This window comes from Chryseobacterium carnipullorum, assembly GCF_003815695.1.
Taxonomy (GTDB): Bacteria; Bacteroidota; Bacteroidia; order Flavobacteriales; family Weeksellaceae; genus Chryseobacterium; species Chryseobacterium carnipullorum.
In genome coordinates this window covers 2678674-2736344 of the sequence record NZ_CP033920.1, presented here as the reverse complement: position 1 = coordinate 2736344, position 57671 = coordinate 2678674, and the positions used below count along the sequence as shown (strand labels likewise).

Sequence of the window (57671 nt, the reverse complement as noted above, 5' to 3'; positions counted from 1 at the left end):
GATAATCTGCAAAGTTCTTTTGCTTCTTCAATCAATTCTTTGGAATATCCCTTCCCTCTATAGTTTTCGTTGACATAAAGATCATTCAATAACCAATAGCGCTGCATTCTTGTGGATGAGAATATAGGATAGAGCTGGACAAATCCTGTCAGTTTTCCCGCTTCCTCTGCAACAAAAACTTCAGAGTCTCTCTTCTCGAGTCTTTCTTTAAGAAAATTTTCCGCAGAAGGGATATCAGACTCTTTGTGATAAAAAATCCTGTATTGGTCAAATAATTCCGCTAATTGACTTATATCTTCGAAAGTAGCTTTTCTGGTATTCTTCATATTGATTATAAATGATGATCGTAGCTCAATACTTGTTTCATTTTCCATTGCTTATCTTCAAGAATCCACAAAATGGTAAATTTTGCACGGCTTCCCTGATTCCATTTTCCATTTGAAAATTCAAAAAAATCATGTTCGCCTTCTTCTATGAAAGCATACAAAACATTATTATTGTGCAAAGGATAAACTTTCATACTATTCGGAACAAGATCACGTCTTACTTTATTAGGTCCTCCACATATATTATTTTTAATGGAAGCAGTAAAAGCTTTCTCTCCGGAAGTAATTCCTCCTTTATCGTGGTAAAACTCCAGGTCGTCGCTTACTATAGATTTATAATGAGAAAGATCACATTTATTAAATCCTATATCAAAGATCAGGCTGTCCAGCTTTTTAGCTGTTTTGTATAATTCATCGGTAGTTTTTACCTGGGAATATACGATCTGACTAAAAAAACTTAAGATTAAAAAGAATTGAATCTTTCTCATTATATTATATTTTAAAGTATTAAGAAAAAGCTTTCTCAAGATCTGCAATAAGATCTTCTGCATCTTCGATCCCAACGCTTAAACGAACAAGATCATCTGTAATACCTAATTCCTCTCGTTTATCAGCAGGAATAGAAGCATGGGTCATCAATGCGGGATGATTGGCTAAAGATTCTACTCCTCCTAAAGATTCTGCTAAAGTGAAAACTCTTACTTTTTCCAAGAATTTAACTGCGTCTTCTTTTTTGCCTGATTTAAAAGTAAAAGAAACCATTCCTCCCGGCTCTCTCATTTGAGATTTTGCCAGTTCGTACTGAGGATGAGATTCCAGTCCAGGGTAAATCACTCGGTCAACTGCCGGATGCGTTTCAAGATATTTAGCTACTGCAAGTCCGTTATCAGAATGACGCTGCATTCTTAATGCTAAAGTTTTGATTCCTCTTAAAACCAGATAAGAATCGTGAGGTCCTAAAATACCACCACTTGCAAACTGAATGAAGTGAAGTTTTTCTCCCAGTTCAGCATCTTTTGCGATCAATGCTCCGGCAATGACATCTGAATGTCCGCCTAAGTATTTTGTAGCTGAGTGCATCACGATATCTGCTCCCAGATCAATAGGTCTTTGAATATAAGGTGTTGCAAAAGTATTATCTACAGCCACTAAAATATCTTTTCCTTTTGCCATTTCCACTACCGCTTTGATGTCTACCAGTTTCATCAAAGGATTCGTAGGAGTTTCTACCCAGATCAGTTTGGTTTTGTCTGTGATGACATCAGCAATTTTAGAAACATCATCAAAATTCACGAAATTAAATTTCAGCTGATATTTTTCAAAAAGTCTTGTAAACATTCTGTATGTACCCCCGTAAAGATCATCTACAGCAACGACCTCATCACCAGGGTTCAGTAATTTTAACACACAGTCGATAGCTGCCAGTCCTGAACCGAAAGCAAGACCTCTTGCTCCATTCTCAATGCTTGCCAAAGAGTCTTCCAATGCCTGTCTTGTAGGATTGGCTGCTCTTGAATATTCGTATCCGGAATGTACACCCGGACTTTTCTGTGCAAATGTAGAAGTTAAAAATACAGGAACATTTACAGAACCTGTTGCAGACTCGTGATGCTGCCCTCCGTGAATAACTTTTGTATTAAAATTCATAATATTTTTATTTTTATAAGCCTGCCATAAAAAAGTCAAGGCTTTTTGAAACGTTGTCCGATTTTCTTTTTACTTCCAGCTTTCCGTTAAAAGCGTACGCTGCAGCTTCTATCTCTTCCGGAATCTTCTCAGGAACAGTCGTTGTGTAAGAAACCAGATAGTCACTGTTTTCATATTGATCTTTCCCTGTTTCTTTCAGTTCTTCAAACTTTCCATTGATTTTGAGAATGATTTTTTTCAGAGAATGATCTATATAAGCAATATCTGAGCCGTTTCCTTTAATGAAATCATCCATACCAGGAACAAGCTCCATGATCGATTCTCCTTCCATGTCATGAGGATGAAGGCTTCCCTTTACCATCGCTGCAGGAATTTCCTTTTCTTTGAATAAAGAAACATCGAGATCTGCATTTTCAGAAATTTTCTCCGTCCCGGAAACTTCTCTATTTTCAGAAGCAGGAAGTTTTTCTGTCCTGACAACAGAGTCTCCCGTTTTTGTTTCTTTGAGTTCGTCTTTTTTACTGCATGCGGCAAGCAATACCGCTGTACTGATGAGTAAAAGTGCTTTTTTCATATTATTTTGTGATTGGTGCGGAGTTTTGATATTATGATCTGATGGCTGACTTGATAGCGAATTCATCCGCAATCTGCTCCAGCCATTGTGCGACATCTTCTTCTCCAGTAGCTCTCTGGTATGTACTCCCTAAAGATACCAAAATCTGATGAATAAACATTTTCATCTGATCTACGGGCATTTCTTTTGTCCAAAGATCAATTCTTAAAGCTTCCATTGTTTTATCATCCCAAACAGAGATCATTGTAGCTTTTGTTTCCTCTTTTTCCACCCCGCCGTCCTGAGCGTTCCATGTTATGCTTTCAGGAATGTGGTTCTCATCCAACTCTACATCTATTGTAATCTGAGTTTTTCTCATATCAATCTAAAATTTTTCCGCAAAGTTACTACTTCTTCAGCTTATCTAAAATTTCTGCGAAGTTATCTTCATCAGGAAATGATGATTAAAGTAAAAAAGAATTCTTTCGTTGAAGCTGCAATAAATATCTGGTTTCACATAAAAAAATAACCCTCAAATTAATTGAAGGTTATGATGTATTTTAAATGTTAAGGTTTTTTGGGCTTGTAGACTGCTTCATTAAATATCTTTGTGCCGTCAAGCTTTAAGAAATCCACCAGTTTGGTTTCTGGTTTCTGCCTGAAATAAGCTTTGCAGATCTGCCATCCGGTAAAGATTCCAATTTGTGGGGAAGACTCGTTATCAATTTCCGTATAGAATTTTGAGAAAGGTCCAGGAGAAATAAAACGTTCTACCAATCTTGGATCATCCCCGAAGATGAGATTACTTTCAACAAAATAATTCCAGATATTGGATTCATTAGATACCGCCCAATCGTACTGCTTTTTGGTATAGTTCATTTTAAGATAATCCGGCGTATCCGGAAGGAAAGCATCCTGTAAGATCATGATTTTTCCATTAAGAATTACTTTATCTATGAATTTCTGATGATCCGGATCTTCTGTTACAATATTTTCGGCAAAAATCTGGGAAACTTTAGGAACCATATTCTGTGGGTTCATCGACTTCTGAAAATATAATTCGAGTCCTTTGTAATTGGCATTGCCATCACCCATAAATCCTGTGATATCGATGAACAGAAGATTTCCTTTTGAGTCATAAAAAATAGGATCCTGAACCATCTGCAATGCTGATGAAAACAGATAAACCTTAGGATTTTTGAACTGCGGGAAATAATATTTTATATGAGCAAACAGGTCCTGAAGTTCCTTCTTAAGCTTGGTTTCATCTATTTTGCCCGCTGCTTCTTTATAAACCTTGATCTCTTCCACATCAGCTCTTCTTTTGCCAAAATCGGCATCTGAAACGGTTCCCTGGAACCATGGAAATTTAGCTTTAAATTGTTCAAGAGGAATATCCTGATTGTAAAACTGTTTGGAAATATCCGTTAATTCAACTTTTTCTGCAGTATCTTTTACTTCTACTTTCCACTGGTTTTCGGGTTCTTTTTTACATGAATGCAAAGCAAGAACTAAAATGGAAGAAAGGGCAATAATTCTAAAAATCTTCATTATTTTTACATGAAATTTAAGTGTACAAAAATAAGGATTAAAAACACAATCGATGAGGAAAATTAAAATATTTGCAACCCTCTGCCTGATTATTTCAGGATTTTCTTTTTTTTATGCTCAAAAACTTAATTTTAAAGATCAAAACTTTGAAAAAGCTGTGCTGGACAATTTCGATCTTAATAAAAACGGTTTGTTGGAACAGGAGGAAGCAAATGCCGTCAATAATTTATTTTTGGTTCAAAAAGGAATTAAGTCCGCTGAAGATGTGGGCTTTTTCCCCAATGTTAAAATGATTGTACTTGATGACAATACTATCTCCAGTGTTTCACTTGACAATTTCGCCTATCTCGAGCTGTTTTCCTGTACAGGATGTGGAATGTCTTCTTTTAAAGCAGAAAGACTTAAAAACCTGACCTCACTGTATCTTGACAACAATCTTTTGGAGAATATCTCATTAAAGGAAACTCCGAGAATTGATCAATTAACATTATCTTTAAATCAATTAAAAACCATCGATATCACTGTGCTCAAAAATCTGAGAAAACTGAACGTTGAACACAATAAGATTCAAAAACTTGATATCTCCGGAAACCCAGCCCTTCAAACACTGAACATAAGCGGAAATAAAATGAAGGAAACAGACATCAGGAAAGGAACGAAAACTGATGTTACAATTTTCGGAACCGAGCTTTAAATTATTACCATGAAAATAGAAACAAAAAGACTGATCTTAAGAAAACTTGAAGAAACCGATGCTGAACGGATGTTTCTTCTGGATTCTAATCCTGAAGTAATGAAATACATTGGCGTTCCGGTACTCACAGAACTTCATGAATCATTAAACGTGATAAGAATGATCCGGAACCAATATGATGAAAATGGCACAGGAAGATTGGCTGTCATTGAAAAGGAATCAGGACTTTTAATCGGCTGGAGCGGTTTGAAACTGCTTGCAGAAGAGACCAACGGTTATAAGAATGTATTGGATCTCGGTTACCGTTATTTACCTGAGTCATGGGGTAAAGGTTATGCAATGGAAGCAGCAAGAGCATCTCTGGATCTTGGATTTATTGAGATGAAAGCTGATGTTATCTATGCTTATGCTCATTGTGAAAATGAGGGTTCCAATCATATTCTAACAAAATTAGGTTTTGAGAAAACCAGTGAATTTGAAGAACCTGATGGGATCTGTAACTGGTATGAACTCAAACGCGAAAAATATATACCATAATATACTGTACTAATCAGGAAGACCGGAGTACAGCTAATACTTCGCAGACATTTCAATTATCCTAAGTCAGATTACGAAAAAACCTGTAATTTTGGAATCTCTTTTCCGTTTGAAATTCCTGAAGTTAACGCATTGGATGTTGAGCTAATTAAAGACGGATAAAAAATGAATTTGAATAGATTAAAAAAATATAAATAATGCAGACTCAAAAAGTAATAGATCATATTGTAGACTGGTTAAAAGATTATGCTGTAAAAGCTAAAGTAAACGGATATGTTATTGGTGTTTCCGGAGGTGTGGATTCCGGTGTGGTTTCTACTCTTGCCGCTATGACGGGATTGAAAACCCTTCTTATCGAAATGCCCATCCGTCAGAAGCCGGATCAGATAGACCGTGCCTGGGAACATATGAATGATCTGAAATCAAAGTTTCCCAATGTAGAGGCGATGTCTGTAAACCTGACTCCTGCTTTTGAAGAACTTTATAAGTCATTTGATGTCAAAGATGAACTGTTTCCTAATGAAAAGCTTGCTTTTGCCAATACGAGATCACGTCTTAGAATGCTGACGCTTTATTATTACGGACAACTGAATGGTCTTCTGGTATGCGGAACAGGAAATAAAGTGGAAGATTTCGGGATCGGGTTTTATACAAAATATGGTGATGGTGGTGTAGATGTATCTCCTATCGCAGACCTTTACAAAACGGAAGTATACACGCTTGCAAGAGCTTTAAATCTGGTTAAAAATATCCAGGAAGCCATTCCTACAGATGGTCTTTGGGATGTAGACAGAACGGATGAACAGCAGATTGGTGCTACCTATCCTGAACTTGAAAAGATTCAGAAAGAATATGGAACCAAAACTGCCGACGACTATGAAGGCCGTGATAAAGAGGTCTTTTTAATTTTTGACAGAATGCATAAAGCAGCTCAACATAAAATAAATCCTATACCGGTTTGCGATATTCCTGAGGAATGGAGAAATGATTAGTTTTGAGTTATAAATTTTATATATGAACGGTAAAATAAGGTCTGTATTTTTTATTTGTCTTGGACTTCTCTTCGGAATGTCTGTGATGTATATCTACAATAATTTTATTGCAGACAAAAAGGGAAATACAGGGACAGCAAAAACAGAAGCTTCCCGCTACGGAAGTACTTCTATGGATTCGCAAGGCACCATTGGAAATAGTTCATCACCGTCTATCGACCAGCTGACAGAAGAAAAAACAGTCATTAGCTACGTTAAGCAAAACCACAGGCTTCCGGATTATTACATCACTAAAAATGACGCAAGAAAATTGGGCTGGAATCCGTCAAAAGGAAACTTGTGTGACGTATTACCCGAAAGAGCTATCGGTGGTGATCGGTTCAGCAACCGTGAGAAAAGACTTCCCGAAGATGAAAAATATTATGAAGCGGATGTGAACTACCGTTGTGGCAACCGAAATGCAGACCGCATTATTTTTACGAGAAACGGCGATGTTTATCTGACCAAAAACCATTATAAGAGTTTTGAAAAGCAGTAATTGAGCTTGTCATTTCGAGGAGAGCAGCGACGAAGCAATCTTTATGATAAAAGGACCATGAAACCAGGTTTTGTTTATATAATGACCAACAAGAACAAGACAACTCTCTATACAGGAGTTACTTCAAACCTGCCCAAACGTGTGCAAGAACATAAAGCAATGTATTACCAGCAAAGCTTTACCTCAAGATATAACTTATACATACTGGTCTACTGGGAATCTTTTCAGGAAATAGGAGATGCTATTTTCGGGAAAAACAAATCAAAGCAGGCTCAAGACAGAAAAAAATAGATTTAATAAATTCAATAAATCCTGATTGGAGAGATTTAGCAGATGATATCGAAAATATCATGGATGTTTTTTGAGATTGCTTCGTCGCTAGCTCCTCGCAATGACTAATATTAAATGAATAAAAAAAGAATATGAAGACAATATATATCGATTTTACAGACATCGGCGACTACGACGATTTTTACGCCCAATTAAAGGAAAAAGTAAGTCTTCCGGAATATTTCGGAGATAATCTGGATGCGCTTTCTGATGTCATTACCGGAGAACTGGAGATGCCGCTTCACCTTGAATTCGTCAATATGACGGTAGACCAGCTGGAAATCTTTGAAGATCTGCTGACCACTCTGGAAGATGCGGAGGACGAAGCTGAAGACTTTAGCTTCACCTATTATCTGGAACAGTACGATGATGAAGACGAGGAGGAGAATGATGGTGAAAATGAATAGATAACAAATTTTAACTACACTATTTTAATATATAATATTCTCTTTTTTTAGGTTGTTTTACAAATAAAAGATTAATATTTGCAACATAGCAATCATTAATCTTTCTCGTAAAACTAAACCATGAAAAGAGTATCATTTTCTCTTCTATTCTTACTGACACATTTTGCTTTCACTACTGCTCAAACAGGCATCAACACTCCTTCTCCATCTTCTACACTAGATATCAGTGCAAAGAATTCAACAGGAACTTCCACAGATACAGAGGGATTGCTGGTGCCGCGGGTAGACAGACAAAGAGCACAAAATATGACCACAGTTCCTGTATCAACATTAATCTATGTTAACAATATTACCACAGGAACATTAACCGGTACAGCAGCCCGTATTGATTCAGCAGGATATTATTATTTTGATGGAACAGTATGGACCAAACTCGTTACTTCACTCAACATTTATAATTCTGACGGGATTTTATCTGATCCCAGAACGGTAACAACCAACGGTAATCTTTTAAGCTTCATTAATGGAGTCAACAATGTAAAACTTGGCACTTCAGCCACTGAAGCTTCGCTTTCAGCCAACGGATCGTCCAGAGGATGGCTAAATCTTGCCGGAGGTTCTGCAAATCTTGATTATTACGTAAACAACACAGGTGTTGGCCAATTGGTTTCCTTCGGAACTTCTACTCAACTAAGTATTGGTTCTACCAATGCCTCTCCCCTCGCCCTTAAAACAAACGGAACGGATCGAATTACTATTTTAAGTAATGGAAATACAGGTGTAGGAACCTCAACACCCAATACAAAACTGGAAATTTCTTCCGGTACAGCCAATATTTCAGGGACAAAACTTACGAACCTTACTTCATTGTCTCCCATCAGCACAGGGCAGACTTTAGGCGTAGATTCTGCGGGAAATGTAATAACTGTAGCCAACCCAGCGCCTGCAAGTGTCACAACTGCTTCTGTAAACATTACCACGGGAGCCAGTTTTAATGTAAACGACACGACTGTGATCATGGTCCCGGGAACGTCACAGACTGTGGCTATTCCTACAGGTGGAAAAGCATTGTTTATCAATTTTATGCTGGGAATAGATTATGGAAGCAACCCTGCAGGAAGTGGCGCCTCTTACTATGAAGCAAGATTGTATCTGGACGGTGCAGCCACAGACTGCTATATGCGAACCCAGGAATACGGACCTGGTGGATTCAGTGCTCAGTTCAGCTTTAATACGGTAAAATTTCTTGCAGCCGGAAATCACACAATCGATGTAAGAATGACACGAACCTTTAATAATGGAGTGGCTTCGGGTACCAATATGCTCTGCATTCCGATTTCTATGTCATTCAATGCCACTTATTTGAATTAAGGTAATTATTCAAGTAATCCTATTACATTCTTTACCGTAAAAATTAATGACGTATCCTCTTAAAAAATTTCCCATGAAAAGAATACAACTCTCCATATTATTGATTATTTCAGGCTATTCACTTATGCATGCTCAAGTGGGTATCAATACTACCACTCCTCTTTCCACATTAGATATTAATGCCAGAAATGCTACAGGTACTTCCACAGATACAGATGGAATACTAGTCCCCAGACTAGACAGACAAAGGGCACAGAGTATGAACAGTGTTCCTGTTTCTACAATGATTTACATCAACAGTATTACCACCGGTACCCAAAACGGCACTGCTGTCAATATAGATACAACTGGATTTTACTACTATAACGGAACTTCCTGGATAAAACTCATTCCTTCTAACACTATTTATACTTCAGACGGCACTTTAAATGGACTCAGACTGATCACAACCAATGGAAACTCTATCAGCTTTGTCAACGGAGCCAGTACTATAGGCATTATCACCAGTGCAGCAGAAGGAGGCTTTTCAGCAAGTGGATCAGCTAAAGGGTCTGTCACTTTATCTTCATCTGCCGAAACATTGGAAACCTATGCAGATAATGGCAATGCTACCCAAATGAATTCTTCAGGAACAATCACAAAATTAAGTATAGGAACAACGAATACAGCCCCTCTTTCTCTTAAAACAAACGGAACAGAAAAACTGATCTTACTGAATAACGGGAATGTAGGAATCGGCACTTCTTCCCCTAATACTGCATTGGAATTAACTTCGGGAACGACAAATACATCAGGCTTAAGATTCACTAATCTTACCTCTACCTCTCCAATAGGTGCGGGACAGGCTTTGGGTGTGGATACCAATGGAAATGTAGTGACTGTTGCTAATCCCAATCCTACTACTGTAAGTACTTCATCGGTAAACAGTACAGCAGAGGTCAACTTTACGGTGAATGATGTCACCGCTACCATCATCTCCGGAACATCACAATCAATAAATGTTCCCGCAGGTGGAAAAGCTTTATTTATCAATTTTATGCTTGGAGTGGATTACATCAATAATCCGTCAGGAAGTGGAACCGCCTATTATGAAGCAAGATTATATATAGACGGTATAGCCACCGACTGTTATATGAGGACACAGGAAATAGGAATCAGTGCGAATGCTTCTTTTAGCATCAGTACCATAAAATTTCTTGCTGCCGGAAATCATACAGTCGACGTCAGAATGCAGAGAACCTTCAATAACGGGACAGCCTCCGGTGCAGACATGCTTTGCAATCCAATGTCAGTATCATTTAATGCTTCTTATTTAAACTAAGCTTCAAATCATTAAGATCTGAATAATTAAATAGTACAACAATTAATCATTATTTTAAACCTAATTCATGAAAAAATTTCAATTCTCCATTATATTTCTTTTAAGTGGCATTTCTCTTGTTCTGGCACAGGTGGGAATTCATACCAGTCTACCGCTTTCTACCCTTGACATTAATGCAAAAAATTCTACCGGCACAAGCAACGGTGTTGATGGATTATTAATCCCCAGAGTAGACAGAGAAAGAGCTCAAAGCATGACTTCCGTTCCCATTTCAACATTGATTTTCATAAACAGTATTTCAACAGGAACATCAGCAGGCACTGCTATCAACATAGATGCAACAGGATATTATTATTTTAGCGGAACAGCATGGGTAAAACTGGGAACATCCAATTTCTATAATTCGAACGGCAGATTAGCAGGGACGAGAATAGTAACAACCAACGGAAACCCTATAGTCTTTATGAATGATATGACCAGTGTAGGAATTGTAGCAAGCTCAGTTTTGGGAACTCTTTCTGCCAACGGATCTTCACGAGGATCTCTGTCATTGACCGGAGGATCGTCGCATCTCGACCTCTATGTGGATGACAATAATCAGGCACAGATTAATTCTTACGGAAACTCTACTCAATTAAGTATAGGTACTACCAACGATGCTGCATTAGCTTTAAAAACTAATGACAGAGAAAAAATTATAATACTGGGTAACGGAAATGTGGGTATAGGAACCAACACGCCCGGTTCAAAATTTGAAATTGCTTCCGGAAATGCCAATATCTCCGGATTAAGGTTCACCAATCTTACCTCAGCTTCTCCCACCGGTACAGGACAATCTATAGGTGTAGATACGAACGGAAATATAATTACGGTCGCCAATCCTTCTCCGGCAAGCATCAATACAGCTACCGTGAATAACACCAACGGCATTGATTTTAATGTGAATGATCTTGCAGCTACAGTCGTAACCGGTACATCGCAGTCTATTACAATTCCTTCCGGAGGTAAAACTTTATTTATTAATTTCATGCTTGGAATTGATTATACAGGCACCCCTGAAGGAGGTGGAAAGGCTACTTATGAAGCCAGATTATATATTGACGGGGTGGCAACAGACTGTTATTTAAGGACTCAGGAAACCTCAGCCGGAACCAATACCCAATTTACCATCAATACGGTTAAATTTCTCAACACGGGAAATCACACATTAGATGTAAGAATGATAAGAGCAGTCAACAATGGAACGACCTCTGGTGTCACCATGACTTGCAGGCCTATTTCAATGTCGTTTAACGCTTCCTATATTAATTAGAAATTAAATAAAAGGATACAAAAACTCTCAGCATTTCTGGGAGTTTTTTTTGGGTCAAAATATTTAATCAAAAAAATATTTAATTTTTTTTCAAAAATAAAAACCAAACAGTCATGCATCTCGTATATACTTTAAAATGCAAGTATTGATAATAAAAAAGGACTACCGAAAACCTACTTATCAATCAAACTAAAAACCATTTAACCATTAATTATTCATTAAAATACCGATGTAACTATTGGAATTTTTTTGATCAATTAAATAAAAAACTAAACAGAGATGAAAAAAAAGAATTGTGTGGTTGGATTTCTACTGGTTGGCTTTTCACTTGTAACAGCCCAGGTTGGAATAGGGATATCTTCTCCGAATACCAATGCAGCATTAGACATCACAAGTACAAATAAAGGACTCCTTCTTCCTAGAATTGCTCTTGTTTCCACGAACAGTGCCTCCCCGCTTTCAGCCCATGTCGCCGGAATGACAGTTTATAATACATCCACCAATACTTCTGTGGCTTCCAGTCCTGTATATCCGGGAGAGTATTATAATGATGGTACACAATGGTTAAGGAAATCCACGTGGAATGATGCCAGAATGATTACCGGAGGAGGAATAAATGATGCTATATCATTGACCACAGCAGATGTTGTTGCCGAAACGGCATCGACTACCATACTCAGTACGATTTCTTTTACATTAGACAGGCCGTCTACTGTGGAGTTCAGTGCTGATGTTTCTACGCGCTATACTGCTTCAGGAAGCAACACCACACCTTTATCAGATGGAGCTGTAAAATTGTGTACTCTTAATTTCCAGTTTACGACGGCCCCTGCAGGAGTTTCAACAACCGCTTTTTTTGGTGATCATTCTGCCTCGTATACTACCGCACTTTCTGCCGCAGCAACAGCAACGGGAGATGTTTATCTGAATCCTTACGGAGTGGTTACCTTACCTGCAGGAAGTTATGTCCTTAATTTAAGAGGTACAGCATTAAGCGGAACTGCGTTTAGAATTGGTTATGGTGGAGGAACTCATGATATGATCCAGATCAGGGCGACTCCATTACAGTAATCAAAGCTTCATCAACTTTTTAACACCAATAAATATCACAAAATGAAAAAAAATAGATATACGATCCCTTTATTTCTTGCCTTCTTTTCATTCACAAACGCCCAGGTAGGTGTGGGATTATCTGCTCCCAATACGAATGCAGAGTTGGACATCACAAGTTCAACCAAAGGTATTTTACTACCCAGAGTCGCATTGACTGCTACTAATAATCCGGCACCGTTAACAGCTCATGTGGCAGGAATGATGGTATATAATACGGTAACCAATACCTCAGTTGCCGCCAATCCGGTATACCCCGGTGAATATTATAATGATGGAACCCAATGGCAGAGAAAGTCTGCACTGAATGATGTAAGAATGATCACAGGAGGGACCATTGCCGATATCCTTTCCTCTACTCCCGTAGATATTGCTGCAGGCACTCCTACCACGACTACTTTAAGTACATTTTCTTTTACACTGGACAGACCATCGAGTGTAGAGTTCAGTGGAAATATTTCGATGTCATTTAATGCCAGCGGTGACAGTACGATACCCTTAGGAGATTCAGCCATAAAACTAGTGACTTCCAATTTCGTTTTTACCACAGCCCCAAGCGGAATAGCTGTGAATACACCTTTTGGAGACAGCACCATCACTTATATGAATGCAACTACAGCCAATATTACAACCATTATAGGAAATTTTTATACCGCGCCTCATGCCACGCTTCTGTTACCAGCGGGAAATTATGTGGTCAATGTCAACGGATTGGCATCCAGCAGTAATGCATTTAGAGTTACGTATGGATCCGGAGTCAGAGATATGGTTCAGATTAAGGCCACTCCAACAAAATAGTTGGGAAGATTTTGAATTTAAACGTACTAAAAACATAATCAATGAAAAATATATTTGCTGCATTTATCATTCTTTCAAGTGTTCCATCAACAATGATGGCGCAGGTAGGAATAGGCATTGCTTCCCCCAACGCTAATGCTATGCTTGAGGTCAGCAGTACCAATAAAGGACTCTTGCTTCCGAGAGTAGCTCTTACAGCGACCAATAATCCCTCTCCTCTTTCAGCGCATGTTGCCGGAATGACCGTATATAACACTGCTACCAATACCACTGTAGCAGCCAATCCTGTTTATCCGGGAGAATATTATAATGATGGAACACAATGGCAGAGAAAAACAGCTTGGTTTGAAAAAACAATGCTTTCAGGAGGAACCATAGGTGGCGATGCACTTGGTACAATCAGTTTAGATGTTCCGGCAGCTACCACGACCGGATCCATTACAACTATTACTTTGGCTACTGTATCATTTACTTTAAGTAAACCTTCTGTAGTGGAATTTGATTCCAATATCTCGGCAATTTTCACCAACTCAGGTATTGCCCCGGGCGGTACAGGAGCTGGAATAACGGATAACGCGGTTAAGCTTTGTAATGTATATTATTCATTTACTGCAGCCCCTGCCAGCATACCGATCAATACAGTATTTGGGTTATCCACACTATCGTATACGAACAGCTTTTCAACTTTTATCACAACCGGTAATTTTTATCTTGTACCCCGTTCTACTTTAGTATTACCTGCCGGAAACTATACTCTTACAGTTAATGGTGCCGGTGGAAGCGGTACTGCTTTCAGGATAACATTTGGTTCAGGAAACCGCGATGCCATCAATATAAGAGCAACACCTTCCAAATAAAATTTTGTCAACAGATATAATTTGTTTTAAATTAATACAAAAAAAAGAGATGCATAATCTGCATCTCTTTGATATTATACTACTTAAAAATCTCTTGGATTTTATATTCCATTCGTTTTCAATTAAGAACAGAAATATCAAATACCAAGGTGTAATTATCCTTATTTCTATTCACAGTTGGGTAGGTATATTATTTCTGTAGTTTTCAAACAAACTCCATTACAGCAGATATGAAGTTGCGGACATGTAAGATCAACTGAACATGCATTTCCGCTACCCTTGATCATTTTCAGATTTTCTCGTGATAATTTTTTCATGACTCAATATTTTAATTAGTATTCCAAATATATAAATATATCCCAAAATCTAGAATTAAATATAATTGATTATTTAAATAAACGTTTCAGGGCTGACCATATCCAATGAAAACCCGGATTAAAATTTTTATAATTAGCACGATCTATCAAAAAAAAACATTCCCCGAAAGGAATGCTTTGTATACTTTGAAATTTTATTACCTTCCAATAACCTCTGTAATCGGGTTTCCTACATTTCCACTCGGGAACTGAATTTTCAGCAGTGATGAAACAGTAGGGGCAATATCGGTCATGTGATACTCCTTATTACTTTCTCCCTGATGAATTCCCCACCCCATAAAGATCAGTGGAATGTGAGAGTCATACGAATTCCATACACTATGGGTAGTTCCTGTTTTAGAGTAAGGAGGAAGCATTGAATCATGAGAAATAAGCTGAATATCACCGCTTCTCTGTCTGTTGATTCCGTTGATGATTCTCTGTTTAATCGGTTCCGGAATCGTAGCTTCCTGAACTTCATCTACAGACACGGCATACAAAACAGTAGGATCTTTCTGCAATTCTTTGATGGTAAAATCTCTCAGGTCATCCAATTCTATTTTATTATCCTTCATCAGCTTTCTGTCAAAATAGATCTGATAATTATCTACTGCATTGATGAGCTGATCAACCCCGAATTTATCTTTCAGTTTCTGGTTGATATCTTTTTCCATTCCCTCTCCGAAGAATCCTGTGGTGATCTTATGTTCTTTCAAAAATCCTACTGAATGAGCTCCACCGTGGTCAGCAGAAAGGAAAACCGTATACTCGCCCTTTCCTACTTTTGAGTCCAGATAACTGAAAAACTGAGCCAGATCCTGATCAAGTCTTAAGTACACATCTTCTACTTCAATAGAATTCGGCCCGAATTTGTGACCTGCATAATCTGTAGAAGCCAGGTTGATGGCTAAAAAGTCAGTAATATTATCTCCCCCTAATTTCTCTCCTTCTACAGAAGCTTCGGCCAATTTCAGTGTCAGTGTATTTCCGAAAGGCGTATAACGGATATTATCTTTTTTAGTCTGATAATCCTGAGCTAAATTGCTGTAAGGAAAAACAGGGGTCTTTGCACTTCCGAGAAGGCCTTCCCATGAAGAATTATCAGGTGAGCTTTCTGTATATTGGTTGATCGGAAGTAAAGTGTTCCAGCCGTTTGCTACTAATTTTTCAGGAAGATTCTGAGAATTGAAAGACTTTACCCACTGAGGCAGGTCATTCATATACCAGGTACTCGTGATAAAATTTCCTGTACTGTCATCAAACCAAAATGCTCCGTTCGGCGTATGGCCTGCAGGAAGAATGGAAGCACGGTCTTTCAATGAAACTCCGATTACTTTTCCCTGGAAATTGGTCGCCAGCCTCAACTCATCAGTCACTGTGGTAGACCAAAGATTTTTTGGAGAATGACTTCCTGTCTTTGTATTGGTTGTTCCTACCGGCTGAACGCTTTCGTCTGCCGTACAGTATACGTTTTTTCCTGTTTCTTTATCTGTCCAGTCGTTTCCGGCAATCCCGTGGATGGCAGGTACAGAACCTGTATAGATGCAGGTATGTCCCAAAGCAGTAATGGTAGGTACATAGGGAATGTGAACGTTATTTAAAGAATATCCAGTATTCAGAAGTCTTTTAAAACCATCGTTTCCATATTTATTATAAAAACGGTACAGATAGTCCCACCTCATCTGGTCTACGACTAATCCTACAACTAATTTGGGTCTTTCTAACTGAGAATTTTTGTTCTTCTGAGCATTGATTGTAATTACGGACAATAAAGCCGCTGCCGCAATTGAAATTTTCCTAAGCATCTAGTAAATTTTTGTTGATCACAAATTTACGGGTTTTGAAAGTTTTGGCGTGTGAAATTTCATTAAATTTGGCGAAATCATCCATATAAAATTTTGGAAAGAAATATTGAATTAATAACAATCCAATCAATCAAGGAATTTCCTAGCATTGACTATATCTCAAATATTCCCCGTCATAAACAACTTAGATTAATTTTTAAGGATTCTGTTCAACATTTACGAGAAGATTTTGGCTCGGATTTAAAGAAAAGATTTCCGGCTTTTCAAATCGCCATTCCTACTATAGAACACGAAATCAACATCTGCAAACTGATTACAGATGAAGAAATAATAGCCAATCAGCTATTTTTTACGCGCTGTGCAAAAGATTATAGAGAATTGAGTACCGAACTCATCAATTTATTTATTACGAATAAGAAAGTAAAATTAAATAAAGATTTTCCATTTCTTACTTTTAATAGAATTAAGGGACAAAGAATGAGCAGGGGAAAAGTTGGACAATGGAATTATTTTTTCCATGGCTATCATTGCCAGTTTCAAAATACAAAAACAAAGCAGGAAATTGAAGTGCCTTTTATGTTTGGAATGGAGTTTGGAGATTTGGATCCTTATTTTTTCAGTATTTACATTAAATCAACCCCACAATATCAGCCATTACCAGTAGAAATTTATGACGAATTTGCTGACGGATGTAGAATTCTTGAAGTCATGCTTAAACTTGACCTGCTGGAGAAAATTAATTCGAGTATCGGAAATCACTCCGGCACCGTTATAAAAGATCGGGAAAAGATTCAAATTAAAGTATTTAATCCAGAGACAGATTTTGAAAAGCGCCAATCTAAACTAACAAGGATAGTACAGTTTTTGAAGTTTAAAAAATCATAAGAATAAAAAAATGATATTAGGAGTATACTGGTATTTCAAATTTCCCGAAAACTTATACCGTTTCCAGTTTTTTACATTTATCAATGGAATGGGAGGTCATGCTGACAATCTTGCCGGACTGGAAGCAAGGGTTTTAGTAGAACAGCCTGAGAACCTTCTGAAAAAACTGGAGGAACTCCACCTACGCTTCAAAAGGATGTATTTAGACCTCAAGATCAATGGAAACCAGCTATTGATCTCAACTGGTGACTATACCCTTTTTGATGAACATTTCCAGTTCGTTTCAGAAATAGAACAATTACTGATTCTCTCCCATGCTCATCTGACTGAAACTCCATTTGAAGCAACATCAACCAGGAATTTCAGACCCGAAAATAGGCCCTATGAAACCATACAACATCGGTTTATTCAGATTATTGGATCAGATTTCAAAAAAGACAATGCAGAAAACCTTTCCATAAGAATTGATTGTAATCTTCCGCTCTCCTGTAAAAAAGACTTGATTAATCATCTGACCCTCCTCTGTCATGAAGAGAATATTCATGTTTTCTACTATTACGAGAAGGATTTTAAAAGCCAATGCAATCTGATGCTCATTTTCTCCAACGGAAGACAAATGGAAAATGCAATTCAGAATGTCCATATTCATTCGTTCGGAAATAAGATCCTTCAACTGACTCAGAAATATCCGCTCCACTTCGGTCATTTCGGAGGGATGGATTACTATCCTTTAGATGGACCCTTTGTACAATTGATAAAAGATGAAGAATATATTTTAATTAAAAAATAAAGCAATTATGATCAAATTCAAATACGTTATTTTATATGTTGAGGATGTTGAAAAGTCCATGAACTTTTACCAAAATACATTTGATACCCCTATAAAATTTATAACACCTGAAAAAGATTACGGAGAATTGATAACCGGAGACACCAGTCTTTCTTTCGCTTCCGTCAATCTTGCCAGTTCTAATATAAAGAAAGGATTTTTATCTTCTCAATCTCAGGAAAAACCTTTCGGGATAGAATTAGGATTCACAACGGATGAGGTAGAAAAACTTTTGGAAAAAGCAGTTAAAAACGGAGCAGTCCTGTATGAAGATATGGCTGTAAAACCCTGGGGACAAAAGGTAGCCTATATCAAAGATCTTGACAATTATTTGGTTGAGATCTGCACAGAAATTCAATAAAAACCAATCATATTCTTTATTTTCATGGAAATAAAAAAATTAGAAAAACTGACTGAAAACCCTGCTCTGAAATGGGGATTGAACGGCTATACCACTGACAAAATACTATCAATCTCTTTTGTTGAGTATTCCGGTTCTTTTGAATTTGTATTGAGAGAAAAATCACTGAGCTACAGCAAGGTCTGGGAAACCACTTCTGATGACATGGACGATCTTAATGAGAGGATTCAAAAAGGACATTCTTTCGGAGTTTTTGAGGACGGTGAACTTATGGGCTGGATTATTGGTGAGCACAGAATCTGGAATAATAGTTTTTATATTGAAAATATCCTGATCAGCGAAAAATTCAGAAGAAACGGAGCCGGAGCCCAGCTGATCAAAAGTACGGTCCGCGAAGCCAGAAACTTAAACTGCCGCATCATAGAGCTGGAAACACAGAATACAAATTATCCTGCAATACAGTTTTACAGAAGACTAGGCTTCAGCATTACGGGACTGAATACAAGAATGTATGAAAACCCTGAAGAAACAGCTGTGTTCATGACCTTGGATTTGTAAAAAAACAAACCTGGAATCAGTCGGCAAGTTGAACGATCGACAAAAACTATAAAACCTATTGAAATTTTTATTTTGTACCAAATGGTACAATTATATACCTTTGTCTCAGAAAATGAATCCCGATGGCAGGAAGACCTAAAATATTTAACGAACAGGAAGCTGTGGCAAAAGCCACTGAAGTTTTCAGGGACAAAGGTTATGATACAGCCTCTGCCGAAGAATTGCTGGGCGCTATGGGAATTGGAAAAGGCAGTTTTTATCTTGCTTTTAAGGGTGGGAAACAGGAGCTTTATGTGCGCTCCATCACTCAGTTTTCAGAGCGTTTTTATCAAAAGCTTTCCCAAAGTCTTGCTGCATCTGAAGACAAGATTCAGTTGATCAAAGATTTTTTTATAAGTCTGGCGTATGCTTCGGATTGTGATAAAGAGCGTGGCTGTTATTTAGGTAATGCTTTGGTCCAGCTTTCTGAAAAAGATCAGGAAATTAAAAAGGTCACGGCCCAATTACTTAAAGAACTTCAGTCTCTTTTTGCTAAAACCATCAGACGTGCCCAGGAAAAAGGTGAGATGAACAGCACAGAAGATCCGGAAATCATCGGATGGCACCTCAGCAATCTGTGGAACGGAATTCATGTTACCAGAAGAATGGAGAGTTCACCGGAAATCCTGAAAAGCATCATTGAAATGAATCTTAAAATACTGGATTAAAATTTTTTATTCAATTTTGTACCGATTAGTACAATTTAAAATACTTATTAATTTAATACAAAAATGTCATGAACATTACCAACAACATTATTCTTATCACGGGTGGAGGCTCAGGAATCGGATTAGAAATTGCGAAAGCACTTCACACCTCCAACAAAGTTATCATTGCAGGAAGAAATAAAGCTAAACTTGATGCAGCATCAGCGGGTCTCGAAAATATCTTTACCATCCAGGCAGATATTACTGATGAAAAAGATGTAGAGCGACTGGTTGAAGAAATCAAAGTCAGTTTCGGTGGTCTGAATATCTTAATCAACAATGCCGGACACGCTTACGTGTATACTCTTTCTGATACATCAGACACGTACCATAAGGCAACAGCAGAATTTGAAACTAATTATTTCGCTCCGATACGTCTGACCGAAAAACTCCTTCCATTACTAAAAAAACAGGAAAACGCAGCAGTTGTGAATGTCTCTTCCATCGTCGCACTGGCCCCGGGATCCCATCTTCCTACCTATTCTGATTCTAAAGCGGCTCTTCATTCCTATACGAAACTTTTAAGATATGAACTGGCCAAAGACACCCCTATTAAAGTTTTTGAACTGATGCCGCCATTGGTTAACACTGATTTTTCTGTTGAAATTGGAGGCCGGGAAAATGGTATTCCTGCTTCGGAAGTGGCAGAAAACCTTGTGAAAGGGCTCCTTGAGGATACTTATGAAATCCGAGTGGGAAATACAGAAGTTTTATACAGCAGTTTCTTTGCTGGCTCTGAAGGTGCTTTTGATGTGATGAACCAATAGCCGGTTACATCCATCCGATCCTATACTGCGGGAGAAAGAGGATTCTTTGCCCGCAGTTTTATTAGTGAAATCTCCTTACCCACTACTTTGTCATCATTTTTTTCAATTATTTCCATGATTAAATCTTTAAATACTAAATCATATTGATTAAATCACATGATCGTGTATTAAAATTTCTTATATTAGTAATCAACAAATTAAAAACAGTAACTGCTATGAAAAATTTAAAGAAATTAACTAGAAAGCAGCTTGAACTCATCAGCGGAGGAGATACTGCTTACGCCATTTGCGATGCTGACGGTTATTGCCCGCCCACTATCGGATCCTATTATTGCAGTGGCGGTATGTGCTACAGATCTTCAGAAGGAGGAGGCAATCCGGGAGGAAGCTGCACAGAACCTAAGCGTTTATGTCAGCCGTGGGAAACGGGATGTGGATGTGTTTACTTTTAAAGGAAATATTGTTAGATAAAGAAGGGGGCGGTTTTTACTGCTCTTTTTTTGTCTCTTTTAATGATGAACACAGGTCTTTTACCAGGGTCTTGTGCAATAAATTGTAATCTTCCAGAAAATCAACAATCTCTGACAGATGAACAGTCCCTTAAGAAAGATAATTGAAGTGTATAAGAATCATGCGGACAAAACTCTTTTAAAAGGTTTTAAATTTCTTCCTAACGGAAAAAAAGTTTATAATGATTCTTTTGATGTGAACTACTGGCAAAGAAAAGAACTGATTTTTGAACTGTAATACGTAATAAATATTGTCTTTCAAATGTTATTACTATATGAAAACCACGCACTTAATCCTATCCATCTTCCTTTCTTTGACGTTTGCTTCAGCTCAGAAAAGCAGTTACAAAAGTGTTTTTGAGACTTCCGATCACGTTAAAATCAACTATAAAGTTTCGGGAAACGGAGAAGCCTGCATCTATGTTCCGGGAGGTCCTGGACAAGGATACCCGTCATTTGAGCTCATGGGCGGAAACCGTCTTGAAAAAAACATGAAAATGATCTATATGGATCAGCGGGGATCCGGTGAATCGGGAACATCAGAGAATTATCATCTGGAAACTATGGTAAAGGATATTGAAGAATTGAGGCAGCATCTGAAAATCGACAGAATTTTTCTGCTGGCGCATTCTTTCGGTGGCATTATTGCAGTTAATTATGCTAAAAAATATCCTCAGCATACCAAAGGATTGATTTTAACTAATGTGACGCTTCATTTTCTCAATAATGAATCTGTCAAAGAACAGATTGAATACGGAAACAGCCTTCTTCTACAGGAAAATAAAGCTGTTTCTGAAGACCTTCTTTCTGCAGAACTTTCAAAAATAAGCGCTGCATTAAGAAAGAAGAGAATAGGCTATAAGTTTCTTACGGAGGATATCGAAACCATCAAAAAAATGGACAAAATAGATTCCCTTCATCCAAGAATTATAGATTTTGGAATGGCTGTGATCTCAAAACCGAGGGAATATCCGGAATATTATACTGATTATGCACCGGTTACAAAAGACATTCGTGTTCCTGTATTAATTATCACCGGAAAAAAGGATAAAGCTGTAGGAAGCGGACACTATCAAACGTTTCAGTTTCCCTGTCAGAAGGTAGTTTCTATCGATGGCGGACATCTTTTGTATTACGAGAAAAACAGGAAATTCATCAATTCTGTTTGGAATTTCGTCTTCAGACATTATTAAACTTAAATAATAAATACTCTACAACACCCCAATAAGTGTGTTGTATTTTTTATACTGACTTTGAAATTGTATCACCATAAAATCATATCTTTTCTCCCGCTATTTAAAGTAAAATATGAAAAAACTACTATCCATTTTTTGCATAATTCTTGTTCAGTCATCAGTTTACGGTCAAAAAGACCAATATCGTCTTTTGATAAAAACGTGGAACTTTCTAAAATATTACCATCCGGATCTGGCCAGTGCAAAAAAAGACGCTGACAGTTTATTTTTAACGACTGTGGAGAAAGTAAATGATCAGTCGGACGCCAACTCAGTAATTAAAGTCCTGACTGAAAACCTGAATCATAAATTTTCAGGAACCCCTGTTAATGATCAGGAAAAAGATATTCTTTCTGCCAATCAGGATTTCAAATGGTACCAGAAAAATAAAAAGATCAGTACCGAAAATAAGGCACTTCTTAAAGACATTTATGATCACAGATTCATTAGTGATACCGGGGGAAAACAAAAGCCCGGAGATAAGAAAAAAGACTCATCACCTAAAGATAAAAACTTCGCTTTACCAGAAAGACTGCTGATATTTGCAAAAATTCAGGGATCCATCGATTATTTGTATCCTCACAAATATCTGATGCCAAAAAATTCTGATGCCTACTTTACGGATCTTTTGGATCAAACCATTCACTGCTCGTCAAGAAAAGATTTTGATATCATTCTGGCTAAAGCGGTTGCTAAAATGGAAGACAGCCATGCATTCAATTTTTATAATCAGCTGAATTATAAGAATGAAATTTACCATCGGTTGTATTATCCTCCATTTGATTATGTGATTTTTGATGATCACCTGCTCATTACCCATCTTATTTTTCCTGAAATCTGTTCTAAAGCCAATATCCATATCGGAGACAGGATCATGAAGATCAATGGCAAGAGCATTCCTGAGGTCATTAAAGAAAAACAGGAATTGCTTTCATCCTCCAACAGAGAGACTCTTTTACATATGCTTTCAGATTATCAGAGAAATCTGATCTGGACAGACGACAATTTACAGAAAGAACTTACAATACAATCAAAAGAAAATCATACATCCTACCCGGCAAAGGTTGATTTTCTCAATTTCACCGATAAGCAGCAACTGGCAACGGTTACGGAATACATAAAAGGGAAAATCCGCACCAAAGATGAGCATACAATGAACCATAAGGACATTGCCTATTTTAAAATAAATGATGTAATTTCCTTCAGTACAGTTCCTGAAGATAAACAGGATGGCTATATGGACAGTATCTTTACAGAAGCATCATCCAAAAAAGCAATGGTCTTTGATATGAGAGGTTATCCCGATTGGGGTGGATTTGTATTTCACTATATCTACAAATACTTTTCTCCTGTAAACAATCATTTCGGAAAATACTACAAACCCAATGTTAAAAATAGAGGCACTTATATTCCCATCAGCTATAAAGAGTTTGGACATTACTATCCAAAGATTGAAGATAAAACCGTTCATCCATACAAAGGAAAAGTTTTCATCATCGTCAATCCAGAAACATTAAGCATGAGCGAATGGAATACCATGAATCTGCAGAAGGTCTTCCCTCAAGCCCTTACAATCGGTCAGAAAACAGCCGGAGCCGATGGTGACACCACCACTGTACCCCTCACCGATGATTATGATCTTGTATTTACCGCGAACGGCATTTTCTATGATGACAATACACCCACTCAAAAAGTCGGCGTACGAATCAATGAAATGATAAGATATACGGATGATGATCTTATCCGGAAGAGAGATCTGGAATTTGAGAGGGTTTTGAAGGAGATAAAATAGAAAGATTATTAAAAGGTAACTAATTTCGGCGCGGCCTTTGGCCGCGCCGAAATTAGTTACCTACTTATGAAACCCTTTATAAAAAAGCTCAGCGCGGCCTTTGGCCGCGCTGAGCAAATATTATGTAGAGCTAATCTAATTAAAACTTAAGATCTCCGTTCACCTCTCTTACCGCATTAGCAGCTTCAGCAAACTTCAACTGCTCCTCTGCAGTAAGTGTTACATTAACAATTTTTTCTACTCCGTTGGCTCCGATAATAGCTGGAACACCTAAGCAGATATCATTTTGTCCGTATTCACCTTCAAGCATTAAAGAACAAGGGATCATTTTTTTCTGGTCGCAGGCAATCGCCTGAACCATTACAGAAACCGCTGCACCTGGAGCGTACCAAGCTGAAGTTCCTAATAATTTTGTTAAGGTAGCCCCTCCTACTTTAGTTTCTTCGATAACATATTTCTGCTGCTCATCATCTAAGAATTCAGTTACAGGAACACCGTTTCTTGTCGCTTTGCTCAATAATGGAAGCATTCCGGTATCACTGTGTGCAGCGATCACCATACCGTCTACATCAGAAATAGGGCTTTCCAATGCTTCAGCCAATCTGTATTTGAATCTTGCAGAGTCTAATGCACCCCCCATTCCGATGATTTTGTGCTTAGGAAGACCTGACGTTTTGTGTACTAAATAAGCCATAGTATCCATTGGGTTAGATACTACGATGATGATCACTTCCGGAGAGTTTTTTACTAAGTTTTGAGTAACTTCTTTCACGATACCAGCATTGATACCGATAAGTTCTTCTCTCGTCATTCCAGGTTTTCTTGGAATCCCTGAAGTGATAACCGCTACATGAGAACCTGCAGTTTTGCTGTAATCTCCTGTTGTTCCGGTAATTTTTGTATCGAACCCGTTCAGCGATGCCGTCTGCATCAAATCCATTGCCTTACCTTCAGCAAATCCTTCTTTAATGTCTACTAAAACTACTTCTGAACAGAAGTTTTTCATTGCGATGTATTCTGCACAGCTTGCTCCTACAGCGCCTGCACCTACTACAGTTACTTTCATATGGTATACTTTTTTTAAATTATTTTTTAGTTTAGTCTAAAAATTGAAACGCCCAAATTTAACAATTCCTGAAAATGTGGGCAATTTTTCAGGAATTTAATTAGGGTTCAATGAAATTAATTGACGTTCAGTAAAAACGTATATAGCTTTTTTGCTCCTGAAAGGACTTCATTATAGTTTTCTTCAGTTACTTCAGTATCCAGAACCTCTTTGAAATTTTTCCACATTGGTCCTGTATTTTCCTGATAGCATCCAAAGAAATTGAATGTTACATGATCAAAACCTTCCGTTTTAGAAAGCTGTTTTGCAATTACGTTTCCACCCAATGTAGAACCTTCGATCACGTACATTGCTCCTAAAGCCTCATGTTCATTGTCCAGCTGAAGTTCGTGTGAAGCTGTCTGGTTTTCCAAAGAAAGACTTTCAAGGTCTTTCTCGATAAGAGGAAGTTTTACTCTGCTGTTAAGCTGGAGCTTTTCCGAATATTTGTCAGCAAGACTTCCGAATATTTTGTCCTCACTGTGAAGAAGCATCAGATAATTCGTATTGATGATCTTTTTATAGTCCTCTAAAGTGAACGTTTTATTAAAAATTTTTTCCGAATTGAAAAGTTTCTCTGCAGCATCGTGATACTCCGCTGTATTTTGCTTAAGATACTCTGATACCATAAATAAGGTTTTTAAAGTTGCCCAAATTTACGGTTTTTTGAACGTTAAAATGAAACAAGTCCCCTCTTTATTGCTATCATATTCCACATTTCCACCAATCCTTTTCATAATACGGTGTACAATGGACAGGCCTACTCCGTTTCCTTTAAACTTTTTAGCATTATCCATTCTGTTGAAGATTTTAAACATCTTGTGCTTTTCTTCCTGTGAAATTCCGATTCCGTTATCAGAAATCCTGTATACAATATTTCCTCCCTCTTCAGTGCCCCAGATTTCCACTTTCGGCTCGTCCCGGTGGGAAGAGTATTTCACAGCATTGTTGATGACATTCAAAAATACCTGATGAAGCATCGTTTTGTCAGCAAGTACGTCAGGACATTCTTTAATAATAATCTCACTTTTAGGACTTTCGAAAGTGATCTTTGCATTTTCCGAAATCTTAAGGATTGTATTCGCAGGCTGCAAACGTTCCAGCTCTATCTCGCTGTGCTTCGCGCGGCTGAGTTCCAGTACATCATGCATCATTTCCGCCATATTGTCAATTTCTTCAACAATGGAGGTCAGTTTATTTCTATTTTTTTCTGTCTTTTCAAAATTCGAAAGCAACATCTGTGCATTCAGTTTCATGACGGTCAGAGGGGTTCCCAGGTCATGTGAAATGGTATAAGAAAAACTGTCAAGTTCCTCATTTACTTTTCTCAGTTCATTGTTAAGCGCTTTGATCGCATTATACTGCTTGTGAGAAGTTTCAAGGATCACATCCCTAACTGCTTGTACAGAACTGATATCTCTGGAATTCCATCTTTTTGAATTTCCTTTTATATTTTCAGTAAAAAGATGAAAAGATGTTCTTGGTGAAATAATGTGTTTCTCTTCCCCATTCTGCAAAAAGACTCCTAATTTTCTCTCTGGATTTCCCGCCCAATTGATGTGCTCACTGAACTCCTTACGGAACCAGATCAGCATTTCTTTTTTGCTCCTTTCAATAAAATAAATAATGATTCCGGCTGCATTTTCAGTCAGTTCCAGTTCCTCTCCGTAATCCTTAAGAAAAGTTCTGCTGACATACATACTTTCTTTCGTATTTTCAAGAGCCCAGTGCGCAATTCTGTCAATCGTTTCACGTTCCGGCACAGTTCCTACCGTTACTGGTTCTCCGTCTGAAATAATCACCAGACCATCTGCTTCAGGAAGCTTTCGGATCTTTCCTTTATTGTCTGCCAGGGAATCAAAAAGATTATTATGTTTTAAAAATTCTGCTTTCAGCTGTGAAGCTCTTTCGTTCAGTTCAAGACGGTAGTTCAGTTCATTTTTAGATTTGAAGGAAGAATAGGCATTGGAAGCAAGGGCTGTAAAGATCCCTGCCTGCACTCTGTCTTCAAGATCAATATGCTTAGCCTCCGAGTTCTGACAGGTAACCAGTCCCCAAAGATAATCATCAATAATAATGGATACACTGAAACTGGAAGAAGCTCCGGAGTTTTTGACATACTGTCCGTGAACCGGTGACATTCCCCTTGAACCTACAAAAGTAAGATCAATATTTTCATCTGTCCTGCTTATAAGCGGAACGGTCTCCGAATAAACATTACTGAATATTCTTTTCCTTTTCTTTAAATAAAGATCTCTGGCTTGTTTCGGAATATCAGACTCCGGATAATGAAGACCGAGATAACTTTCCATATTCTCATCTCTTTTTTCTGCAATCACTTTACCAGAGCCGTCCATCATAAATTTATACACCATCATCCGGTCATAATTGACGATCTTGGATAGAGTACTCAGCAGCTGCTCCCAAAGCTCCTTCTCATTGTCGATAACATAAAAATTATCATACTTATTGGAAATACGCTTATTGGGATTTTCCTGTACCGCTTCAAATTCAAGAAAAATATGTTTGCCACTTCTTAAGATGGAAAAATGATATTCCTTTCCACTGATGAATACCTTATCAAAATGAGTTTCATTTTCTCTTTTTGTAAAATCATGAATAGAGGTATAAAGGTCCGAATCTATAACAGACCGGAAGATTTCAGGAAAATCCGTAAGCTTCCTGTCAAAAAGCTGTTCTGCATTTTCGACCCTAAATATATCCTCAATATTCCTGCTGAAAAAAGTAATGGTATGAGATCCTGCGTCAATGCCAATCAGATATCCAAAACTTTGTATATACCCAGGGATATGGATGGGTTCTTCATGACACTCTACAAAATTCATATAATTCTTTGATCAATCAAAGATAACGATTTTTTTAACGACATATTGCTTTGTGGTATCAAATCCTGAAAGTACGTAAAACACAGTACCCAAAGATGCCACAGAGGTATAACACCTTGAATTTCAAATAAAAAAAACTTTAATTTTTCAATACCTCCAAAACATTTTCACCTTTAATATACTAAAATTTTTACGGCAGATCAAGTTTAATTTTCGGATCATGATTCATTACATGAATTTTACATTAATATCCGAAATACTTATGTTAATTAAACAAAATTTATTAAATTTATATCACCAAATAATGAATACATTTAAAAATTCCTGAATTTCTTTGTATTATTTTCAATGAAATATTCTTTAAAATTCAAATAATAGCACTATGAAAAAGTTCCCTTTAATTATCTTCACATTGATCCTTACATTAGGAATTGGAAGCGGGTATGAGGCCTGTACGAGAGTAGTCTACAAAGGTACTGACAACACGGTGATCACTGCAAGATCCATGGACTGGCGTGACGAGATCCCCGCTAATCTGTGGGTTTTCCCGAGAGGTATTCAGAGAACCGGCGAAGTAGGACCATCTTCAATACAATGGACTTCAAAATACGGAAGCATCATCAGTTCCTCATGGGACATCACCTCTGCCGACGGGATGAACGAAAAAGGACTTGTAGCCAATATGCTATGGCTGGGTGAATCCCAATACCCCGAGTTCAATCCTAAAGGACGACAAAAAGGACTCGCTATTTCTCTTTGGGCACAGTATTTTCTGGATAATTTCGGAACCGTAAAAGAAGCGGTAGACCATCTGAAAAAAGATCCTTTCATTATCGTAAGCGACTATATTCCCGGCACGGAAAAATTTGCTACCGTACATCTTTCACTGTCCGATGCTTCAGGTGATAATGCCGTATTTGAATACATCAACGGAAAACTGGTTGTGCACCACGACCCCAAATACACCGTAATGACCAACTCTCCTGTTTTCGATGAGCAGCTGGCTTTAAATAATTACTGGCAGGGCATTCCGGGAACCATCATGCTTCCGGGAACCAACCGTGCAGCAGACCGTTTTGTAAGAGCATCCTATTATATCAATGCGATTCCTAAAACCAATGATACACGTACCGCAGTAGCCAGTGTATTCAGCGTGATCAGAAACTGTTCAGTACCTTACGGAATCACTTCCGATACAGAGCCTAATATTTCATCCACAAGATGGCGTTCGGTTTCTGACCAAAAAAATCTCGTTTATTATTTCGAAACCGTATTTACGCCTAATACATTCTGGGTAGATCTTAAAGATTTTGACCTGAATCCAAAAGCTAAAGTAATGAAACTGGATCTGAGTAATTTCCAGACTTACAATGGAAAATCCAACAAAGATTTTAAGGAATCAGCCCCTTTTAAATTCTTAGGGATCTAAATCATATACTCATTAAACACAAATACTATGACCCCTTTTTCAACAAAAAAAAGAAGCCTGATCTTTTGTGCCCTACTGGCTGGTTTTTTCGCCAGTGCACAGACCCGGGACTCTCTGCAGCAGAACAAACAGGAGGAAGACAACGTTAAATATCCGGTGCTTCAGATTAAAGGCCTTTTCCAGGCCCGCTACCTTGTCGATATGACCAAAGATGTAGACGTGAACGGCTTGCATCATGCAGACGGATCAGGAACCAGTAACAATTTTATGCTCAAATACATGAGGGTTCAGGTACGTGCACAGATCAGCAAAAGAACAGAAGTTGTGGCACTCGCAAATCTGGCTGACTTTAAAAACGATCCTAAAAGCCGGGTTCTTGAAAATGCTTACCTTAAATATACTTTCAATCCTAAACTAGCCCTTACTGCAGGACAGTTCAGACCCTGGTTCGGTATTGAGGAGACCTACCCTATTGACATCATCAAGTCTCTGGACTGGTCCAATCAATATACAGAGTTCGGAAAACTGGGCTGGACAAGCTTCCAGATCGGACTTTCTGCCACCGGACAGCTTCAATTAGGTAAAATTCCTTTTCAGTACGCTATTTCAGTCGTCAACGGAAACGGGAAAAATCAGGTAAACGATAATGATAACGGAAAACAATATTCTACAAGACTGGTTTTCGGTCTGTCAAAAAAATATAATTTCAATGTAGGACTGAATGGTGGTATAGGTGAAGTTTTCAGCAAAAAAGTATATGCAGTAGGAGTTGATCTCAGCTCACTGATCCATTTTGATCCGAAATGGAGTCTGGATATGCAACTGGAAGCCAAACAGGCAACCAATCACGTTTTGTATAATGCTGTCAGTCCTGAACTGAGACCTGATAATCCAGATCAATACCTGATCCGTGGAGCTTATTTTCTTCCGAATGTAAGATACGAGATCAATCATAAAAACCTCAGCGCCTTCGAACTTTCTTGCCGTTATGAATATCTGGACACCAACTTCAGACTGACTTCCAACCCAAGACAGACGATCACCCCCATGCTCGGACTTGAATTTCTGAAAAATTATGGGGCAAGGATACAGCTGGGCGTACAGTTCGACCGTTACAAGCATCAGGTAGAAAACACCTCACAATACAACAACAATCTATTCATTGTTCAGGTACAAAGTAGATTTTAACCGCTTAAATATTTAGAGATCATGAAAGAAATTAATATCAGAAATATCGCGATAACGTTTGCCGTTGCGCTGATCATATGGTTTATTCCTGCCCCGGAAGGAGTTGCTGAAAATGCCTGGCAGCTGTTTGCTATTTTTGCAGCCACCATCTTAGGAATTATTCTTAAAGCGGCTCCCATGGGAACAATGTGTATGATGGCTATTGCATTTACAGCGCTTACTCAGGTAGTGGCTCCCGGAGATGCAGGAAAATCAATTACAAAAGCCCTTTCCGGATTCGGGGATAAAGTCATCTGGTTGATCGGAATCTCATTCTTTATCGCCAGAGGATTTATCAAAACAGGATTGGGAAACCGAATCGCTTTTTTATTCATCAGAATATTTGGTAAAAGTTCATTGGGACTGGCCTACGGACTTGGGCTTGCCGATGTGTGCCTTGCTCCTGCTATTCCAAGTAATACGGCAAGAGGAGGCGGAATCATTTACCCTATTATGAAATCTATGGCTATAAGCTTTGACTCTGTTCCTGAAAAGCCGGAAACCCACAGAAAACTGGGTTCTTTCCTTACTTTGAACAGTTATTATATGAACCTCATCGCTTCTTCCATGTTTCTTACCGGAACAGCAAGTAACCCGATGTGTCAGAAATTTGCAGCAAATTTAGGAATCAATATCACGTGGATGTCATGGGCTGCCGCCGGATTCGTTCCCGGAATGGTAGCCTTCTTTGTGGTGCCTTTGGTTTTATACAAATTGTATCCGCCTGAATTGAAAAAGACAGGAGATGCACCGAAAATGGCAGCTCAGAAATTAAAAGAAATGGGACCTATTTCCAGAAACGAATGGCTGATGTTATTAGCTTTCTTTATCCTGTTGGCCCTTTGGATATTTGGAGGAACATTATCTATTGATGCTACGACAACCGCTTTCATTGGGCTTACCATGTTACTTCTTACTTCAGTACTCACGTGGGAAGACATCAAAGGGGAAAAAGGAGCCTGGGACACGATCGTATGGTTTGCGGTTCTGGTGATGATGGCCAGTTCTTTAAATGAGCTCGGTTTTATTGGCTGGTTCAGTGATCTGATTAAAGTAAAAATAGGTGGACTAAGCTGGCAGATTGCCTTTCCGGTGATCATTGTTGTCTATTTCTTCAGTCACTATATTTTCGCAAGTGCAACGGCCCATGTCGCAGCGATGTATGCTGCCTTATTAGGGGTGGGTGTTTCTTTAGGAATCCCACCGATGCTACTGGCGATGATGCTGGGTTTTCTGGGTTCAATTTATGGAGTACTTACTCACTATGGTCACGGTCCGGCTCCGGTATTCTACGGAAGCGGCTATGTAGAGCTGAAAGCCTGGTGGCTGCGGGGTCTTGAAATCGGGATCGTGTTACTCATCATCTATATGGTCGTCGGAGGACTTTGGATGAAAGTTTTAGGATATTACTAATCAAATAAATAAAAAAATATGCTGTCAACCTTGTCAAGAAAAATGCTGATGTGCCTTACAGGACTATTCCTGAGCTTCTTTCTGTTGATCCATTTCTTGGGAAATCTTCAGCTGTTTCTTCCACCGGAGCAGGCGCACCTGCAGTTTAACGCCTATTCGCATTTTCTGTCCGGAAATATTCTGATCAAGATGGTATCCTATGTATTGTATGCAAGTATTATTCTGCATACACTGGACGGATTGGTCATTACTTTAAAGAATAAAAAATCGGGAGGCAATTATCAGTCGGAAAGACGGGGAAGAGCCAGCAAATGGTATTCCCGGAATATGGGAATTCTGGGTACTTTAATCCTGATCTTTCTGGTGATCCATTTTCAGAATTTCTGGTATGTGTACAAATTTGGAAACCCGCCGCTGGACAATAACGGAAATAAAGATCTTTACATTCTGGTAGTGACTGTTTTCAAAGAATGGTGGTACGTCATCATTTATGTATTGTCTATGATCGCTTTATGCTATCATCTGATTCACGGGATTCACAGTGCGGCCAGAACGCTTGGATTATACCATCCTAAGTTTGTAAAATGGTTCAAAACCGCTGGAATTGTCTATTCAGTCATTATCAGTGTCGGTTTTGCGCTGATGCCGGTGTACGTATTCTTTACTGCCCATTAAACAGAAAAATTATGATCTTAAATTCAAAAATACCACAAGGCCCGTTAGAACAAAAATGGGATTATTATAAAAAGAAAGCCAAACTGGTTAACCCTGCCAACCGTAAAAAGCTGGACGTTATCGTTGTAGGAACAGGGCTTGCAGGAAGTTCTATTGCGGCTTCTATGGGTGAAATGGGCTATAATGTCAAATCATTCTGTTTTCAGGACAGTCCGAGGAGAGCGCATTCCGTAGCTGCACAAGGTGGTGTGAATGCCGCTAAAAATTATAAAAACGACGGAGACAGTGTCTACAGAATGTTTGTAGACACCCTTAAAGGCGGAGATTTCCGAGCCCGTGAAGCGAACGTCTACCGTATGGCAGAATGCTCTTTAAATCTTATTGATCAGGCCGTAGCACAGGGCGTTCCGTTCGGACGTGAATATGGCGGCTACCTCAACAACCGTTCTTTCGGTGGGGTTCAGGTAAGCCGGACGTTTTATGCAAGAGGACAGACGGGGCAGCAGTTGCTTCTGGGTGCGTATCAGGCCCTCATGAGACAAGTGGGAAAAGGTACCGTACAGTTATATTCCAGACATGAAATGCTTGATCTTGTTATGATTGATGGCAAAGCAAGAGGAATTATCGTCAGAAATCTAGACACCGGAGAAATTGAAAGACATGCTGCCCATACGGTAGTTCTGGCCACCGGAGGGTATGGAAAAATCTATTATCTCTCCACTCTGGCGATGGGATGTAACGGTTCTGCGATCTGGCGTGCCCATAAAAAGGGAGCTTTAATGGCTTCCCCAAGCTGGATTCAGGTACACCCTACTTCGCTTCCTCAGTCCGGAGATTATCAGTCCAAATTAACCCTGATGTCGGAATCATTGCGTAATGACGGAAGGATCTGGGTGCCTTCAAAGACGGATGAAACCAGACTGCCTAATGATATTCCTGAAAACGAAAGAGATTATTACCTGGAACGGAGATATCCTGCTTTTGGAAATCTTGCTCCCAGAGATATTTCATCCCGTGCCGCCAAAGAAAGAATTGACGCCGGTTTTGGAATCGGACCTCTGAAAAATGCGGTCTATCTTGATTTTTCAAAAGCAATAAGAGAGCAGGGAAAGGAAAAGATTCAGGAGAAATATGGAAATTTATTTGACATGTACCTTAAAATCACAGGGTACAATGCTTATAATGAACCGATGATGATTTCTCCCTCCGCGCACTTTTCAATGGGTGGACTTTGGGTAGATTATGAGCTGATGACGACTATTCCCGGCTTGTTTGCCTTAGGAGAAGCCAATTTTGCAGATCATGGAGCCAACAGACTGGGAGCCAACTCACTTCTTCAGGCTTCTGTAGACGGCTATTTCATTGCTCCTTATACGATTGCCAATTATCTGGCTGATGAAATTCATACGGGAAAAATTTCTGCGGATGCTCCCGAGTTTGAAGCGGCAGAAAATGCTGTAAAAAAACAAATTAACGATTTTATGAGTATCAGAGGAACCAAAACCGTTGACTACTTCCATAAAACATTGGGTAAAATTTTATACGATTATTGTGGTCTGGCCAGAAATGAAGAAGGCCTGAAACATGCCATTGAAGAAATCAGAAAATTAAAGCATGAATTTTACAAGGATGTGCGGGTTTCCGGAGAGGGAGACCAAATGAATACGGAGCTTGAAAAAGCAGGCCGCATCGCCGATTATTTTGAAATCGGAGAACTGATGTGCTACGATGCTTTAACCCGAAACGAATCCTGTGGTGCTCACTTCAGGGAAGAATTTCAAACTCCGGACGGAGAAGCTTTAAGAAATGATGCTGAGTATCAGTTTATCTCCGCATGGGCATGGGCAGGTGAAAACAATGAACCTGAACTGATCAGAGAACCGCTGGTATTTGAAGAAATACAGCCAACGGTAAGAAGCTACAAATAAAAAACAAAAATTATGGATTTACATCTTAAGATATGGAGACAGAAAGACAAACAGAGTGAAGGAAAACTGGTCAGTTATGATCTGAAAGAACTGAATCCTCACATGTCTTTTCTGGAAATGCTGGATACTTTAAATGAAAAACTCATTACGGAAGGCGACGAACCTGTAGAATTTGATCACGATTGCCGTGAAGGAATCTGCGGACAGTGCGGCATGATGATCAACGGAATTGCCCACGGACCTTTAAAAAATACAACGACCTGCCAGCTTCACTTAAGGTCTTTCAAAAACGGGGAAACAATTTTAATAGAGCCTTTCCGGGCAGAAGCTTTTCCTGTAAAAAAAGATCTTAAAGTCGACCGATCGGCTTTTGACAGAATTATTTCTTCAGGAGGATTTGTTTCTGTGAATACAGGTCAGGCTCCTGATGCTACAGCCATTGCGGTGACCCATCAGATTGCCGAAGAAGCATTTGATTCTGCCGCCTGCATCGGATGTGGTGCGTGTGTGGCTACCTGTAAAAACGGAAGTGCCGCTTTATTCACTTCTGCGAAAATAACGCACATGGTCCTTCTCCCTCAAGGGAAGGAGGAGCGGAGCAGCCGTGTTCTGAATATGGTTTCTCAGATGGATCATGAGCTTTTCGGACACTGTTCGAATACAGAAGCTTGTGAAGTAGAATGCCCACAGGGAATTTCTGTGCTGAATATCGCCAGAATGAATTACGAATTTGGAAGGGCACTGTTCTTCAGGAAAAAGTAACTTGAAAATATCTTTGAATATTCATGGCAAGGTTGTGAACCTTGCCATGGATAATTTCCAGCCTAAGGATTGATGATGGCCACCACTCTGGCAGGAGCTGCGGAACCGCCCACAATTTTCAACGGAAATACACTGACTTTAAATCCTGAAGGAGGCAATGCGCCAAGATTGGTAAGCTGCTCAATATGTAAGTATTCTTTTTCAATGCCTACCCGATGACCTTCCCAGAAATATTCGGGATCATTGAGTTCTCTTGCTTTTTTAGCCATATACTTTAGCGGAAGATCCCATCCCCACTGATCGATTCCCATGACTTTTACTCCCTGATCAATCAGCCATTCTGTAGCTTCTTTACTCATTCCTGTTCCTTTTTCTACAAAATCTGCGGTTCCCATCATTTGATCCCGGTCTGTCCTGATGAGGACAATATTTCCTTCCTGAATGGAAAGTCCGTTTTTATCAAGATCTTTTTTCAGATCATCAATGGTGATGGCTACGAAATCTTCTTTGTGGGTGCAGTCGATGACAATCCCATCGCCATAGCACCATTCCAAAGGGATCTGGTCAATTGTTTTCGCGGGTTTCCCTTCTACAACAGGTCCATAATGCCATGGAGCATCAAGGTGTGTTGTTGCATGAAGTCCCATATTTTTGATGGAATCATCTGCCCATCCTGTCCAGTTTTGGGGAAAAAGCCTGAAGGGAAGATTCAATGCCAGACGAATTAACCAGTGAGATTTTTTATGGGCTTTATGTTTAATCTTAACTCTCATAAACCAGGGATCTCCGGCATTATACTGAATGGGTTTGGACAGATCAATAATCGTTGTTTTCATTGAATAAATATAGTGAAAGGTTAAAAAGGTAAGTACTTCCAATCAAACTACCGGAATGGTTATTTTCTTAGGATTATTTTGATCATACAGGATCTCGATGGTACCATGTTGCGGGACAGAGGCCAGGTCAAGAAGCCTCACTATTTTTTTGTAAACGGTGATATGCTCAATGCCTTTAAAATCTTTGAAGCTTACCTGAAACAGGAGCTGCGGCTGATCATTCACGGTCAATCCGGTCTGGCTTACGCTGATAATCTGTGCCTGTGCATTTCTTCCGGCAAAAAGAATACGTTCTTCTTTTTTATTTTTCACAAATTTTCCTACGATTTGCTTGTAGACTAAGATCGTCAGCAAAAACATGACCCCACTAAAAATAATAGGATGCATAAAGGTAAGAAACCTCCATCCAAAATCAAATGATTCCCTGATGTAAAAGTAACTGTAAAGACCCATGACATAAACTATCATGAAGACAACAAACACGATCCTTAAGATCATATTTTTAATTTTAAATCTGGTCTGTACACCGCTCAGAATAAAATAAGGCTCTTTCGACGTGTCAGGATTCAGAAGGACTTTAACGGTCTTTCCCACATCAAATCTTTTTTCCTGTGGTTTTGTATCATAGAACATCATTTCATGCCTGATCTGTATATTGCTGAGATTCTTAAAGGAAAGGACAATATGGATTATATTGATATTCTTCCTGGCATCATACTTTATGAGTTTGTAACTGATAATTTCAGCCTCTCTTGGAATTCCGTTCTGTGCAATATAAGTGATTGTGTTTTTCTCTTTAAAGGTATTAATGAATAGATTTTTAATAAAAAAGAGGAGAACATAAAGCCATACAAGCAAAGAAAAACCGAGATATACATAGCTCAAAGCAGGTGTATTTCTCGGTTCAGTTGTGATTTCCGAAGTCATCATATAGATAAATATCGGAAATGGTATGCAGAAAACAAGCATATAAAGCGTCCAGAAAATGATCATAAATTTCATAACTGTTATTTTGCGGTGCGTGATAAAGTTATGATATTATTATTTAACGGACTTTCTCTCTATTACACTTCTTTTTCAAAATAAAGTCTGTAGTATTTGCCTTTGTCATCCTCCCCCATTTCCAGTTTCTGTCTGTCGCCATGGATGTAGATATGGAAGTTTTTATCAAGTTTGATGATGCTTTTGAAATGACGTTGTGTTTTTTTCACTGCGGCTTCACTGATCGGGAATTCTTCCGCAATATTCACCTGCATATCCTGCTCGTAATCGGTTTTGAAATTCACGAAACTTTCAATGACATGCTCGTCTCCCAATACTTCTGTAGCAAATTCATCCAACTTAAATTCTTCTTTTTCTTTGAAGAAATTGATGGATTTATTTAAGAAATCGGCCTGATCCGCTTTTGACACTTCAAATTCCTGTGGAAGCTGTTTGGTAATGTAGTCTTTGTAAACCATCAAAGCTTCCTGAGTGTGGAAATATTCGTCGTCACGCTGTTTTACTTTCAGGAAATCTTCAAACCAGTAGTACATATCTCCGTTTTTATTGTTGTCAACCACGGAAAGTACATAGCCGGTCTCTTTGTTATTGTTGTAAATCAAAGCTGCTTTGTCAATTTTAGACAAACCGATTCCCTGATCTTTTTCGATATCAAAAGTTTCTTCCTGAGGGGAAATTTTAAGGAAAGATTCTCTCTTTTCTGTTTTAAAGATTCCAATCTTATCTACTTTATCCGGACGGTCGCTTTCTTCTTCAAAAAGCACAATAAACAATTCTCCGCCCTGAACTCTTGGATTCTCAGCTGCTTCGAAAAGGTGTTTGGCAATATTTTCGGATTCCCAAAGGAATTTCGATTTGTCTTCAAAAATCTCGGATACGGAACTGTAAACCGGATTATTGACCAAATACGTATCGCTGTAAAAATTGAAGGTCTCTTCCGATTTAAAAGAACCTAAAAAATAATCTTCCAGCAGCTCTGCCATTCCTTCTTCCAGCTTGAGCTCTTCCTGAGACAGCGTTAAAGACTCTCCATTGATTTTATTTCCTACTCTGTGTACTATAATTTTTGAAAACATGTCCTGAATAATTTGGAGTGCAAATATATTCATTCTATTCTTTCTATCATACAAATAAAAAATACAGAAGAAGCTTATTTTCGGGGAACACAGTATCTTTGGGTGAAAATATAGATTAATTATCTTTTTGTATTATATCTGAATTGTAATCAGGCTATAATTTAGTTACCATCTATTCTATACACCCATTTATTTGAAAAAAAACATTAAAAATATCAGGTTCAATCATGAGAAAGCACCGTACGGATGTGAAGTACTGGAGCTGGATGATTTATTAAAAAAAATCTCTACCTTCACTTATTTAGGCAAAACAGAACGAATCCATTTTTTCATCGTCATGATTATTACAGAAGGAAAAGGAAAACATTTTGTAGATTTTAAGGAATACCAGCTTGAAAAAGGAACGATTCTGTTTATAGCTCCCGGTCAGATTCAAGCCTATGAAACCAAACCCCAATATAAAGGATATATGCTCCTATTTACTGAACATTTTTTCCGTAAACAGGCCAATGAACTTAGTTTTCTGAATCAATCTTCCCTATTTGACACCACTTTATCCAATGCCTTAGTAAAACCTGATCCGGATACGTTTTGTCAAATGATTCAGCTTGTACTTTTATTGATGAAAGAAATTTCATCCCACTATACCTTTTCTAAGGAAGAAAGCCTTCAAAAGCTGACCAGTTTATTTCTTATTTACTCTGAAAGGCAAAAACAAATGGATAATAAAAATATTCCCAACCACCACTATTTGTCCCAATACTATCACTTCAAACAATTACTCGAACAGCATTTTCTACAAGAACGCAGTGTAGACTTCTATGCATCGCTAATGGCAATTACTCCCAAAACACTCAACAGGATCACCCGGTCTGCTATTCAGAAATCCGCAAAACAATTCATCGACAACAGGATAATAATCGAAATGAAACGTCTTTTGTTGTTTGAAAGACTCAGTATAAAAGAGATTGCTTATACGCTTCATTTTAATGAACCCACCAATCTCATCAAATATTTTAAGAAACATACAGGACAAACCCCAACATCATACAAGGAATAAAATGTCCGTTTTTTATCATTTTTTGTCTGCTTTAAACCTTTTAAGATTCACCCTAATAATACATCTTTGTGTTTATAACATCTCCATGAAATTATTTCAGATTTAAAAACACAAATTTATTCTACATAAAATCCGGGAGGTTATACAACTTCATACAAACTGATTGCATGTCTTAAACATAAGCTTGCGGGAAGGTAAAAACACAAACAAAAGCTGTCTCTACTATTGAGGCAGCTTTTATTATTTCAGGTACGGCTTTGCATACCATCTTTTTATCATATTCCCTATTTTCAGTAAAAATCTGTCTCATTTTGATAGCAACCTTATCATTTTGACAGGATTTATAGAATATAAAACCTCAGCGAAAACAAATTAACTAATTGATATACTGATAATTAATAAAATTAAATTCTCAAAGGAACGCCATTCGCTTCATCATCTTCAAAACCTACACAATGGACTTGAAGACTTTAAACCGCATAGACAAGTTAAGAAGATTAAAAAGCAGAGGACCGGCGACTCCAAAGTGGCTAAAACCTTATCACCTGATTCTCATGGCTTTTCTGACTGTTTTAGTCTTTGGAACAATCATTAAACTTTTAGAACAAAATCATTAATTATATGAACTATTCAGAAGCCGTCCGGGAAATTGCAGAAGTGATTCCCGACTTTGAAAATGAACTTACAACTACTACTCCCCAGAATTCTTACAGTGTGATCCGAACTTTCACTGAACGGATCAAAGGGATGATCCGACAGAATGACAGAAATGTATTATTTAAAAGTCTCCACAAGATGGACAAAATTTACACCAATGGAGATCTGGCTTTAAAAAATGCTGTGGAGGGAATTTTCATCTATTCACTGGACAATTTTACTGCTTTTTGCAGTGGCGAATACCGGAAAGTGATCTTTAGTCACATTTCAAAGGACTTGCAACAGACCTACTCGAGACAGATTTACAATCATGGCATTTAAAGTTTTATTACATTTTTCATCTGTTTCGTTACAAAAACAAATTTTGCTTAAAAATTAAAACTACTAAAAATCAATAGGTTATGAAATCAAAAATAAGAAGAATATCCGACTGGAAAACATGGAAAACCACGACCAACAGGCACAATACAGAGGTATTGCTTACTCACATCGCTGTGATTATCGGTGTTTTTATTTTTGCGGCCATGCTGTAAATTTTGGTACACATTTCGCTGCAAGATAAATACTGAAAAATATTAGTTATGATGAAAGTACAAATGCAAGCTATTAATAAAAAAATAGCCGTTGAATACTTAAAATTTTTCTATCCACCACTCCGAAAGGAAATCACACAGTTATCTGTGCAGGAAAACTTTGCCGGCATTATCCAGGCTACGATCAACTATTTAAAGGATATGCTGCAGGAATCGAAAATCTATATTGTAGCCCATCACATCAAACTGATGGACTGGATCTACAGAAACGGCGATTCTTACGTAAGAACCGTGATCGAAAATCTGTTTGTAAGATCATTGGAGAGCTTTAAAAAGCATTCTAAAATCCAGCAATGGAAGCTTCTTTATCAGAACATGCCTGATAATTTTCAGCTTATTTATAATGAGCAACAGAAACAGGACGAGATCTTTTTCGGTAAGTAAGAAATAATTTAATTTGTAAATAGGCTCTTCAGGCATTTTTGTCTGGGGAGTTTTTTATTTTCTAAACGTCAAAGTATTCATTTTCAACAATACAGCTTCTCAATCTTTAATTACTTCATAGCATAAAAATGAATCTTCATATTCTTTACTATGCATCACTAATATTTTATTAAATTATATTTCACCATGTGGTGCAAAATAGATACTTTTGCAAAAATTATCCGATGAAATACTTTTCGCTCCTTATTCTTGCGGCGTTACCGATGATCTCATGCAGTGGAAATGATGATGCAGTAACTGAAAATATAATGCCTGCAGAAAAGCAGGTGTACACTTTTGAATATAAAAATTATACTGTACAAAGTATCTCAGTCTATAAAGGTCCGTCAGGTCAAAAGATTGATCCTTCAGAATCTTATCTGAACACCTATTGGAGTACTTATCAGCAACCGGCATGGAAGAAAATAAGTTTAGATCTGAAAAACAATTCTTTACAATTGATCTCCGGAACATCTTCAGATGTCACGTATGCCGTGAAGATTGAAAAAGATTCTGTATTTATCAGTGAAAATAATGAGCAGACTTTTGCAGGGATTTTTAGCAGAAGTGAATCTTCTTTCACGCTAAAAAGATCGTTTCGCTACATTAAAAAGATGCCAAGAGACCCTAACAGTGCTCTGACCATTTCCCAGAAAGCTGTTTTCGGAATAACCGGTTACCAGGATATTTTCGGGAATAATGTTTTCAGCAGTCCATCAGAAATGACCGCAAACGGAGATGATATTCTTTGGTCTAACATTGATTATCACTACAAAAACTTATAACAAATTTTGACGATGTGTACTCAGGTCCTAGAAATATCCTTTCATACATTTACTTGATCTGAGAACAGCCTCCCCTAACTAAGTGTTTGGGGAGTTTTTATATGATTTTTATCACTAACAAGAGAACTATAATAATTACAATCAATAAGTTATATTAAATTAATCTTTTATTAATAATGGTTAACAAAGATTTAATCATTATATATTTCACTACAATGTGTAAAAAGTATACTTTTAGGGTCTCAAATTAATTTATGAAAAGAATCATTGTACCTATTGCGCTATTGGTTGTAGCGACTATTTCTTCCATCTCCTGCCGTCAGGATATCAACGAAGAAACAACAACTGTTTTAGAAGGAGCAAAAGCTTCGAAAGGAATCAATCCTGTCGTAAGCGTACCTTCAAAATATTTAAATTATGATGAAGTATCTGTAGGAGGAAAGCAAGTGGCTTCCAAAACGACTACAGTAACTTTAAACAGCGACCAGATGGTGGTAACATCACCGAACAAAACGTTTATTGGCGGGGTTTATAATTCCACTACCCTGGACAATCTTTCGTATACTCCTATTTCTTATCCTGTAAAGCCGATCACGGTTTCTTATTCTTTCCCTTCTGATTTTATTGTAGATACGATTGAAAAGCCTACACTTTCGAGCATGAGATCTTCGATCTTCAAAGCGATGCAAAGTGCTAATTTCAGTGGTCAGCAGTCTCTTGCTTTTGACTACAACATCAAGCAGTTCTCGTATTACAGCGAACTTAAGATTGCATTTGGAGCTAACGTGAATATCGGAAGTATTTTCAGCATTGATATCAGCGGAAGTAATAATAAGGTGAAAAGAAATACAGGGATCTTTGCCAAGTTTACCCAGAAGAATTTCACGATTGATATGGATCTTCCGGATAACGGCAATATCTTCAAAAATGAATCTGACCTTAATCTGGCGGCTTCTAAAAATCCGGTTTACATCAATTCTATCACTTACGGAAGACTGGGAATCATCTCTCTGGAATCTGACTATTCGTATAACGAAACAGCGTTTGCTTTAAAAGCGGCATTAAATGCTAAAATGGTCAACGGATCGATCAGCATTGATGTTCAGAGTAAAAAAATTCTTGAAGAATCTGACCTTAAAGTGTACATCCTGGGAGGTATCGGTTCTGATGCCGTACAAGTGGTACAGGGCTACACAGGCTTTATCAACTTTATTGTGAACGGAGGTCAGTTTACAGCCAATGCTCCGGGGGTTCCCATTAACTTTACTGCAGCTCACGCAGGAGACAATTCAGTATACTACACCACGTTTACTGTAGATAAATAAACATGAAAAAATTAATCTATTTAATGGCAGCTATTTCTATAGCTGCCTTACAAAGTTGTGCAAGTGAGCTTGAGGCCTCTGCAGAAGCTCAGGAAATGTCCCGCTCTCCCCAGCAGGTCGTAAATATTACTTCATTCGGAACTTATCCATCTGCTCTATCCGGTAAAAACAGAAGCATGCTCGCTAAAGGTGGTAATGCAGAAGAGTTTACGGAAACGAAGGAATTTGAATCTTCAGAATCGATCGTCCTTCCCCATCTTCAGATGTATATTTTCCCGGGATCTCTGTTGAAAGGTAACTCTATCCAGAATATGGATTTCAAGCCTATTTCAGCCTCTGTAAAGCCTGTTACCGTTTCTATGTCTATTCCTGCTTTGAACAAAAAGACAGCCTTCACCATAGACCAGCCTTCTTTATCCAAAACGAGACAGCTGGTACAGGATTATATTCAGTCTGCAGATTTTACACAGAACGGCACGCTGAGCTACAGTGTGGAACAGTTTACGTCTTATGATGAGCTTAAAGTAGCTTTCGGATCAAATGTAAATACAAGGTCTTTATTTGGTAAAAATTCTTCCTCAACGAATATTGAAGAAGGGATGATTGCCAAGAGAACAGGATTCTACGTGAAATTTTACCAGACCTCTTTCACACTGGACATGGATATTCCAGCCGGATCACTAGTTAATGATAACAACTTTGACAGTGGCGGTGTGGAACCTGTATATGTTAATTCTATTTCTTATGGAAGGATGGGTGTTTTAACGATCGAAACGAATGAGCTGGCAGAAACGGCAAGAACTACCATTAATGAATCATTCAGTAAATTGTTTGTAAAAGGAGAAAGCTTTCTGACTCAGGAGGAAAAAAATTTCCTGAACGGAGCTGACTTTAATCTTTACCTGATAGGCGGAAGTGGCGTTACCGCTGCACAATCTTTTAAAGGATATGAAGCTTTTGTGAATCACATTTCAAAGGGAACTTTCTCTAAAAGTCAGCCCGGTGTACCGATTTTCTGTACGTATTCTTACTTAAAGGATAATTCTCCTGTGAAGACTACATTTAAATTTGATATTAAAAATCCACCGGTTTATGTAAAGCTTGTGAAAGAAAATATAACCAGCGGACGTAACAGAAATGTGGATCTAAAACTGTATTTCTATTCCAGTAAAAGCCAGACGAATACGATTGCTCATCCAAGCATCCGCTTTGTGATCAACAAAATATCAAAAGTAGGGAGAAAAAATGGCGGTATGAACGGACCATGGACTTACACCACTACCAATGAACCTATTATTCTTCAAAATGCCGGAATGAATATTAATATGAGCATTCCCAATCAGGTGCTGTCCCGCGAAAACGGGCCTTGTGTACCAAGAGGAAGATTCGGGTGTGAGGTTGTACCGATCTACACAGAGGATGTGGAATACAGCATAGCACCAAGTGATAAGTACAATTACCTTGTCATCGATTAAAAAACAAACTTTATAAATGCACGATCAGATTATATAATATTTTTGGTTTAATCTGAACAAGAACTCCCCGGATAGTGTCCGGGGAGTTTCTTTTTATTTATCCTTTTTGACAAAGACTTTCTGAATAGTCTGAAGTTCTTCTTTATTCATTTTTGAACTCTTTTCGAGCTTGGCCAGAAATGAGGAAACTTCTTCGGGAGTTGCTGGTGATCCCAGGTTATCTCCTTTACTGTCAAAAGAATCGGCAAGCACCTCTCCTTTTGGATTTAGGATGAGCCAGAAAGGAAGTCCGGCATTTTCTCCTTTGTATTTATTCATCAGTTCCTGTCCGCCCGGGTTTTCAAGTTTCTTTTTTTCTCCTCTTTCCTGAACATCGATGTAGGTGGTAACGAATTTATTCTCGAAAATAGGTTTGGTTTCAGGAAGGTTCATATTTTTTTCCATCAGCTTGCACCAGCCACACCATGAAGCATGGAATACCAGCAAAACATTTTTCTTCTGGGCTTTAGCTTCTTTAAGGGCTTTATTCAATTCTATATCTGCTTTTTCCTGTGCTATGCTTAGCTGAAACAGCAACAGGGCAGCAATGACAATAATTTTAGAGTATTTCATTCTGAATTTTGCTTTAATGTTACACGAATGTAGGTATTTTTCTGTAAAAAACGGCTGGTGTTTTTGTATTCAGAATTTGATTGGGGCTGTTCCCTATCTGCAAAAACTCCGGGACTATGAGAATTCCCAACATTGGTTTTTCCTTCCGGCAATTGTGCAAAAAACGTAAAACCTAGAACAAAGAATTCAAATGATTATTAATTTCTGATGTTTTCTTTTTTAGAAATGCTATGATTTGGGTAATTCCGGTGGACGCATTTTGTATTTATAGCTGTTAAGGGTTTTTAAAAATGCTACAATATCAAAAACTTCTTCATCCGTCAAATGAAGTTTTTCCACCATCTCTGATTTATGGGGAAACTTAGGATCATTGATCTGATCTCCTTTCGGGGTTTCTCTGCCCATTCCGGCATTGTACATCATGACAATATTGGCCAGTTCAGGAAAAAGCCCGTTATGCATATAAGGCTTGTTTTCGGATACTTCTCTCAGTGTAGGGGTTTTAAACTTTCCTACATCTTCGTTTTTTTTGGTAACCACATATCTTCCGAGATCCTCATATTTTCTTCCGTAATAGGTGAGCCCAAGATTATGAAATTTCTGATCAGAGAAATAAGGGGTATTATGGCAATTGATACAGTTTGCTTTAGTTCTGAACAGGTGAAGTCCGTTCACTTCAGCATCTGTTAATGCATCTTTCTTCCCGGAAACAAATTTATCAAACTTAGACGGCGGACTTATCACGGAACGTTCGAAAGTTGCGATGGCTTTTGCAATTCTATCTTCTGTCACGTCTCCATTTCCAAAAGCTTTTGCAAAGAGCGGTTTATAATTTTTAATTTTCCGGATATTCTTTACCGCCATTGACATATGAAGATTCATTTCCACAGGATTTTCAATAGGTGCTTTCACCTGCTCTTCCAGTGTTGCCGCACGGCCATCCCAGAAGAGGGTTTTTGCATATCCTATATTCACCAAAGTAGGTGCGTTTCTGGTTCCTGTCTGCCTGTCATGACCAAAGGAAACCCTGCTTCCGTCTGACCACCCGATTTCAGGATTGTGGCAATTGGCACAGGAGATCTGACCACTTTTGGAAAGCCTCGGATCAAAAAACAATACTTTCCCCAATTCCATTTTATCTTCGGAATAGGGATTGTCTTTAGGATAGGTCATTTCAGACAAAGGGCCTATATCCTGAAAATCATTCTTAGCTTCATTAAATAAATGAGGTTCCGGCCATTTGGACTGATCCCCACTGCTGTATAATGTACGTAATTCTTCGATGGTATATCCGGTAGGATCACCAGAGGTATAGCTTAATAAACATACGGCACCAATAATCGCCAGAAAGGCGAGATATCTGTCTTTCATTTCTTTTTTTAGTAATAAACATTCAGCCCTACAGAAGCAATCTGATTGGCTTTTCCATTGTAATCTGCTGCATTTTTATAATTGCTGTTCATCATCCATATCTGAGTAAAGTTTCCAAACAGTTCATATCTGATTTTACCGCTATCCAAAAGGTAACTTGCCTTAAGATTAAGACCCACTTTTGGGGTAGCATCATAAGCAAAATCCGGTTTTGCTATCTTGGTTACAAAGATATTATCTTTAGAGCTTTGATAAGGCGCGTAGTTGAATTCTTTCTCCAATGGCAGGTAAAGATTTTGGGTGATCCCTACAGCCAGTTTATGGGAAGGGATAAGAACAAATTCTCTTTCCAGCCCAAGTTGGTACTGAAAGAAAGAAAGCTTTCTATCCATTACCACAGATACATCCTTTACATGATTCTTTCCATATCCAGCATCGAAAAGCACCTTAAACGCTTCGTTTCTGTGATTGAACCATACCAAGCTATTCTTCCACAAAAGATTCTGCTGCTCCAGACGATAGGTTCTATATTCTAAAGGATAATTATAATTGGTATCAAGCTGATCTTTGTAGGTAATTGCCGAAGCCCATCTTTTTCCGTTATAGTTTCCTAGGAAATTAATGTAGAAGCTGTGTAAATCAGTCTTTAGCCCTGAGTATTTTGTATAATCTTTATGGTATACGTAACTGGCATCCTGGTATTCATAGATCTTATAAAAGCGTTCTATCACATGGGTATAATCATATCCGGCAGAAAAGTGAGTATTGCCATTATTGAAAGCATATTCTCCACCCCAGATATAACCTTCCATCTTATATTCGGAAGTTTTATATTGTGTATTCCCGATATACTGGTTACCATAGCCTTCGTTATAGCGGATATAAATACTGTCATTGGCAGGTATATTTCCCCCTTGATTCACAAAAATAATATCATTATTCTTATAATGGTTAATGTAACTCAATTTCCCAAAAACAGAGTGCTGATGCCATTTTAATCCTAATTTCGCAAAGGCTCTGTAGGTATAATCATCTATTTTTGGTCTGGGATCGGCATTTTGCCTGTAGGATTTGGCATATCTTCCTTCTCCTCCTACTTGCAGAATAATCGGTTTTACAGGATTATAGGCAAACTGTCCATTGATAAAGTAGCTTTGCTTCTGCCATCTTGCCGAACGTGGAACCCAGTAATAAGAAGGGTTGTACATAAAGGAAGAATGGGTCGTTCTCTCATCACTTAGAATAAAGGGAACATTTTCTTCGGTAGTTTTATCTGCCTGCAGCTTTCCTGATAAAGCAATTTTATCATTCAGTTTGTAAACTCCTTCGGACTGAAAGGTAAAGCTTCCGATCTTTTCAGCGGTCTGAACTCTTTTAAAATTCTGTTTGGTTACAGAATACTGAAAAGTTGTCTGCGAAAAATCCAGAGGCTGAAAAAAAGAAATATAAGGATCGTTCAGCCTGATATTCTTTTCTACAGAACTTATATTAATACTATCTAAATGCGTAATCTGGGCATGGAAGAACTGGCTGCCTAAAACAGCCAATCCTAACATCCTGTATTGAAAAACTTTTACAGTTTTCTTTCTGTTATTGTGCATATCCTCTAGGGTTCGCTTTAATCGTTACAAAATCATTGGCAGAATTATTAGTATCCTGCAATACCACACGACCACTGATAATTTCTTTTGTTTTACGAATGATTGATAGTCCTGTAAAAGTACCTTCTGCCAATCCTGCATTATTAACAATAAATGTTCTTGAGGCATCGATATCCGATGGGAAGTCTTTAGGAGCTTTCTGTTCTTTATCGGTAATGTCTACACCATCGATGATATATTTTTTGGGAATTTGCAAAAACAATGTTCCGACTGGGGCTTTGGGCGCTGCCACTTTTTTCCAACCTGTAATCTCAGCATCTGTAGCTCTCAGAATTCCTACTCCTAGCATAGAATTAACATTCAGGATCAGGTCATTGGAAGCAATACTCCAGTAGTTCACCAGCATATCCGGAACCATAATATTCTGAATATCCCACAAGAAAGGCTTTTTACCATTACTTAAGTTATAATCTCCCATATAGGTTTCAAAATCTGCCTGGCTGAGGTCGACTGTTTTGGAAGGATCCTGTATGGCTACTCCGGCACCGTTGATATCATTAAAAGGGACTTTATGATTAAGAGCGGTTTGGGCTACCACAATACTTCTTCCCGGTAAAATAGGATATTGGCTGCCATTTCCGGGAACTTTAATCAAAATATTGGAATATACATAATCTGTATTGGCGGCTGTTCCTCCACCAGCCGTCTGGCTCCAGTTGTACTGACCGTTGGGTAAAGTATAATTGGCGACGTTATTGTTCACATTTCCTTCCAGAAACACCAGATACAAGCCGTCAGCATAGATCGTCTGATCTGAGTTGTTGTGAATTTCAATAAACTGATCTCTGAAATTGGCCCCCAGTTTCGTGTCTGAACCTGCATAATAATATTGTTTAATAACAAGATCTCCCAGATTCCCACTTGAAATTCTTACCAGTGCAGAAGAGATATTGGCATTGACAGCTACTTTTTCCTGAAAACCTCCGAAATGTACAATCTCATAACTGGTACTTTCTCCAAGCTGCTGTTCATATTCATTTTTTTTCAACTGTAACTCAGCCTGAACCGTATAAGTTCCCGGCAGCACAGCATTCAGTTTCAAATCTCCGTTAGCATCTGTTTTTCCTGTAACTTTATCCCCTGTAGCGGCGTTTTCCATCGTAATGGTAACATTGGCTACCCCTTTGTCTGCAACGGAAGGATATTTAGAAGCATCATATTTAATATTTACTGTAAACGGAACTGGTTTAATCTCGTTATTTCCGCCGAAGTCATCATCTCTGCTGCATCCTGCAAGGATAAGAATGGGCATGACCAGCAATAGTATTGATCGTTTCATTATTGTTATTTTTTAGTATTATTATTAAAATTTATATGAAATATTAGCCCCAAACGAAGTGGAAGTAAAGTTGGAATATACATAGCCTTTTTCGTCGTAAGCTTTTAAATTGAATACATTACTTACATAGACCGAAAGTCTGAAACCGCTTAAGAAATCTTTCGTCACGCGTAAATGAACGTTATGCAGGGTTTTGTTATATAAACCTGACAGTTTTTCATCAGAAGGCTTAAGGAATAAGTTCTGATATAAAGGATTTGTTCTGTCATTTTCCGGAATCATTTCTATCTCGCCACCGTATTTAATATACCCTACCGGATAAATATCATTGGCCCCTGTCAGTTTTCTGTCTGAAAGGAAGTGATCTGTTCTAAGTCCTATAATCAGTCCTGCTTTAGCAAGGTGATAGTCAAAACTGAAACTCGCTCTGGCCATGGTGCTTTTATTTCTGGTATCATTATAAATTCCGTATTCGAAATTCTTATCTGTGATTTCAGGAGCTTTGAATGTATAAATTCCGTCATCTTTCCGGCCTGAGGTTTCTACATAACTGGCATTGAAACCAATGACAAGATTAAGGGCTTCTATTTTTTTGAAATTCGCCATAAGTTCCAATCCTTTATCTACAGATTCATAGCCGTTAACGATCCGGTTCTGGAGGTAATTAAATTTTTCCGTTCCCACTATTTCAAAAGTAGGGACTTGCGTTCCTATGATAGTGACATCTACTTTAGCCCTATTCATCGTCTTCAAAACGCTCATGGTTGTAAATCCGTCAAATAACTTATTGTAATACCCCGTCAGGTTAAAGGTTCCAAAAGGGAATCTGTAGTCCACTCCTATTTCTGTTTTCCAGCTGCGTGAAGGTTTCAGATCAGAATTATCTCCCGGAGTTACAACCGTCTGCATAATAGCCGCTGAATAGTAACCTGGTAAACGATAATCTCCTAATAAGAAGTCAAAATATCTTGGTGCGGTATACAGCTGATTAAGTGAAGGCGCTTTAGAGGTTAGTCCCAGCCCTCCTCTTACTGATAAGTTTCCCATCTGATAAGAAGTATTGACTCTTGGAGAGTAAGTGGAATAAGAATTCTGAAGGTCATAACGCAATCCCAAATTGGCTCTTAAAATATGTTTGTTGGCAAAAGCTTTGGTGATATTATCCTGAATATAAAAAGCATACTGTTTGCTTGAAAATACGTTATCACGATAGTTATAATCCCTCATACCGTCTGAACTCTGTCCTGAAGCTTTTAGCGTGGTAAATTGCCCGGCAGTTCCATATCTTCCCTTTCCAAAATTATCACCATATCTGAAATTAACTCCGAAACTATAGGTATGAAGCCATTTTGAAGCAGTCAGTTTACTTCCGTTGATACTGAAATTGGTGTAAATATTAAGTGGCTTCCCGTCTGCAAAAGCCTGATTTTCATAGCTGGGCGGAGTATAAGGAGCATAATACACTGAATTCCCCGACGAATTTCCATAAGGACGGGCACCCTGGTTCAACCAATATCTTCGTTCTGTAATTTGTGTTGCGTAGCTCACTCCAATATCGGCACTTACTGTCCTGAAAAATGGTTTTCTTTCATTGCGGGCAAAATTATAAGAGATATTATTCCCTACTGAAAAGCTTTTATTATCTACATTGATGATGATTCCGCTAAGATCATCGGGATCATCCTTTCCCTTACTGGTATTGGTAGAGAATGAAGCAGAAAGTTTGTTAGTGAATCCATTCTTTCCCTTTGAAGACCAAAGAAGATTAAAGTTGGTTCTATCATACCCTACCAGGCTTGTCCGTGGGTCAGAAAGTGAATTCATATAGTCTACAGAAACGTTAATCGCATTATTCCTATTGAGCCCGAAACCTTTGGTAAGACCAATCTGATACGTTCCTTCCCTTAAAGATGAATCAAGTCGCAGAGGAGAAGCTTTTGCTATTGTATTGACTTTAATAAGACCGGAGGTCAGATCTCCGTATTTAGCATCCGGTACCCCTTGAATTACTTCTATACTTTCAATATTTTCTGTAGGAATTTCCCTTAAGTCAACGCCATAATTGGGTTGTCCAGGTGTTAAATTACCATTATTTGTATTGGTATTAAAGCTTATTCCAAAGGGACTGCTGTTGGCAGAATTATAACTCTGCATATTCTCGTTGTTGGATAAAGCAATATCATTGACCATCAACTGTACTCCAAATGCTCTGTTCCCAAAATCATCTCCTCCTGGAATACTTCCTGTTCCTGTAACAGAAGATCCACTGGCTGTTCTGAACACAATATTTTTAAACTGAGTATTGTCAAACTGCTGTACATATTGACCCGGTAATTGTTGTAAAACATCTCCGATAGAAAAAGACTGCAGATTCTGAAGGGCTTCCTGCTGAATTAAAATTTCCGAGAACTGCTTCTTTTTGGCAGTAAGTTGTACTCCTTCAATTCTTATCTCTGATTTTTCCCGGGATGAGCTTTTGGGTGAAAGGATCTGAATTTTTAACTGTTCTCCCTCTTTCACGATAATGGTTTCCTCTTTATTATTGGCATTCAGGAAGGTAATCTGGCATTTCCCTTTAAGAATCATAGCGTTATCTTTACCAAGTAACTCTTTACAATTTGTCATTCCCCCATTGACAAGTTCACCTTTTTTAAGCTGCCCATTATGGAAAAATTCTACTTTCTGAGCAGATAGAAATCCACCTGCCGTTAAAAAAACGGCACCAACTAATAACGATACTTTCACCCTATACTATTTAAATGGCAAAATTAATTATAATTATTCTAAATAAAAAAAAGATTACTAGATTTATTTTAGTTATTTTTTGTTAAAACAAATTAAATTAAACACACAATTCCCCATATGAAGAATAAAAAAGCATTAAAGTCAACAATAGACTTTTAATGCTCTTTTATAACTTAAGTATGAAGTATTAATTCTTTAACAATTGAGAAAACCAATAATGTAATAAGGAAATGTTTTAATGGAGTCTGAGCTCAAATATTATAAAAAAAACGACTCCTATTGTAGAAGTCGTTTTCTTATATTTTCCGGAAAAATTATTTTTTTAAATCTGCCTTTACCTCTTTATAGCCATCTGCAACTGCATCTGCTCCTTTTACAGCGGTCTTTTTAACACTTTTCGCACCTTTGGTTGCTGTTTTACCAACCCATTTTGTGCTTTTTTTCACCCCTTTTTTTGTAGCTTTTGCTCCTTTTTGAGCTTTGTCACCCACCCATTCTGCCCCATCTTTAACACCTTTTTCTGTTGCTTTCGCGCCTTTTTGGATCGCAGTGCCCACATTTTTTGCTTCTTGCTTTACTGTTTCCTGAGCATTAACAGCTGCTGAAAATAAACCAAACGCTACTAAGGCTAATACCTTCTTTTTCATGTTGTATTTTTTTAAATTAATCTAATAAATATAACATAAAGCAAGCCAAACCTGTATGACCAAAAAAAGATTAATGAAAATAATTCAATCAAATTCAAAAAAGACAGTAACCATCGTTTTCTATATCTGATTTCTTTGCTAATACATCACTTAAGGACAGTTTCATCTGCTGAAATACTTTGAGGGAGAGTTATTGACTTTTTCTTCTTTAAGATATCCAATAATGCCTGAACTGTAAATGTTAGAATCAAGTATAATAGTATAAGCATTAATACAAATGCAATTCCATGTTGTCTGTATCCAAAGATTCCTTTTCCCCAGGAAATTAATATCCACTGTATCATATACATCGACGTTAGGTTTCTACTGCAGTATTTTAAAAGGCTGGTGAATTTATTTTCTTTCATTTTTGTGGTTATTCTGAAAATAGCCCACAGAAAAATCAAGGTCCATCCTGCAAAATAGATAACACCGCCCGGTCCCATGTGGTAAAAACCATTGTAATGATAGTCGCCATATAAAAATACTAACGGGGCACCAAGCGCTACAAACAAAATCCCCACATATAACATATTCCTAAATAATTGTTTGCTGTTGTAATTGAGCTCCAGATACCACTTTCCAAAAAACATCCCGATGATAATAAAAGACATCCACGGAAAGACAGGAAAATAAATGTAGGCAGGATAATCATTACTGAAAAAAAGATCTGAGATATAATTAAAGACGGGATAATCTACATGAATTCCGCTCACTTCTCTGGAAACTAAGGCTATCAATAATGCTATAGCCAGAATACCATATTTGTTTTTTACATATTCCCGGATAAAGCCTACAAATAGTAAAGAAATTCCCGCTAACTGCAAGATGTCTCCCAACATGACGAGGTACATGTATTGTTGTTCGATAGGACCATGCCATCCATATTTCTGAATAAAATTATCGGGAGCAAACCCCAAAACCGCGGGAACAATAAACTTCATGAAATTCATGAAAAAAGCGGCTAAGAGAAGTAAAATTCCCCGTTTAACAGAGCTTTTAAGACTTTGATGGGTAGAAGTCATAAAGGTGATCCCCATGCAGATCATAAAAATTGCCGTTCCTCTGCCCAAAAAGACAATAAAACTGCCAACAGCCGATTCTGATTGTGATTTTACATTCGCATAAATGAGCATGGTGTGTATAATAATCATTCCGATGACACTCATTCCCTTGATAAGATCCAGGGCTGCGATCCTTTTACTTTTCTGTTCCATAGTTTTTTTTAGTTTTTAACAAGTCTGCAAATCAAATCGAGAATAATTGATTGAGAGGTTCCGATGACCATTTTGCAGAAACACAAAATTAAGTTTTTTCAATATTAATATTTATTTATTCTAAATAAAAACAAATATACCTATTAAAAGTAAATAATAATTGAGTTCATTAATAAATTATTCTGATGCAGATTAAAAATTCCCTAACGATCCTTACACTTTATGTCATATCAACTATAAAAACCTATATCTACACGTATGTTTTAAACATGCAGGCTTTGGAAACAAAAAAACCGCCGCAAACCATGTTTGCGGCGGTTGTATAATCAAATGTAAGTATTATGGTACTTACAATGTACTTATTTCACTTCTTCAAAAATAACGATATATGAATATCAACAAGTTATGATTTTATGGTACAAATAAGGGACTGATTTACTAGTACTATTTGTGGAAATACATACCGAACATTAACTTTTTTAGCATTTATTACTCTATTTATTTCTATTTAAAACACTGATAATCAGTTTTTAAATACTTCCATTTTGTCAGGCTTACTCGAAGCAAAAAGCAAAGTTAAACTTGCTAACGTGTCAGTAATCCTGCAGTTTGATTGATTTCTTGACATACGAGAAGTTCAACATAGGCTTCAGTAGAAATTTGCATTTTTTTTGGATGGTTTCAATTTCGATTTGCACTTGAAAGTTACCACAATTTTAAATAAAAAAGACGTGTTAAAAAAACACGTCAGAACTTTATCAATCATAATCACCCGAATCTCCGAAAGGTTCATAGGTATCATCATCCAAATAATCGTCCGAATCATCATAATTAGAATTGCTAGAACTTGAATCATCTTCATCCCAATCATCTGGCCTTTCATCATGACCTCTTGATTGCCAATAAGCATCATTGTTTGGATTTAATTGATTTGAAAAGTTGTCTAAATCAGATTTTGAATTACTCATTTTTTTTAATTGGTTTTTTTTTAAAATTCCTACTCTGTATGCTTTTCGGATACCGCATTTTTAATTTGTCGACATACATCAATCATCAAATCAACATCCGAAAAACAAAAAAAATACGCTTCCGGAAACAAGAACGGAAGCGCAGGAACAAAATCGTTTTTCTGAGGAATCAAAGCGGATGACGCAGCATCTTTCTTATGACAGGTTGATTATTTTCTGACACTGGAAGCTGATGACATTTTGTCTTATCTGTCACATCAAATATGTGAATCTCCACAGTGGAAGTTTTGGAATGATAATGTTTTAAATATTTTTTATTTACTCTGAACGCTTTATGAATGGTGACAAACTGAGATGTAAGCAATCCTTTCTCTTCCATTTTTGTAAATGAAAAATCAATAAGGATAGCAGGGCTTCTGTTGATGAAATGAATCTGCTTATTATTAGAATCTGAACCTTCTTTTTTATCTGCACAGAGATAAACGATATCATCTATACGAATACGATTTTTCTTAGTTTTCTCAAAATCCAAATAAACATATTGTGGCGGACTGAAATAGGTTACCTCCTGAAGGAACCGTTTAAAACTTTTTTCAAACTGATCCTCGCTGAACGGTTTGGTAATATGATCGACACAGATTTCGGCATCACGTTTCAAATCTTCTATATCTTCAACATATTCAGAAGTATTGACGCTGGCAAAAAATACAGGTATTTTAATATCCTGAGCCACTTCCATTCCTGTCATGCTGTCATTTCCCAAATCTAAATCAGCAACCAGAATATCAGGCTGTATAGTCTTTAATTGTTCAAAAAAATCATTAGAACTTCTGCTTTTGAGCACAATTTCGACATTTGGAATTTTGATCAGGTAGGCCTCAATCTTTTCCAGCTGTCTGGGGTTGTCTTCTAGGAGAGCGAGTCGGTAGGTGTGGGGCATAATTAAAAATAATATAGAAAATAAATAATTACAATGGCAACTCATTCAAAATCTTCTTCTGCAATCTCCAATTTGGTAAAAACTTATCCATCAAAATAATGAAGTTTTTATTATGATTTCTTTCCATCAAGTGTACAAGTTCATGTACCACAATATATTCTATACAATCAATTGGTTTTTTCGCAAGTTCGATATTGAACCAGAGCATTCCCTTTTCAATATTGCAGCTTCCCCATTTGGTTTTCATTTTTCTGATGCCAAAATTAAGGTCTGTGATATTCATTATTTTGGAATAATCAAAAATCAAGTTTCCTATTTTTCCTTCTAATTCTTTCTTATACCAATTATAAAGCGTTTTTTGTTTTTGCTCCAAAGAAGCTTCTGGTAATGAATAGAGCTCAATTGTATTATGTTTTAAAACCAATTTAGGTCGATGAGCATCAATAACCTTCAGCAAATAACGTTGTCCGAGAAATTGATGACTTTCTCGAGTAATCATCAACTTGGGTTCTTCCCGTTCCTGACTTCTAATTTTTTTTTGTTCTCTTTTAATCCAACTTAATTTTGTGGCAGCATAAATTTTCACTTTCTCCAAATCATAATAATCCGGGGAAGCAATAGTTACTCTTCCATAGGGCGGATGTACACTTAAATGCAAATTCTTAATTGCTTTAAATGTAACCTCTATTTCCACCGGACCAATATGTAAAACCTCAATTGCCATTAATATTCGTCTTTATGGGCATCAATTATTTTATAGATTTCTTCCACTTTACTTACATCGTCAAGGACATCGAAAATAGCTTTTTTAACGAGCTTCTGCTTAGCTAAGTTTTCTCGGAAACCTTCTTGCTTTGCGTATTGTACCTTTTCTTCAAGAACTAAAGCCAAATTCTCATCACCATCTAAAGTATGATACAATGCAACTTTTCCTTTCGTATTCAGAGATTTTGGAACACCATCTTTCTTACCTTGATTTACCTGACGAATTACGTCTGCCATTTCTTTCAAATAATCTCGGTAGCTGATGGTTTCCTTTTTTCTACGCTCTATTAATTCCTGCAATAAAACTGACATATGGTCGAAATACTTTGGGTCGAGCAAATGCTCTTCAACAATTTTACTACGAACATTATTTTCAATAACCTCGGCTACGGCTTCTTGATTTCCTTTGATTTCTTTCGGCAAACTATCAATGGCTTTATCCATATTGGTTTCCAATAAATCCAACAGAGAAATATTTTCAAAAGGAGAAATTACTTCAGATTCATCCGCTTTAATGTAAGTATCAATCAAGAACCGCATATCTGCTTCGTAAGCCTTCAAATCAATCGTTTCTCCGGACGCAATACGGATGATTTCACGTAGATTCAAATATTCGTCTAACT

The 57671-nt window shown here is 37.7% G+C and carries 59 protein-coding genes (2 of these 59 only partly in view); 35 read left to right on the top strand and 24 right to left on the bottom strand.

Annotated elements, in window-relative coordinates; genetic code table 11:
• The 6 genes from EG346_RS12485 to gldB form a co-directional block, all read right to left on the bottom strand.
• Positions 1–326: the 5' portion of a GNAT family N-acetyltransferase gene (locus EG346_RS12485; protein WP_123879005.1), read on the bottom strand. 127 nt of this gene lie to the left of the window's left edge; 326 of the gene's 453 nt are visible here — the first part of the coding sequence; it begins with the start codon at positions 324–326; its stop codon lies off the left edge, out of view.
• A 5-nt stretch (positions 327–331) separates the two neighbouring features.
• Complete coding sequence (locus tag EG346_RS12480; RefSeq protein WP_073336239.1) at positions 332–814, bottom strand: nuclear transport factor 2 family protein; 483 nt, start codon at positions 812–814, stop codon at positions 332–334.
• 19 nt (positions 815–833) lie between these two features.
• The gene (locus EG346_RS12475) at positions 834–1976 is read right to left on the bottom strand and encodes a cystathionine gamma-synthase (RefSeq protein ID WP_262511649.1); all 1143 of its coding nucleotides are present in this window, start codon (positions 1974–1976) and stop codon (positions 834–836) included.
• 10 nt (positions 1977–1986) lie between these two features.
• Complete coding sequence (locus EG346_RS12470) at positions 1987–2547, bottom strand: hypothetical protein (RefSeq protein ID WP_123879001.1); 561 nt, start codon at positions 2545–2547, stop codon at positions 1987–1989.
• A gap of 31 nt (positions 2548–2578) precedes the next feature.
• The gene (gldC, locus tag EG346_RS12465; RefSeq protein ID WP_073336225.1) at positions 2579–2905 is read right to left on the bottom strand and encodes a gliding motility protein GldC; all 327 of its coding nucleotides are present in this window, start codon (positions 2903–2905) and stop codon (positions 2579–2581) included.
• 188 nt (positions 2906–3093) lie between these two features.
• Positions 3094–4077 carry a gliding motility lipoprotein GldB gene (gene gldB / locus EG346_RS12460; protein WP_123878999.1) on the bottom strand — a complete coding sequence of 328 codons (984 nt, stop codon included), beginning with the start codon at positions 4075–4077 and terminating at the stop codon, positions 3094–3096.
• 52 nt (positions 4078–4129) lie between these two features.
• Here gldB and EG346_RS12455 point away from each other — a divergent pair, with 52 nt between their 5' ends.
• From EG346_RS12455 to EG346_RS12400, 12 genes are all read left to right on the top strand, one after another.
• The gene (locus EG346_RS12455; RefSeq protein WP_123878997.1) at positions 4130–4771 is read left to right on the top strand and encodes a leucine-rich repeat domain-containing protein; all 642 of its coding nucleotides are present in this window, start codon (positions 4130–4132) and stop codon (positions 4769–4771) included.
• A 9-nt stretch (positions 4772–4780) separates the two neighbouring features.
• Positions 4781–5308 (top strand): GNAT family N-acetyltransferase, encoded by a 528-nt coding sequence (locus EG346_RS12450; RefSeq protein WP_123878995.1) that lies wholly within the window; start codon positions 4781–4783, stop codon positions 5306–5308.
• A 197-nt stretch (positions 5309–5505) separates the two neighbouring features.
• Positions 5506–6300 (top strand): NAD(+) synthase, encoded by a 795-nt coding sequence (gene nadE / locus EG346_RS12445; RefSeq protein ID WP_073336219.1) that lies wholly within the window; start codon positions 5506–5508, stop codon positions 6298–6300.
• A gap of 22 nt (positions 6301–6322) precedes the next feature.
• Entirely contained in the window at positions 6323–6838 is a 516-nt protein-coding gene (locus tag EG346_RS12440; RefSeq protein WP_228425862.1) for a ribonuclease domain-containing protein, read from the top strand.
• A gap of 57 nt (positions 6839–6895) precedes the next feature.
• Positions 6896–7129, top strand: coding sequence for a GIY-YIG nuclease family protein (locus EG346_RS12435; protein ID WP_317048581.1), 234 nt, complete (start codon positions 6896–6898; stop codon positions 7127–7129).
• A 131-nt stretch (positions 7130–7260) separates the two neighbouring features.
• The gene (locus EG346_RS12430) at positions 7261–7575 is read left to right on the top strand and encodes a barstar family protein (protein WP_123878993.1); all 315 of its coding nucleotides are present in this window, start codon (positions 7261–7263) and stop codon (positions 7573–7575) included.
• 120 nt (positions 7576–7695) lie between these two features.
• Positions 7696–8946 (top strand): phage tail-like protein, encoded by a 1251-nt coding sequence (locus tag EG346_RS12425; protein WP_123878991.1) that lies wholly within the window; start codon positions 7696–7698, stop codon positions 8944–8946.
• Between the two features lie 73 nt (positions 8947–9019).
• Entirely contained in the window at positions 9020–10267 is a 1248-nt protein-coding gene (locus EG346_RS12420; RefSeq protein ID WP_123878989.1) for a phage tail-like protein, read from the top strand.
• A 67-nt stretch (positions 10268–10334) separates the two neighbouring features.
• Positions 10335–11579 carry a phage tail-like protein gene (locus EG346_RS12415; protein ID WP_073336209.1) on the top strand — a complete coding sequence of 415 codons (1245 nt, stop codon included), beginning with the start codon at positions 10335–10337 and terminating at the stop codon, positions 11577–11579.
• Positions 11580–11858: 279 nt separating this feature from the next.
• Positions 11859–12650: a phage tail-like protein gene (locus EG346_RS12410; protein ID WP_123878987.1), complete on the top strand. Its 792-nt coding sequence runs from the start codon at positions 11859–11861 to the stop codon at positions 12648–12650.
• Positions 12651–12692: 42 nt separating this feature from the next.
• Entirely contained in the window at positions 12693–13487 is a 795-nt protein-coding gene (locus EG346_RS12405) for a phage tail-like protein (protein WP_123878985.1), read from the top strand.
• Positions 13488–13528: 41 nt separating this feature from the next.
• Positions 13529–14344, top strand: coding sequence for a phage tail-like protein (locus EG346_RS12400; protein WP_123878982.1), 816 nt, complete (start codon positions 13529–13531; stop codon positions 14342–14344).
• Between the two features lie 514 nt (positions 14345–14858).
• Here EG346_RS12400 and pafA read toward each other — a convergent pair.
• The gene (gene pafA / locus EG346_RS12395; protein ID WP_123878980.1) at positions 14859–16505 is read right to left on the bottom strand and encodes an alkaline phosphatase PafA; all 1647 of its coding nucleotides are present in this window, start codon (positions 16503–16505) and stop codon (positions 14859–14861) included.
• A 93-nt stretch (positions 16506–16598) separates the two neighbouring features.
• Between pafA and EG346_RS12390 the strand changes: the two genes are divergently transcribed.
• From EG346_RS12390 to EG346_RS12350, 10 genes are all read left to right on the top strand, one after another.
• Positions 16599–17390 carry a DUF6896 domain-containing protein gene (locus tag EG346_RS12390; protein ID WP_181876048.1) on the top strand — a complete coding sequence of 264 codons (792 nt, stop codon included), beginning with the start codon at positions 16599–16601 and terminating at the stop codon, positions 17388–17390.
• 10 nt (positions 17391–17400) lie between these two features.
• Positions 17401–18180, top strand: coding sequence for a hypothetical protein (locus EG346_RS12385; protein WP_123878978.1), 780 nt, complete (start codon positions 17401–17403; stop codon positions 18178–18180).
• A 7-nt stretch (positions 18181–18187) separates the two neighbouring features.
• Positions 18188–18580 carry a VOC family protein gene (locus tag EG346_RS12380; RefSeq protein ID WP_073336195.1) on the top strand — a complete coding sequence of 131 codons (393 nt, stop codon included), beginning with the start codon at positions 18188–18190 and terminating at the stop codon, positions 18578–18580.
• A gap of 24 nt (positions 18581–18604) precedes the next feature.
• A complete protein-coding gene (locus EG346_RS12375) occupies positions 18605–19138 on the top strand; it encodes a GNAT family N-acetyltransferase (protein WP_123878976.1) in 534 nt (177 codons plus the stop codon).
• Between the two features lie 122 nt (positions 19139–19260).
• Positions 19261–19845, top strand: coding sequence for a TetR/AcrR family transcriptional regulator (locus EG346_RS12370; protein WP_073336191.1), 585 nt, complete (start codon positions 19261–19263; stop codon positions 19843–19845).
• A gap of 68 nt (positions 19846–19913) precedes the next feature.
• On the top strand, positions 19914–20651 hold the full coding sequence (locus EG346_RS12365; RefSeq protein ID WP_123878974.1) for an SDR family oxidoreductase: 738 nt from the start codon (positions 19914–19916) through the stop codon (positions 20649–20651).
• A gap of 215 nt (positions 20652–20866) precedes the next feature.
• The gene (locus tag EG346_RS12360; RefSeq protein WP_123878972.1) at positions 20867–21103 is read left to right on the top strand and encodes a hypothetical protein; all 237 of its coding nucleotides are present in this window, start codon (positions 20867–20869) and stop codon (positions 21101–21103) included.
• 136 nt (positions 21104–21239) lie between these two features.
• Complete coding sequence (locus EG346_RS24815) at positions 21240–21398, top strand: hypothetical protein (RefSeq protein ID WP_164466123.1); 159 nt, start codon at positions 21240–21242, stop codon at positions 21396–21398.
• A 37-nt stretch (positions 21399–21435) separates the two neighbouring features.
• Positions 21436–22353, top strand: a complete 918-nt coding sequence (locus EG346_RS12355; protein WP_123878970.1) for an alpha/beta fold hydrolase — start codon at positions 21436–21438, stop codon at positions 22351–22353.
• A gap of 115 nt (positions 22354–22468) precedes the next feature.
• Positions 22469–24187, top strand: coding sequence for a S41 family peptidase (locus EG346_RS12350; RefSeq protein ID WP_123878968.1), 1719 nt, complete (start codon positions 22469–22471; stop codon positions 24185–24187).
• Positions 24188–24326: 139 nt separating this feature from the next.
• Here the strand turns inward: EG346_RS12350 and EG346_RS12345 are convergent, their stop codons facing one another.
• From EG346_RS12345 to EG346_RS12335, 3 genes are all read right to left on the bottom strand, one after another.
• Positions 24327–25253, bottom strand: a complete 927-nt coding sequence (locus EG346_RS12345; RefSeq protein ID WP_073336180.1) for a malate dehydrogenase — start codon at positions 25251–25253, stop codon at positions 24327–24329.
• Positions 25254–25369: 116 nt separating this feature from the next.
• A complete protein-coding gene (locus EG346_RS12340) occupies positions 25370–25921 on the bottom strand; it encodes a biliverdin-producing heme oxygenase (protein WP_123878966.1) in 552 nt (183 codons plus the stop codon).
• A 27-nt stretch (positions 25922–25948) separates the two neighbouring features.
• On the bottom strand, positions 25949–28138 hold the full coding sequence (locus EG346_RS12335) for an ATP-binding protein (protein ID WP_123878964.1): 2190 nt from the start codon (positions 28136–28138) through the stop codon (positions 25949–25951).
• 382 nt (positions 28139–28520) lie between these two features.
• Between EG346_RS12335 and EG346_RS12330 the strand changes: the two genes are divergently transcribed.
• Genes EG346_RS12330 through EG346_RS12305 form a run of 6 tightly spaced genes read left to right on the top strand, consistent with a single transcriptional unit; the run spans position 28521 to position 35572 of the window.
• Positions 28521–29567: a linear amide C-N hydrolase gene (locus EG346_RS12330; RefSeq protein ID WP_123878962.1), complete on the top strand. Its 1047-nt coding sequence runs from the start codon at positions 28521–28523 to the stop codon at positions 29565–29567.
• Positions 29568–29594: 27 nt separating this feature from the next.
• Positions 29595–30755: a porin gene (locus tag EG346_RS12325; protein WP_123878960.1), complete on the top strand. Its 1161-nt coding sequence runs from the start codon at positions 29595–29597 to the stop codon at positions 30753–30755.
• A 21-nt stretch (positions 30756–30776) separates the two neighbouring features.
• The gene (locus EG346_RS12320; RefSeq protein ID WP_123878959.1) at positions 30777–32207 is read left to right on the top strand and encodes an anion permease; all 1431 of its coding nucleotides are present in this window, start codon (positions 30777–30779) and stop codon (positions 32205–32207) included.
• An 18-nt stretch (positions 32208–32225) separates the two neighbouring features.
• Entirely contained in the window at positions 32226–32882 is a 657-nt protein-coding gene (locus EG346_RS12315; protein ID WP_123878957.1) for a succinate dehydrogenase cytochrome b subunit, read from the top strand.
• Positions 32883–32893: 11 nt separating this feature from the next.
• On the top strand, positions 32894–34810 hold the full coding sequence (locus EG346_RS12310; RefSeq protein ID WP_123878955.1) for a fumarate reductase/succinate dehydrogenase flavoprotein subunit: 1917 nt from the start codon (positions 32894–32896) through the stop codon (positions 34808–34810).
• A 12-nt stretch (positions 34811–34822) separates the two neighbouring features.
• A complete protein-coding gene (locus EG346_RS12305) occupies positions 34823–35572 on the top strand; it encodes a succinate dehydrogenase/fumarate reductase iron-sulfur subunit (RefSeq protein ID WP_073336164.1) in 750 nt (249 codons plus the stop codon).
• Between the two features lie 62 nt (positions 35573–35634).
• Here the strand turns inward: EG346_RS12305 and EG346_RS12300 are convergent, their stop codons facing one another.
• The 3 genes from EG346_RS12300 to EG346_RS12290 form a co-directional block, all read right to left on the bottom strand.
• Entirely contained in the window at positions 35635–36408 is a 774-nt protein-coding gene (locus EG346_RS12300) for a cyclase family protein (protein ID WP_123878953.1), read from the bottom strand.
• Between the two features lie 42 nt (positions 36409–36450).
• Positions 36451–37410: a hypothetical protein gene (locus EG346_RS12295; RefSeq protein ID WP_123878951.1), complete on the bottom strand. Its 960-nt coding sequence runs from the start codon at positions 37408–37410 to the stop codon at positions 36451–36453.
• A gap of 62 nt (positions 37411–37472) precedes the next feature.
• Positions 37473–38486 carry a nucleoid-associated protein gene (locus tag EG346_RS12290; RefSeq protein WP_073336235.1) on the bottom strand — a complete coding sequence of 338 codons (1014 nt, stop codon included), beginning with the start codon at positions 38484–38486 and terminating at the stop codon, positions 37473–37475.
• Between the two features lie 193 nt (positions 38487–38679).
• Here EG346_RS12290 and EG346_RS12285 point away from each other — a divergent pair, with 193 nt between their 5' ends.
• The 7 genes from EG346_RS12285 to EG346_RS12260 all read left to right on the top strand — a co-directional run bounded on the left by EG346_RS12285 (position 38680) and on the right by EG346_RS12260 (position 44804).
• Positions 38680–39546 (top strand): helix-turn-helix domain-containing protein, encoded by an 867-nt coding sequence (locus tag EG346_RS12285; RefSeq protein WP_123878949.1) that lies wholly within the window; start codon positions 38680–38682, stop codon positions 39544–39546.
• Between the two features lie 621 nt (positions 39547–40167).
• A complete protein-coding gene (locus EG346_RS12280) occupies positions 40168–40524 on the top strand; it encodes a DUF7674 family protein (RefSeq protein WP_073336154.1) in 357 nt (118 codons plus the stop codon).
• A gap of 80 nt (positions 40525–40604) precedes the next feature.
• A complete protein-coding gene (locus EG346_RS25355) occupies positions 40605–40736 on the top strand; it encodes a hypothetical protein (protein WP_262484544.1) in 132 nt (43 codons plus the stop codon).
• 48 nt (positions 40737–40784) lie between these two features.
• A complete protein-coding gene (locus EG346_RS12275; protein ID WP_073336152.1) occupies positions 40785–41180 on the top strand; it encodes a DUF7674 family protein in 396 nt (131 codons plus the stop codon).
• A gap of 224 nt (positions 41181–41404) precedes the next feature.
• A complete protein-coding gene (locus EG346_RS12270; protein WP_123878947.1) occupies positions 41405–42004 on the top strand; it encodes a DUF5376 family protein in 600 nt (199 codons plus the stop codon).
• Between the two features lie 254 nt (positions 42005–42258).
• Entirely contained in the window at positions 42259–43329 is a 1071-nt protein-coding gene (locus EG346_RS12265) for a thiol-activated cytolysin family protein (RefSeq protein ID WP_073336147.1), read from the top strand.
• Positions 43330–43331: 2 nt separating this feature from the next.
• The gene (locus EG346_RS12260; protein ID WP_073336145.1) at positions 43332–44804 is read left to right on the top strand and encodes a thiol-activated cytolysin family protein; all 1473 of its coding nucleotides are present in this window, start codon (positions 43332–43334) and stop codon (positions 44802–44804) included.
• Between the two features lie 93 nt (positions 44805–44897).
• On the opposite strand, the gene EG346_RS12255 is transcribed toward EG346_RS12260, so the two are convergent.
• The 11 genes from EG346_RS12255 to EG346_RS12205 form a co-directional block, all read right to left on the bottom strand.
• A complete protein-coding gene (locus EG346_RS12255; RefSeq protein WP_123878945.1) occupies positions 44898–45416 on the bottom strand; it encodes a thioredoxin family protein in 519 nt (172 codons plus the stop codon).
• Positions 45417–45644: 228 nt separating this feature from the next.
• Positions 45645–46787 (bottom strand): cytochrome-c peroxidase, encoded by a 1143-nt coding sequence (locus tag EG346_RS12250; protein WP_123878943.1) that lies wholly within the window; start codon positions 46785–46787, stop codon positions 45645–45647.
• A gap of 8 nt (positions 46788–46795) precedes the next feature.
• On the bottom strand, positions 46796–48388 hold the full coding sequence (locus EG346_RS12245) for a DUF6850 family outer membrane beta-barrel protein (protein ID WP_123878941.1): 1593 nt from the start codon (positions 48386–48388) through the stop codon (positions 46796–46798).
• Positions 48378–49727 carry a DUF4876 domain-containing protein gene (locus tag EG346_RS12240; protein WP_123878939.1) on the bottom strand — a complete coding sequence of 450 codons (1350 nt, stop codon included), beginning with the start codon at positions 49725–49727 and terminating at the stop codon, positions 48378–48380. The genes EG346_RS12245 and EG346_RS12240 overlap by 11 nt, the downstream gene beginning before the upstream one ends.
• Positions 49728–49751: 24 nt before the next feature.
• On the bottom strand, positions 49752–52472 hold the full coding sequence (locus tag EG346_RS12235; protein WP_228425850.1) for a TonB-dependent receptor plug domain-containing protein: 2721 nt from the start codon (positions 52470–52472) through the stop codon (positions 49752–49754).
• A gap of 314 nt (positions 52473–52786) precedes the next feature.
• Positions 52787–53119 carry a hypothetical protein gene (locus tag EG346_RS12230; protein WP_123878937.1) on the bottom strand — a complete coding sequence of 111 codons (333 nt, stop codon included), beginning with the start codon at positions 53117–53119 and terminating at the stop codon, positions 52787–52789.
• Between the two features lie 146 nt (positions 53120–53265).
• Complete coding sequence (locus tag EG346_RS12225; protein ID WP_123878935.1) at positions 53266–54375, bottom strand: heparan-alpha-glucosaminide N-acetyltransferase domain-containing protein; 1110 nt, start codon at positions 54373–54375, stop codon at positions 53266–53268.
• Between the two features lie 758 nt (positions 54376–55133).
• A complete protein-coding gene (locus EG346_RS12220) occupies positions 55134–55343 on the bottom strand; it encodes a hypothetical protein (RefSeq protein ID WP_123878933.1) in 210 nt (69 codons plus the stop codon).
• 169 nt (positions 55344–55512) lie between these two features.
• Positions 55513–56283, bottom strand: coding sequence for a LytR/AlgR family response regulator transcription factor (locus tag EG346_RS12215; protein WP_164466120.1), 771 nt, complete (start codon positions 56281–56283; stop codon positions 55513–55515).
• A 28-nt stretch (positions 56284–56311) separates the two neighbouring features.
• Positions 56312–57007 carry a M48 family metallopeptidase gene (locus tag EG346_RS12210; RefSeq protein WP_123878929.1) on the bottom strand — a complete coding sequence of 232 codons (696 nt, stop codon included), beginning with the start codon at positions 57005–57007 and terminating at the stop codon, positions 56312–56314.
• Positions 57007–57671 carry the final stretch of a type I restriction endonuclease subunit R gene (locus EG346_RS12205; protein WP_123878927.1) on the bottom strand. It continues 2389 nt past the right edge of the window, so only the last 665 of its 3054 coding nucleotides appear in the window; its start codon lies beyond the right edge, outside the window — the gene reads right to left on this strand; it ends in the stop codon at positions 57007–57009. The genes EG346_RS12210 and EG346_RS12205 overlap by 1 nt, the downstream gene beginning before the upstream one ends.

What these genes read in the sequence shown, in the direction of transcription:
- EG346_RS12365 (WP_123878974.1), top strand. Translation starts at nt 19,914, where the DNA reads ATGAACATTACCAACAACATTATTCTTATCACGGGTGGAGGCTCAGGA.
- gldC (WP_073336225.1), bottom strand. Translation starts at nt 2,905, where the DNA reads ATGAGAAAAACTCAGATTACAATAGATGTAGAGTTGGATGAGAACCAC.
- EG346_RS12295 (WP_123878951.1), bottom strand. Translation starts at nt 37,410, where the DNA reads ATGAAATTTATGATCATTTTCTGGACGCTTTATATGCTTGTTTTCTGC.
- EG346_RS12230 (WP_123878937.1), bottom strand. Translation starts at nt 53,119, where the DNA reads ATGAAAAAGAAGGTATTAGCCTTAGTAGCGTTTGGTTTATTTTCAGCA.
- EG346_RS12280 (WP_073336154.1), top strand. Translation starts at nt 40,168, where the DNA reads ATGAACTATTCAGAAGCCGTCCGGGAAATTGCAGAAGTGATTCCCGAC.
- EG346_RS12240 (WP_123878939.1), bottom strand. Translation starts at nt 49,727, where the DNA reads ATGAAACGATCAATACTATTGCTGGTCATGCCCATTCTTATCCTTGCA.
- EG346_RS12455 (WP_123878997.1), top strand. Translation starts at nt 4,130, where the DNA reads ATGAGGAAAATTAAAATATTTGCAACCCTCTGCCTGATTATTTCAGGA.
- EG346_RS12420 (WP_123878989.1), top strand. Translation starts at nt 9,020, where the DNA reads ATGAAAAGAATACAACTCTCCATATTATTGATTATTTCAGGCTATTCA.
- EG346_RS12210 (WP_123878929.1), bottom strand. Translation starts at nt 57,007, where the DNA reads ATGGCAATTGAGGTTTTACATATTGGTCCGGTGGAAATAGAGGTTACA.
- EG346_RS12375 (WP_123878976.1), top strand. Translation starts at nt 18,605, where the DNA reads ATGGAAATAAAAAAATTAGAAAAACTGACTGAAAACCCTGCTCTGAAA.
- EG346_RS12480 (WP_073336239.1), bottom strand. Translation starts at nt 814, where the DNA reads ATGAGAAAGATTCAATTCTTTTTAATCTTAAGTTTTTTTAGTCAGATC.
- EG346_RS12255 (WP_123878945.1), bottom strand. Translation starts at nt 45,416, where the DNA reads ATGAAATACTCTAAAATTATTGTCATTGCTGCCCTGTTGCTGTTTCAG.
- pafA (WP_123878980.1), bottom strand. Translation starts at nt 16,505, where the DNA reads ATGCTTAGGAAAATTTCAATTGCGGCAGCGGCTTTATTGTCCGTAATT.
- EG346_RS12225 (WP_123878935.1), bottom strand. Translation starts at nt 54,375, where the DNA reads ATGGAACAGAAAAGTAAAAGGATCGCAGCCCTGGATCTTATCAAGGGA.
- EG346_RS12450 (WP_123878995.1), top strand. Translation starts at nt 4,781, where the DNA reads ATGAAAATAGAAACAAAAAGACTGATCTTAAGAAAACTTGAAGAAACC.
- EG346_RS12320 (WP_123878959.1), top strand. Translation starts at nt 30,777, where the DNA reads ATGAAAGAAATTAATATCAGAAATATCGCGATAACGTTTGCCGTTGCG.
- EG346_RS12305 (WP_073336164.1), top strand. Translation starts at nt 34,823, where the DNA reads ATGGATTTACATCTTAAGATATGGAGACAGAAAGACAAACAGAGTGAA.
- EG346_RS12250 (WP_123878943.1), bottom strand. Translation starts at nt 46,787, where the DNA reads ATGAAAGACAGATATCTCGCCTTTCTGGCGATTATTGGTGCCGTATGT.
- EG346_RS12215 (WP_164466120.1), bottom strand. Translation starts at nt 56,283, where the DNA reads ATGCCCCACACCTACCGACTCGCTCTCCTAGAAGACAACCCCAGACAG.
- EG346_RS12380 (WP_073336195.1), top strand. Translation starts at nt 18,188, where the DNA reads ATGATCAAATTCAAATACGTTATTTTATATGTTGAGGATGTTGAAAAG.
- EG346_RS12265 (WP_073336147.1), top strand. Translation starts at nt 42,259, where the DNA reads ATGAAAAGAATCATTGTACCTATTGCGCTATTGGTTGTAGCGACTATT.
- EG346_RS12260 (WP_073336145.1), top strand. Translation starts at nt 43,332, where the DNA reads ATGAAAAAATTAATCTATTTAATGGCAGCTATTTCTATAGCTGCCTTA.
- EG346_RS12325 (WP_123878960.1), top strand. Translation starts at nt 29,595, where the DNA reads ATGACCCCTTTTTCAACAAAAAAAAGAAGCCTGATCTTTTGTGCCCTA.
- EG346_RS12275 (WP_073336152.1), top strand. Translation starts at nt 40,785, where the DNA reads ATGATGAAAGTACAAATGCAAGCTATTAATAAAAAAATAGCCGTTGAA.
- EG346_RS12335 (WP_123878964.1), bottom strand. Translation starts at nt 28,138, where the DNA reads ATGAATTTTGTAGAGTGTCATGAAGAACCCATCCATATCCCTGGGTAT.
- EG346_RS12385 (WP_123878978.1), top strand. Translation starts at nt 17,401, where the DNA reads ATGATATTAGGAGTATACTGGTATTTCAAATTTCCCGAAAACTTATAC.
- EG346_RS12290 (WP_073336235.1), bottom strand. Translation starts at nt 38,486, where the DNA reads ATGTTTTCAAAAATTATAGTACACAGAGTAGGAAATAAAATCAATGGA.
- gldB (WP_123878999.1), bottom strand. Translation starts at nt 4,077, where the DNA reads ATGAAGATTTTTAGAATTATTGCCCTTTCTTCCATTTTAGTTCTTGCT.
- EG346_RS12415 (WP_073336209.1), top strand. Translation starts at nt 10,335, where the DNA reads ATGAAAAAATTTCAATTCTCCATTATATTTCTTTTAAGTGGCATTTCT.
- EG346_RS12430 (WP_123878993.1), top strand. Translation starts at nt 7,261, where the DNA reads ATGAAGACAATATATATCGATTTTACAGACATCGGCGACTACGACGAT.
- EG346_RS12340 (WP_123878966.1), bottom strand. Translation starts at nt 25,921, where the DNA reads ATGGTATCAGAGTATCTTAAGCAAAATACAGCGGAGTATCACGATGCT.
- EG346_RS12310 (WP_123878955.1), top strand. Translation starts at nt 32,894, where the DNA reads ATGATCTTAAATTCAAAAATACCACAAGGCCCGTTAGAACAAAAATGG.
- EG346_RS12360 (WP_123878972.1), top strand. Translation starts at nt 20,867, where the DNA reads ATGAAAAATTTAAAGAAATTAACTAGAAAGCAGCTTGAACTCATCAGC.
- EG346_RS12435 (WP_317048581.1), top strand. Translation starts at nt 6,896, where the DNA reads ATGAAACCAGGTTTTGTTTATATAATGACCAACAAGAACAAGACAACT.
- EG346_RS12245 (WP_123878941.1), bottom strand. Translation starts at nt 48,388, where the DNA reads ATGCACAATAACAGAAAGAAAACTGTAAAAGTTTTTCAATACAGGATG.
- EG346_RS12345 (WP_073336180.1), bottom strand. Translation starts at nt 25,253, where the DNA reads ATGAAAGTAACTGTAGTAGGTGCAGGCGCTGTAGGAGCAAGCTGTGCA.
- EG346_RS12350 (WP_123878968.1), top strand. Translation starts at nt 22,469, where the DNA reads ATGAAAAAACTACTATCCATTTTTTGCATAATTCTTGTTCAGTCATCA.
- EG346_RS12440 (WP_228425862.1), top strand. Translation starts at nt 6,323, where the DNA reads ATGAACGGTAAAATAAGGTCTGTATTTTTTATTTGTCTTGGACTTCTC.
- EG346_RS12315 (WP_123878957.1), top strand. Translation starts at nt 32,226, where the DNA reads ATGCTGTCAACCTTGTCAAGAAAAATGCTGATGTGCCTTACAGGACTA.
- EG346_RS12220 (WP_123878933.1), bottom strand. Translation starts at nt 55,343, where the DNA reads ATGAGTAATTCAAAATCTGATTTAGACAACTTTTCAAATCAATTAAAT.
- EG346_RS12270 (WP_123878947.1), top strand. Translation starts at nt 41,405, where the DNA reads ATGAAATACTTTTCGCTCCTTATTCTTGCGGCGTTACCGATGATCTCA.
- EG346_RS12470 (WP_123879001.1), bottom strand. Translation starts at nt 2,547, where the DNA reads ATGAAAAAAGCACTTTTACTCATCAGTACAGCGGTATTGCTTGCCGCA.
- nadE (WP_073336219.1), top strand. Translation starts at nt 5,506, where the DNA reads ATGCAGACTCAAAAAGTAATAGATCATATTGTAGACTGGTTAAAAGAT.
- EG346_RS12355 (WP_123878970.1), top strand. Translation starts at nt 21,436, where the DNA reads ATGAAAACCACGCACTTAATCCTATCCATCTTCCTTTCTTTGACGTTT.
- EG346_RS24815 (WP_164466123.1), top strand. Translation starts at nt 21,240, where the DNA reads ATGAACAGTCCCTTAAGAAAGATAATTGAAGTGTATAAGAATCATGCG.
- EG346_RS25355 (WP_262484544.1), top strand. Translation starts at nt 40,605, where the DNA reads ATGAAATCAAAAATAAGAAGAATATCCGACTGGAAAACATGGAAAACC.
- EG346_RS12330 (WP_123878962.1), top strand. Translation starts at nt 28,521, where the DNA reads ATGAAAAAGTTCCCTTTAATTATCTTCACATTGATCCTTACATTAGGA.
- EG346_RS12300 (WP_123878953.1), bottom strand. Translation starts at nt 36,408, where the DNA reads ATGAAAACAACGATTATTGATCTGTCCAAACCCATTCAGTATAATGCC.
- EG346_RS12400 (WP_123878982.1), top strand. Translation starts at nt 13,529, where the DNA reads ATGAAAAATATATTTGCTGCATTTATCATTCTTTCAAGTGTTCCATCA.
- EG346_RS12410 (WP_123878987.1), top strand. Translation starts at nt 11,859, where the DNA reads ATGAAAAAAAAGAATTGTGTGGTTGGATTTCTACTGGTTGGCTTTTCA.
- EG346_RS12370 (WP_073336191.1), top strand. Translation starts at nt 19,261, where the DNA reads ATGGCAGGAAGACCTAAAATATTTAACGAACAGGAAGCTGTGGCAAAA.
- EG346_RS12425 (WP_123878991.1), top strand. Translation starts at nt 7,696, where the DNA reads ATGAAAAGAGTATCATTTTCTCTTCTATTCTTACTGACACATTTTGCT.
- EG346_RS12405 (WP_123878985.1), top strand. Translation starts at nt 12,693, where the DNA reads ATGAAAAAAAATAGATATACGATCCCTTTATTTCTTGCCTTCTTTTCA.